Genomic DNA, 57129 nt, shown 5'->3' with positions numbered 1-57129 from the left:
AGATGCGGCCCCGCACCATCGCCTGCCAGGGGTCGGGTCCTTTGGGCGAGAGGCCGTGGGCGTCCTTAGCGGGCGGCAGAGGCCGTCCACCTGGCAACGTGTGGATTCACCCGCCCGGGGAGATGACCAGGACCCCTGTTATCGTGCGCCGATGTCCACGATCAAGCAGCTCCAAGTGACCTTCGACTGCGCGGAACCTGCGCGCCTCGCCGCTTTCTGGTGCGAGGTGCTGGGATACGTCGTACCGACAGTCCCGGACGGATTTGCCACGTGGGAGGAGTACCACCACTCGCTGCCGCCTGAGGACGAGGTCTACTTCGCGTGCGCTGATCCCTCAGGTGTGGGCCCGCGCGTGCTTTTCCAGCGGGTTCCCGAAGGCAAGGTCGTCAAGAACCGGGTGCATCTTGATGTGCGGGTCGGCACAGGGCTCGTGGGTGACGAGCGCCTGGCCACACTCGAGACTGAATGCGCACGGCTGATGGCGCTCGGCGCAAAACACGTGCTGACGCAGCGCGCCGATGGCGTCAACGAGTCCTGCATCACGATGCAGGACATCGAGGGCAATGAGTTCTGCCTTGCCTGATTCTCCTCCGGGATTGCGAGGGGGAGCTTGAGCTCCCTCCCGGGGGGCGTGAGAGCGAGGTTACGCAGTCGGGCGATGCCGAGCATGGCGTGTCGGACGCCGTCGCCCTTGAGGCGGCAGTCGCTGAGGATCTTCCAGGTCTTTACGCGGGCGAAGACGTGCTCGACGTGGGCCCGGAGCCCGGGCCTCTTCATGCGAGCGATTGTGCTCGCGCTTCCAGCCCGCCAGCTCTTCGCCCGGCGTGCGGCGGTGAGGCATGAGAGGGCCGGTGCTGAGCTGCCGGGGAACGAGTCGGGGCCCGTACACCGTGGCGGGCCCTGCCCGTGCGTGCGGTGGGGGATCAGCGGCCCTGGACGTACTGGGCGTGGAAGTAGCCCTGCTCGGCCTCGACGTGTGCGGGAATGTGCCATGCCGGGTGGGGGAGCGCCCATCGGAGCGGGGTCGTAGGTGCCGGCTGAGATAACCGCCGGACGCTCGCGGTGAGAACCCGTCGAGGAGCCATCGAACCTGCCTTTGCGTCGTCGGCTCGCAGGATGCCCGACAACGGGGCCTGCCGACCCGCCGTCAGGGACGGCACGTCCTGCAGACGCAGCTGCTGTACCTGCCGCCGTTGAGGCCGTGGTTTCCGTCAGCGGTCGGACGCCGGTCGTTCGCCGGATGCGGTGACAGACCGTGGTGGACGGCCGGACCGCGCCGCCCCCTGCGTACACGCGGCTCATCAAGGCTGCGGAGCGGCGCGTCCGCTGGTGGCTGAGGTGACGGGTGGCGCGTGTGGCTCAGGCCGATGCTCGGTGGCCGATGTCCTGTCCGGATGTGCTGACCGCGTCGCACAGGGCGATGAGTCCGGTGGCGAGGGCGTTCTGGGCCTCGGGAGTCATGCGGCTCATGGCCTGGTGGAGGACTTCCTCGCGGCGGTTCCTGATGGCGTGCAGGTGCGCGATGCCGACGTCGGTGAGTTCCAGTTGCATCTCACGGCGGTCCTCGGGGCGCGGGGTTCGGCGCACGAAGCCGGCAGCTTGTAGACGGTCGCAGAGGCGAGTGATCGACGGAGCGGCGGCGGAGAGACGGCGGCCCAGCGTGCTCAGGTTGACGCCGGGCTCCCGCTCGATGATGTACATCACACGAGTCTGGGCGGGGGAGAGCGGCGCGGTGCTGAGCGTGTCGCGGCGATGCTCCCAGGCGATTTCGAGCAGCTCGAGCACCTGGCCGATTTCGGGCACGGCAGGGGAAGTGTGCTGGTGGAGGGAGGTGAGGGCCTCGCGCATGTGACACTCCCGTTTGGACCTTGGTGCCCGTTCCGGCCGGTCGATGTTGGCAGTCGCTTTGATGAAGATATGCGAAAGAAAGTAGGTCCGGTACCGGTGGACAGACCCAGTGCGGTCGAGCGCTCTCTGCGCGAGGCCGCGCCCCACGAGATTTTTGACGTCGTCCGTTCCCTGATCGAGCGCCGGCATGGTGCCCGGTCGGTGGACCTGCTGTTGGTCGACTACGCGATGACGCGGCTGCAGCCCGTCGGGGTCCTGCCGCACACCCGGCCTCCGGTGCCGGTGCACGACAGCGCTCCGGGTCGTGCGTTCGGCGCCCAGGAACCTCACTGTGTGCACGACCACCAGGCGTCCACGGTGACCGTGTACCTGCCGGTCAGCGTCCGAGGCGACCGCCTGGGCGTCCTGAGCGTCACAGTGCGGGCGGCCGAGGACGGCGAGCTGTCTGCGGCCGTACTGCAGGACCTGCAGGAGTGCGCCGACGCTCTGGCGCACGAGGTGGTCGTCGCCGAACGCGACACCGACGTCTTCCTGCAGGCGCGGCGCGCGGAACGGCTGACCCTGGCCGCCGAGATGCAGTGGCAGTTGTTGCCGGGGCGTTCCTGTGCCCGGCCGGAGTACAGCCTGGGTGCCCAGTTGGAGCCCGCCTATGCCATCTTCGGTGACAGCTTCGACTGGTCCGCCTCTGCCGATGACCTGTACGTGACCGTCAGCAACGGCATGGGCGAGGGGATCGACGCCGCGCTGCTGACGAACCTCGCCATCAACGCGCTGCGCAATGCCCGCCGCGCCGGCCTGAGTCTGAGCGACCAGGCGTATCTGGCCGATCAGGCGGTGTACGGGCAGCACAGGGGAAGCCAGTACCTGTCGACTCTGCTGTTCCGCTTCCACCTCCCGACCGGGGACGTGGAGATCATCGACGCCGGTTCACCACGGGTGTGGCGGGTGCGCAGGGGAGTGGTCGAACCGATCGAGCTGGAGGCGCAGATGCCCTTGGGCATGTTCGAGGACACCGCGTACGTTCCGCAGCAGTTCCGGGTCGAGCCCGGAGACCGGCTGCTCTTCATCAGTGACGGCGTCTACGACGCCCTGTCGCCGGGCGGTGAGAAGTACAGCCTCCGCGCACTGGCCGCGTCGATCAACAACACCCGTCTGCTGCCCGCCCCGCAGGTGCCCAGAGTGATGCTCCAGGAGCTGCTGGGGCACCGCGGTTCCGGCCCGGCGGCGGACGACTCCCTGGTGATGTGCCTGGACTGGCACGGCCGTTCCGCGAGCCATGGCCGCTGACGCTCCAGGTGCTCGAAATGTGGTCCTTGCGTGAAGACCTTGCGGCCTTCGTCGTGAAATGCCCGCTCAGCACACGTCTGCAGCAAACGGCGCGCGGGGGTGGGTTGCTATCGCGGACGCCCACACGCAATGCTTGCCGCACGTTAACTATTCTCTGTCAGCGGGAAGGTGGTGCGGTTCGCCCCGGGCGGGCCTCTTCATGGCTACTACCGAGGGAGTCTCCGTTACGCGAACCGAGCAGCGTTCCGCGCCCGACCTATGGGCCCTGGCCCCCTACCCCATGATCATGGCTGACGAGAGGGGCACCGTCCTGGAGGCGAACCCCGCCGCCGCACTTCTTCTGGAGGGTGCGGTGCCTGGGGCGAGCATGCGGGACACGGTCCCCGACTGGCTGGCACAGGCCCACCTGGAAACGGTCGTGCAGGGCCGGTCGCCCGCCCGGAGGCATCAGAAGGCCGGTGGGCTGCCTTCGGTATCGGGGCGGATCTCGTCGCAGAGTTTCGAGGCGCATCCGACCTGGAGCCAGAGCGGGGACGTGGTGTGGTGGCTGGTCGACGACACCGACCGGCGACTTGCCGAAGAGGCACTCGTCACCGAGCGCGAACGCACGACTTTCCTCGCGGAGGCGTCCAATGTCCTGCTCTCCTCCTTGAACACCGAGAAGTGCATGGCGGCCACCGCGGAGCTGGCCGCTCAGCATCTCGCAGATGTCGCGGTCGTCGTCACCCCGCCGTCCGGCAGCCGAATGCTCCTCGCACGCGCCATCGCGGGACAAACCGCCACCCGGGCCGCGGTGAGCGCTACCCCCTCGCAACTGCCCGGTCTCAGCGAGGCACTGCAGGGATTCCCGCCCGTGCCCTCCCGCTGGATCGACCCTGCGACCCTGCCCGACTGGATCGTCCCGCAGGACTTCAGGGGGTCCATCGGATCCGTCGTCGTGACCCCTCTCCCCGGCCATGGTGTGCCCGCCGGAGCCCTGATCCTGCTGCGCAGTTCGGACCGTGCGCAGTTCAGTGAGAACGAGGAGATCTTCGCCCGGCTGTTCGCGGCACGATCCGGGGCCGCACTGTCCGCGGCCCGTCTCTACGGCGAGCAGAGCGCCATAACCCAGACCCTGATGCGAGATCTGCTGCCTCCCCGGCTGGAGCGGCTCAACGGGGTGGAGATCGCCGGAGGCTACCGGCCCGCCGAGGCCGGCGAACGTATCGGCGGCGACTTCTACGACGTGCACCCCGGCAGCACCGCGGCGGAGTCCGCACTGGTGGTCCTCGGCGATGTCTGCGGGAAGGGCCTGGAGGCGGCAGTCCTGACCGGCAAGATCCGCAACACCCTGCAAGCCCTGATGCCGATGGCCGACGACCACGGGCGGATGCTGAACCTGCTCAACGGCGCTCTCCTGAGCTCCCACCACACCCGCTTCGCGACGCTCGTGATGGCCTCGGTGCAGCGTGCCGAGCACCAGGTGCGGCTCCGTCTCACCTCCGCCGGTCACCCTCCGCCCCTGGTCGTCAGAGTGGACGGCAGCGTCGAGGAGATCCCCACACAGGGCACCCTGATCGGTGTACTGCCGACGATCGACATCAGCTCGGTCGAAGCCGTACTGCAGCCGGGCGAGACATGCCTGCTCTACACCGATGGCTTCACCGAGGCCCGCGGCGGACCGCTCGGCGACGAACTGTTCGGCGAGCAACGCCTGAAGCGTGCCATGGCGGAGTGCGTCGGCATGCCCGGGGAAGCTGTCGTCGAGCACATCCAGATGCTCGCCGCGCAATGGCTCCGCAACGGCAGCCACGACGACATGGCCGTCATCGCGATCAGCGCACCTCCCACGAACCACCTGAGCGCGGTGAACGGCCACACCCGGGGCAGGTACACGGCATGAGTTCAACCGATGACGCCGGCTCCGGCAGCGAAAGCATCCAGGCAGTGCGCGGCCGGCTCTGGACAGCGGTCACCAGCCGCGACGAACACCGCGCCGCGGACATCCTCATCGCCGCCCTGGAGAACGGCATGGGCGCCGAGACGATCCTGCTCGACCTCATCGCGCCGGTGCAGTCGAAGGTCGGGAGCGAATGGGCGGCCAACCGCCTGAGCGTTGCCCAGGAACACGCCGCCAGCGCCATCACCGAACGCGTCATAGCCGCCCTCGCCCACCATCCCTCCACCCGTACCCCACCGACGCTCGGACGGATCACCGTCGCCTGCGTGGACCAGGAATGGCACGTCCTGCCCGCCCGCCTTCTGGCGGAAGTCCTCACCCTGCGAGGCTGGCAGGTCGACTTCCTGGGCGCCCAGGTCCCCACTCCCCACCTCATCGCACACCTGCACAACAACGGTGCCGACGCGATTGCCCTGTCCAGTTCGATCCCCACCCGGCTGCCCACCGCCCACGCCGCGATCACCGCCTGCCAGGCCATCGGAGTGCCCGTCCTCGCCGGCGGAGCGGCCTTCGGGACAGACGGCCGTCACGCCCGCCTCCTGGGCGCCAATGCCTGGGCGCCCGACGCCCGTACCGCCGCCCAGCTGCTCGCGGACGGCCTTCCCCGGCACAGTCCCGCCGCGGGGCGGCAGCAGATCGACGATCTGCCCCACCTCGCCGACCAGGAGTACACACTGGTCGCCCGCTCCCAGCCGCAGCTCGTCAAGGAAGTGCTCGCACAGCTGGAAGACCGCTTCCCGGCGATGGCCGCCTACAGCACTCAGCAGCGCGAGCGCACCGCCGAAGACATCGCGCACATCGTCGAATTCCTCGGGGTGGCTCTCTACACCGATGACGACGACCTGTTCACCGACTTCATCATCTGGACCGCCGGCATCCTCACCGCCCGCCACGTGCCAGCGGACTCCCTGCACCCTGCCCTGGACATCCTGGCGGGCCGGCTCAACGACTTTCCCCGATCCACCCGGCTGCTCAACCGGGCGCGCTTCGCCCTGGACGACGCACCCCTGGCAGCCGGCACACACCCCGGAGTCCCCGCATGATCCCCCCGCCCCATACCCCCTTCACCATCACCGTTGAAGCCGGCCCGGGCACAACGCATCTTCATCTCACCGGCGACCTCGACTACGACACCAGCGACGAACTCACCCAGCAGGCCGACCGATGCCTCAACGCCCACCCCGGCATCGAGGAACTGCGCCTGGACTGCGCAGCACTCCGGTTCTGCGACTCCATGGGCATCTCGGCCCTGCTGATGATCCACCGCAAAGCCGCCGAGCGAAGTGTGCGGCTGTACCTGGACCATCCGCCCCCGTTCCTGGAACGCATCCTGAACACCACGGGAATCCAGCGGCTCTTTTCACCCGCACCTCGCAGCAACGAGACCAGCGACGGCCCCCGGCGATAACGACGCACGGCGCAAGCCGGAAGCTCGCGTGCCGCCTCGTCGCGCCGAGCGGAGGTGAGCCGGTTCGGGGTTCGAGGTGCGGTGTTGGAATTTCCTGTGCGACCTGTTGGAGGTTCACCGCGATGCAGTACGAAATCCTTCCGCGCGCTACCCGGCGTGATTAGTTTCCCGGCTGTACGACGGAACTCGGGAGGTTCAACTTGACCACAAACATGTCACGGCGACGGCTCTTCGCGGTCGGCGGTGGTGCGCTCGGCGCTGCGGCGGTGGGGTCGCTGCTGCCGCCTTCGCTGCAGGCCGCGATAGCCGCGCAGCCGGCGCATTCGGCGGGGTCCGGAGGCCGCGACGGGCTCGGAGCGATCAAGCACGTGGTGATCCTGATGCAGGAGAACCGTTCCTTCGACCACTACTTCGGGACACTCAGGGGCGTACGCGGCTTCGGTGACCGCAATGCCGTCGAGCTGCCCTCGGGCAAGCCGGTCTTCGAGCAGCCCGTACCGCTGGGCACCTCCGTTCTGCCGTTCCCGGTGCGGGGCGCCGCCGAGACGCAGAAGAAGGACCTCCAGTACATCGGCGCGCTCGACCACTCCTGGAGCGGCGGCGGCAAGGCGTGGGCCGGCGGGTGGATGAACGGCTGGGTGTCCGCGAAGACGGCCGCCACCATGGCGTACTACGACCGCCGTGACATCCCGCTGCACTACGAGCTGGCCGACACCTTCACGGTGTGCGACGCCTACCACTCCTCCATCCACTCCTCGACCAGTCCCAACCGCAACCACCTGTGGAGCGGGAAGACGGGCAACGAGCCGAACGGCAAGCGGGCCGTCGGCAACGACGCGTACGACGAGGGCACGCATCCCGGATACGACTGGGGCACCTATGCGGAGCGGCTGGAGAAGGCCGGGCGCAGCTGGCGTACGTACACGGAGTGGGAGAACTTCACCGACAACCAGATCGAGTTCTTCGCCACCTTCAAGGCGATCGCCCGCAAGGCGCTGGCGAGGACCGGCGGGCACACGTACATGGAGTCGTTCTACGCCGCCGTGCGGGACGCGGACGCGGCAGGGCGGGAGCGGCTGTTCGGCCTGTTGGAGGAGGGCGTCGCCACCCTGGACAAGGCCGAACGCTCCCTCTTCGAGCGGGCGTTGCGCCGGGTGGAGACGGGAACGCTGGCCGACGAGTTCGCCAAGGACGTGGCGGCGGGCACGCTTCCGGAGGTCTCCTATCTGGTGCCCTCCGCCATGGACTCGGAGCACCCGAGCGTCTCCTCGCCGATCCACAGCGCGACGATCGTCTACAAGGTCCTGGACGCGCTGGGCAAGCACCCCGACGTGTGGCGGCACACCGCCGTCATCATCAACTACGACGAGAACGACGGCTTCTTCGACCACGTGCCGCCGCCGGTCGCCTCGCCCGAGGTGACCGAGGAGCAGTGGGAGGGCAAGCCCACCGGTCTCGGCATGCGAGTGCCCATGCTCGTCGTGTCGCCATGGACCGTCGGTGGCTACGTCTGCTCCGAGGTCTTCGACCACACCTCCGTGATCCGCTTCCTGGAGCGCTGGACCGGAGTGCGGGAACCGAACATCGGCGGCTGGCGGCGGACCGTCACCGGCGATCTGACCTCCGCTTTCGACTTCTCGCGAGGGCGTCGCCGGCCCGAGGTGCAGCAGCCGGGCGCCATTCCGCCGTTCAGCGGCCGCTGGTCGCCCAGGCCGCCGCTCGTGCAGCACATGCCCGTGCAGGAGCCGGGTGTACGGCCGGCGCGTGCGCTGCCGTACCAGCCGGACGCTCAGGCGGAGGTGGTGGATGGCGCGGTGCGGGTGACCCTCAGCAACACCGGGCGTTCGTCGGCGCACTTCGCGCTGTATCCGTACGCGGGTGAGTTCCCGGTGCCGCAGCACCGGGACGTGAAGGGCACGACGCGGCTGACGGTGCCCGTCACGGGTGCGTCGTACCGGTTCACGGTGACGGGACCGAACGTGTTCCGCCGCGAGTTCGCCGGGTTCACGAAGGACGGTGCCCCGGCCGGGGTTGCGTCGCGGGTCGACGCCCGTGAGCTCGATCTGCATATCGCGCTGCGCAACACGGGGCGGACGACGCTCACGTTCAACGTGCGGCCGCGCGGATACGTCGAGGAGGCGGACCTGCGTGACTGGACAAGGACCGTGAAGGTCAAGCCGGGGCGCAGCCGCACCGTTGTGCATTCGGCGGCCGACGCACACGGCTGGTACGACCTGGAGGTCACCGTCGAGGGGGACGACACCTTCCGGCGCCGGCTGATGGGGCACATCGAGAACGGTCGGGCGAGCGTCTCGGGCTGACCCGGATCCCGACGGTTGGTCCGGGCGGTTGGTCCGGGCGGTGGGCGCCCCTCGCCACCGGGGGCCCACCGTTCCGGCGTCGGGCCGGGTGAGTCGGTCGAGAAACGGCGTCACGGGTACCTTCGCCCCGCGAGCTCGCGCACCGGGTGTATCGATGCGGGGCTGCGTCCGGTCCGCGTCCGGTCGGTCCCCGTCAGGTGGCCGCCGGGCGGCTCCTGGCCAGGAGCCGCCGACGCTGCTGCGGGTCGCTGGCGAGCTCGACCGCGGTCCAGGCCATGGCGACGGCGCCGTCGAGGATCGCCAGGTCGGCGGCCGGGGTGGTGCCGGCCGCCGCGAACTCGACGGTGTGCTGATGGGCGCCGCCCGTGTCGTAGCCGATCATCGGATGGATGGCCGGGACGACGTGAGAGACGTTGCCCATGTCCGTGGAGCCGCCGAGGCCGGGCTCCTCGTCGAGGGTGCGGCCGAGGGCGGTGACCGCACTCGCGTAGATCTCGCTCATCGCCGGGTCCTGGCGCAGGTCCGCGAACTCGTTGCCCCGGGGTTCGATGGTCACGGACGCGCCGGTGGCGAGGGCGCCCGCCTCGAAGCAGGCGCGGACCCGGGCCTGGACCGCCCGAAGCCGTTCCAGGGTGGGGGCACGCATCTCGAAGTGGGCGGCAGCCCGGTCGGGAATGACGTTGGCCGCCGAACCGCCGTCGGTGATGATGCCGCTCACCACGGTGCTGCCGGGGAGTTGCTGGCGGAGCAGACCAATGGCCGTCTGCGCCACGGTGAGTGCGTCGAGGGCGTTGACGCCTTCCCAGGGCGCGGCGGCGGCGTGTGCTGCCCGGCCGGTGTAGACGACGTCCCAGCCGCTGATGGCGAGGGAGGATCCTCCGACGCTGTCGGAGGGGGCTGCGTGCACCATCATCGCGGCAGCCACGTCGTCGAAGACTCCGGCCTCGATGAGGAGCACCTTGCCCCCGGCGTCCTCCTCCGCGGGAGTGCCGATCAGCTTCACCGTGATGCCGAGCTCATCGGCGACGGCGCCGAGTGCGATCGCCGCGCCGAGGGCGGCCGTGCCGTTGACGTTGTGGCCGCAGGCGTGGCCGAGTCCCGGGAGCGCGTCGTACTCGGCGCAGAGCGCGATGACCAGCTCGCCGGTGCCCAGTGTCGCGGTGAAGGCGGTGGGCAGGGAGCCCGCTCGGCGCTCGACGGAGAATCCGGCGGACTCGGCGAGAGCGGCCACTGCTTCGGCCGACCGGTGCTCCTCGAAGGCTGTTTCGGGGTCGGCGTGCAAGCGGTGGCTGAGCTCCACCAGGCGCGCGCGCCAGGCGTGCGCCCGGTCGCGAACGGTGTCGCGCAGGGCAATGCGGTGCTGAGCCGTGTGGTGCCGGGCGGTGTCCTGCTGAGCGGGGGTGCTCACGGGGGCTCCTTGGGTGGAGGTCAGTACGAGGAGGTCGGCTGGGGTAGGGGGGCGGGCACCTCGGTGCCCGGGAGGGGGGACTGCCTCCGCAGGAGCAGGGCGGAGATTCCGGCGAGTACGCCGCCCGCACAGCACATCCACCAGCCGGTGGTGTAGCCGCCTGTCGCCACGTGACCGGTGACGTCGGAGTGAGCTGCCAGGGCGGCACTGAGCGCGGCGGCACCGACGGCCGCGCCCAGGGACAGTACGAGTTCGTTGATGCCGGCGGCGATCGCGGTGTCGTCCTGCGGAACCGCCTCGACGGACAGGGCCCGGGTCGCCGATTCGAAGACGCCCAGGCCGATGCCGTTGAAGGCGGTGAGGATCAGGAACACGGTGAGGTCGTCGTGGGCGAGCGCCAGCCCGGCGAAGCCGATGGCGGTGGCGACACCACCGGCGAGAAGCGTGGCGCGGTCCCCGATGCGGCGCAGCGCGAAGGGCGTCAGGGACGACGCGGTGATCCCCGCCGCGATGAAGGCCAGCAGAGCCCAGCCGATGGCGTCGGAATCGAGCCCGAACCCGTACCCGCCGGAAGCCGGATCCGCTGCGAGGAAGGTCGCGTTGACGACGATCGAGCCGAGTGTGGAGAAGGCGAGGAAGAAGGTCACCACGCTGAGCACCGCGATCCGCCGGTTGCGGAAGACCCGGACGTCCACCATCGGACGGTCCGTGCGGAGCTCGGCATACGGCCACAAGGCGAGGGCGGCCAGCCCGACGGCACCGCTGAGCAGGGTGGCGGCCGAGGTCCAACCCCAGGCGGAGCCCTGGGAGAGAGCGAGGACGACTCCGGCCAGGCCGACGGTGAGCAGGCCGAAGGCCGTCATGCTGAAGCGCTCGGCGGAGGGCCGGGTGTCGGCATCCGGCATCACCACGCAGGCGACGAGGCCGAGGACACCGGCGGCGACGCCCACCCACAGGCCGTGCCTGGCATCACTCGCACCGAAGACACCGGCCACGATCCCGCCGAACCCGGTCGCCAGGAGCAGCGCGCCGACGAGGATGCCGATGCCACGGCGCGAAGCCTCGTCACCGGCCCGGTTGCGCAGGATTCCGATCATGAGCGGCATGAAGCCGACCACGCCGCCCTGCAGGACGGCGCCGAGGAGGAGCAACGGCAGGGTGGGCCACAGGGCCATCAGCAGTGAGCCGACGGTGACCATGCCGACGGACAGCCGCAGGATGCGCCGGTAGCCGTGGCTGTCACCGAGGCGGGAGAGCACCGGGGTGAGAACGGCCATGCTGACCGTCTGGACGACGTAGATCCAGCTGATCTGGGCGGAGGTGATGCCGCTGCGCACACCGATCCCCGGAAGCAGCGGCGAGAGGTACTGCTGAGTGAAACCGCTGGTGACCTCCACCAGCACCATGGAAACGAGCAGCGTGCGTACGGGGTCGACAAGTCGACTCGATGCGGATCCGGGCATGGCTGGGGATACCTCCGGGGCAGGCGTACGGGCAAGGGGGTGCCGTCGGCACGGCGGTGGGTGGTCCGTCAGCGTGCGGTGCGGGGACGGATCCTGGGCACTCGGCCCGTCATCACGAGGTCGACGAGTTCGTCGACCTGCTCAGGCAGGAAAGCGTCGGAACGGACCTCGGTACGGAACATGGCGACGCCCGACCAGGTGTCGATCAGAAGGTCCGCATCCACGTCGGCCGGGATGTCGCCGCGTGCGATTCCGCGCTGGATCACGGTTCGGGCGTTCTGCCGGCGCGGCAGCAGCACCTCGTGCCGAAAGCGCTCCATGACCGAGGGGTCACCCATGTTCGCCCAGAGCGCGGGGAGGATCGCACCCCCTTCACCGCGGACGTCCCTCAGCACCATGTCGAGCAGGGACCTCAGCTCAAGGCGGGTGTCGCCGTGATCAGGCACGGCTTCGACCCGTGCCTGCGAGATCAGCAACTCACCCACCAGTGCCGCCTTGTGGGGCCACCGGTGGTAGACGGTCTTGCGGGTCACACCCGCCAGAACCGCGACCTTGTCCATCGTCAGTTCCAGATAACCGAGCTCGGCCAGCAGGGTCGCTGCGGCGTCGAGCACCTTCCGGTGCACCAACTCGGCGCGGGGACTCTTGGTCATGGTGTGCGGGCTCCGAACGCCTGACGGTTCGGGCGCGGGATGGGGACGCCCTCGATGAGCACAACCTACGGAGACCTATGCAGCACGTCAACGAGTGAAAGGAAACATTCTGTATCTCTTCGTGGACGGTGATCCTGCCCTGTCATCTGCATCTCTGCCCGTGAAAAGGAAACACTGTGTCTACGTTGCCCCGGCCAGCGGTCCCCAGAAGGCTCTACGTGCCGGCAAGCGCGATGAGTCGGCGGGGGAAAATTAACGATAATTTCAAGGAGTGTCGTTCATCTGCTACGGTGTGTGGTCATGGCTGGTGAAAAGGCAACAAGGGGCGGCGTCGTCTACGCGCAGATCCGCGAGGACATCTTCCAAGGGGTGTTCGAGCCGGGGCAGCGGCTGCGCCTGGTGGAGCTGTCCCAGCGCTTCTCGGTCAGTCAGTCGGTCGTGCGAGAAGCTCTCACCCGCCTGTCCGAGCAGGGGCTCGTCCACGCCGCACCGCAGCAGGGCTTCAGCGTGGTCACGGTGTCGCTGGCGGATCTGAACGAACTGACGGAGGCCAGGGTCGAGATCGAGACCCTGGTCCTGCGCCGGTCGATGGAGCGCGGTGGCATCAAGTGGGAGTCGTCCGTCGTCGCGGCCCACCACCACCTGGCCGGCACCGCCGGGGTACGGGACGACGGAACCCTGAACAGCGACTGGTTCCCCGTGCACGAGCGCTTCCACCAGACCCTGCTGGAAGGGTGTGGCAACGCCCGGCTGCTGGCCGCCGCCCTCAGCCTGCGGGACGCGGCCACGCTCTACCGGCGCTGGTCGTGGCCCGTCGGCCACGACACCGAACGCGACGTCGCAGGCGAACACCAGGCGCTCGTCGATGCCGTGCTGGCCAAGGACGCCGACGCGGCGGTCGAACTCCTCGCCCGGCACATCGACCGCACCTCCGAGGCCCTGCGCACCGTGATCGAGGAAGAGCCCGACGCGGTCGCGTAGCCGTACCGAACCAGGCCGTACGTAGTCCCGGTGGTACCGCCCGAGTTCCTCGCCCAGGTGCATCGGCGCGCCCCGAAGCGTGGTGGGTTCCGAGGGCAGGGCACGGCTTCCGACGGCAGCCGTAGGGCAGTGGTCCGGAGGCACCCCGCGCGGCAACGCAGCGCACGCTGCTCTCACGACGGCAAGGACGGCGTCATGACGGTTCACCACGATCCCGCCCCCTCCGGCTGGATCCGCCGGCTCGCCCCCCACGCGTTCGGCTGGTGGGATCTCTGAGCTCCGGCCCGGAGGACGGCACATGAGGACGAACCGGGTGGGCGGACCCTTTGCCCGGTACCGGAGCGGCGGCACAGGCTCCAGCCCTCCTGCGTGCTTTCGTCACGGCGAGGCAGGGGAGCCGCCGGCACGAGCAGCCCGGTGTCCTTCCTCCTCCAGCCGACGGGAGATCGCGCGGGCGGTGGCCCGCACCGCCGGGCTGTAACCCGCCTCCGCGAAGCCGGTACTGGGCGCGACGACCGACAACGCCGCCACCACCTCGCCGCCGTCCCGCACCGGCGCGGCCACGGTACTCACGGGCCAGGGACGACTCTGCCGGCCGAAAGCGTGATCACCGCGCCGTACCTCGGCGAGCATGCGGCGCAGGTCGGCGGAGGTGGAGATGCCGTCATGGCCGTTCCCGGGCTCGTACGTGTCGATGGCGTGGTCCTGGACGGCCGCCGGAGCGAAGGCGAGCAGCACCAGGCCGGCGCCGGTGGCCGCGAGCGGAAGCCGGCCTCCCACGCGGTACTGCACCGGGCTGGCGTCGAGCGCCGAAAGCCGTTCGACGAGCAGGGCCTCCTGCTGCTCGCGCACGGCGAGCAGCACGTGCTGTCGTGTGACGTGGAAGAGGTCTTCCATGAAGGGCATGGCCACGGACCGCAGCCCGTGGCCACGCGGTGCCAGGGACGCCGTCTCCAGCAACCGCAGCCCCACGACGTAGCGCCCGTCGTCGAGACGTTCCAGCGCACCCAGACGGACGAGAGCGCGGGCGAGTCGCAGCGCACTGCTGCGAGGCATGCCGGCCCGCTGCGCCAGGCCGGCGAGAGACAGCGCCCGGTGGTCGCTGTCGAACGCGTTGAGCAGGGCGAACGCCCGGTCGACGACCGGTTGGCCCTCGGCCGGCTTCTTTCCGCGCCGTGGCCGGGTGCCGCTGTCGGAACCCGGCGTTTCATTGATTGGCATCACTCATTCCATCCTACGGTCACGTTCCTACGCTGGTTCGGGTACGGACCCGCAACCCAGGGAGCCCCCATGACCCCGACCGGTCTCGTCGACGTCCACGCCCACTTCGTCACCGACGGCTATGTCGCCGCCGCCCGGTCCGCCGGGATCGAACACCCCGACGGAATGCCCGGCTGGCCCACGTGGAGCGTCGAGCGGCACCTCGACCTGATGGACCGCTCGGGCACCGAGAAGTCCTACCTCTCGATCTCCTCACCCGGCGTGCACTTCGGGAACGACGACGCCGCCCGCGCTCTCGCGCGTGAGGTCAACGAGTTCGGCGCCGGGGTCCGCAGCGAGCGTCCGCAGCGGTTCGGTCACTTCGCCTCCCTGCCGCTGCCCGACGTCGAGGGCTCGCTCGCCGAAGCCGCCCACTCACTCGACGTGCTCGGTGCGGACGGGGTGGCCGTGGAGACCAACCACCACGGCGTCTACCTCGGCGACCCGCGCTTCGAACCGCTGTGGGAGGACCTCGACCGCCGCGGAGCCCTCGTCTTCGTCCACCCCACCTCACCGCCCCACGCCGACGATGTCGCCCTGGGCCGGCCCCGGCCGATGCTGGAGTTCCTCCTCGACACCGCCCGCGCCGCGAGCGACCTGCTCCTGCGCGGAGTGTTCACCCGCTTTCCGCGGATTCGCTGGGTGCTGACCCACGGCGGGGGAGCGCTGCCGCTGCTCGCCGACCGCATCGACATGTTCGGCGCCGTGTTCCGCGACGGCTCCACGGACGCGCCCAGCGCCCTGAAGGAGCTCGGCCGCGTCTGGTACGACATGGCCGGGACGCCCTTCCCGCGTCAGATTCCGGCCCTGGACGCCGCGTTCGGCACCGAGCGCCTGCTGTACGGCAGCGACTACTGCTGGACACCTGCCGAAGGTGCGCTCGCCCAGGTCGCGTCCGTCGACGCGGCGGCGCAGCCGTCCGCCACCGACACCTGGCGGGACCTCACCACCCGCAACGCGCGCCGGCTGTTCACCGGGTGACGGCCGCCCGAAGGCCGTAGCCGCAAGCACTGAATCGTGAGGACACCGTCGTGATGACACCAAGGAGAAGCATGAGCAGGTACGTCGAGCCGTCCTCGGTCAACGGGCGCGTGGTGGTCAGGGATGTCACCGTGGTCGACCCACTGGACGGGCGCCGCACCCCCGGTCAGGACGTGGTGGTGGAAGGGGGCCGGATCACGTCGGTGACGGCGACCGGCGCACCCGCCACGGACGCACACGTGTTGGAGGGGCGGGGCCGGTTCGTCGTTCCGGGATTCATGGACATGCACATGCACGCCCTGAACACTCCGAAGGACGTCGACGGCACGTATGCGCTGATGCTCGCCAACGGGGTGGTCGGCTTCCGCCAGATGTCGGGGAACAGGGCGCTGCTGAAAGCCAGGAACCAGGGCACCCTTCCGCAGTCGGCCGGCGCCCCCGCGCTCAAGGCGACGGCCGGTGACCTGCTGACCCCCCTGAACGCGAGCACCGCCGACGGCGCGGTGCAGGCCGTGCGCGAACAGCACCGGGACGGCGCCGACTTCGTCAAGGCGGGCATGACGACCCGGGACACCTTCCTCGCGGCCCTCCAGGAGGCGAACCGCCTCGGGATCCGCCTCGGCGGCCACCTGCCCGCCGACCTCGACCCCCGCGAGGCCGCGCGCGCCGGGGTGTGGTCGGTCGAACACCTCGGCCCCGGTGTCACCGTGTTCGCCGCGGCCTCCTCCAAGGAGAGCGAGGTCCGCGCCGGCAACCCCACCCGCAAGCTCCCGCCGATCCCCAGGATCAAGATCCCCGGCGCCGAGAAGCTGGCGATGAAGCTGATCAAGGGCATGGTCACGAACCCCGCGACCAGCACGTCCGAGGTCGAAGCGCACGCCTACGACCTGGCCGACGGCTCCTACGACCAGCGGAAGGCCGAGGAACTGGCGGCCCTGTTCGTCGAACACACCACCTGGCAGTGCCCGACCCTGATCCGGGTCCACACCCAGCAGTTCGGTGACTCGCCGGAACACACCGAGGACCCGAGGCGCCGGTACATGGCTCCCGAGGAGCTGCGCACCTGGGACAAGTCGGCGAAGAAGTTCTCCAGGCTCCCCGACGTCACCCGCAACGCCCTGCGCAACCACTGGGACGCGCAACTGCGGATGACCAAGACCTTCGCCGATGCCGGAGTGCCGATGATCGCGGGAACCGACGCGTGCGGGGCCGCGGGAATCATCCCGGGCTTCGCCCTTCACGACGAGTTCGGCCACCTGGCCGAAGCCGGGCTCGACCCTCTGACCATCCTGCGGATGACGACGACCGAGCCGGCCCGATTCCTCGGCGAGGAAGGCCGGTTCGGCCGGATCGCGCCCGGCATGCCCGCTGACCTGGTGCTCCTGGACGAGGATCCGCTGGAGAGCCACACCGCCCTCCGCGCGATCGCGGGAGTGATGAGGGATGGTTCCTGGTGGTCCCGCGCCGACCTCGACGCCGTACTGGAGCGCATCGCCGCCGAGCCCGGCGCCCACTGACACGGTCCCGGTGCCGATGACCGCGGACAGCGCTGAGGCCCTGCTGCTCACGTGTGCCGTGAGCTCGCCGGCGCCGCGATCTGGCCGGACAGGAAGGAGAGCACGGCCGGGATGACGGCGACATCGCTGTGTCCGGCGTCGCTGACGACGTCCAGTCGTGTGGCGATGCCGTGCCGGTCCCAGTTCTCGCGCAGTTCGCGCAGGCGGTCCATGCGGCTGCCCGGTTGTTCCGCACCCTCCCAGACCTCGATGTGGGTGTCGTGTTCCCCGATGACGAGCTGTACGGGTACGTCAGCCATGGCCGTGGGGTCCGGAGCGACACCGAAGAGCTCCGTGCTGTCGGCGGTGCCCCGCCACCAGCGGGTTTGTTCGTCGAGGAGGGTGGTGCGGCCCGGAGCGCCCACGGAGAGCGAGGCCAGGCTGTGGGGGTGGAGGTAGAAGAAGCGGTGCGCGAACTGGCCGCCGCCGGAGAAGCCGTGGAGGTGGAAGCGGTCGGTTCGGATGTGCCACCGGCCGGCCGCCTCCCTGATCATGTCGAGCAGGAGAAGGTCGGGCCGGATGCCCGGCTCGGTGAAGAATTTGTAGCTGTCGAGGTCGTTGGGGCCGGTGAGTCCGGCAGGGAACAGCGGGGCGAGGACGACGCAGTTGTGTTCCTCGGCGAAGTCGGCGAAGTGGTCGCGGACCCGACCGACGTTTCGGCGGGTGCCGTGGACGGCCACGACGAGGGGGCAGGGTTCACCGGTGTTGCTGTGGCCACGGGGAACGTACAGGCAGTAGGAGACGCGCGGGTCGCCGGCGAGCGCGAACAGGGGCGTGGACCCGGTGAGGAAGAGCTGTGCGGGGTGGTCGGGAGGCAGGTGCCAAGGGGAAAGGGGACGTTCGGTGGGCATGGGTGCGGCTCCGGAGTGCGTGAGGAGGAGGGCGGGCAACGTCAGGGGGCCGCGGGCAGCTCCATGTCCATGAGCGGGGCGTACTGCTGGCCGGCGTAGCAGTCGGTGTCGTGGAGGTCGCCCTGAACGGTGGGGCGGGGCAGGGAGACCTTGACGGCTAGTGCGCCGGGGTGGTTGACGACGAGGATCCGATCGGGATCGGTGCCGTAGAGGGACGCGAAGAGGTTCCTGCCGAGGAAGCCGGTGGCCACCAGTGCGTCGTAGGCGGCCCGGTCGTGGCACATGAAGTCGAAGGTGAGGGTGAAGGGTCCGGCGTTCTTGGAGCGGACCAGGGAGCAGTAGTCGAGCAGGGTGGCCATGGGGTTCTACAGCTCCTCGGTGGTGGTGCGGAACAGCTCGGTGGGCGTGATGCCGGTGGCGACGTGGTTGAGCGTGAAACGGTAGAGCGGTCCGCGGTCCGTCTCGGGGGGCGAATAGGGGTAGGCGAGGGTGGAGACCAGTCCGTCGTACTCGGCGATGGGCAGGTGGCTGCTGGCGTGGGCGACGAAGGTGGCGACGGCGTGGGCGGTGGCCTGGTCGGGGGCGGTCACCGTGATCAGTACACCGAGTTCGCGGGGCCGGAGCGGCTCGGGCTCCGTACCGGTGAGGACGGCCCCGCCGCCGTAGAGGCGGTAGTCGATGTCGACGGAGGCCGGATCCACCGAGCCTTCGAAGACGTCGAGGATCTTCGCGTCGAAGTACTGCTGGGCGAAGGGCAGGAGCTTGGGCAGGGCGTCGATGACGACGCGGTCGCGTACCCCGCCGATGATGACGGTCTGATAGCCGACGAGTTCGGCACCTTCGAGCTTGTTGGTGTAGCCGTCGGCGGGGAGGTAGCGGGCGCCCCTGACGCGGACGGTCTGTTCGTCCACCGCTTCGTAGGTGGCGTCGGTGGTGTCCAGTACGCCTGAGGGTTCGGCTATGTGGAACGGGTCGGCGTTCTCGTACAGGGTGTGGGCGGCGACCGAGCGGGGTGTGAGCCGGGTGCCGTCGGCGAGGGTGGTGACATCGAAGTGGTCGTCGCGCAGCGTGGCGAGCAGGCCGTTGGCGGACGGCGGGACGGCGCAGGCGGCGCCGCACTCGATGGTCTTGGCCAGGTGCCAGGCGAGACCCGGATCGGCGCCTCGCAGGTGGGGGAGGGCGGCGAACAGGGCGGTGTCGGATGCACGGCCGGCCAGGATGACGTCGCAGCCCTGGACGAGCGCTTCCTGGATGGGTTCGACGCCCATCATCGCCACCGTGTGGCTGCGCCCGAACAACTCCCGGTCGATCTCGGGTGCGTTGGCGAGCGGCCGGATGCGGCCGGCGTCGTAGAGGTCCCGGAGCCGGTCGGCGGGCTGGTCGGAGTAGATCAGTCCGAGTGTGAAGTGCAGGTTCTCCTCGCCGGCGATACGGCGGGTGAGGGCTGCTACTTCGTCGACGCCGACATCGCGTCCGGAGGTGCCGCACGAACCGATGACGAGCGGCACTCCCAGCTCGTCGCGGGCCTTCAGCAGGAGCCGCAGGTCGCGCGCGACGGCCTGGGCCGAGAGCTTCGGCGTACCGGAGCCGAGGGCCGCGGGGCCGGAGTCGGTGGACCCCGCGTCGCAGGCGATCACATGGGGACGGGCTGCGACGCCGCGACGGAACGCGTCCGCGTCGAAGCCGGCGCCCAGTGCCCCGGTCGGGGCGAGGATGCGGAATTCCATGGGGTCAGGACCTTTCGTTGTACTGGTGGAGCGGTTCCTCACGCCGTACTCCGGTCGGGAGTCCGGCGGGCCAGCAGGGTGAAGACGGCGAAGGTGACAGCGGCGAAGGCGGCGGCGTTCAGCATCATGAAGCGCCAGCTGGTGAGGTCCACGGTGATGCCGAGGATCGCCGGGCCCAGGGCCATGCCGGCGGAGGAGGCGATGGTGTAGAGGGCGGTGTAGGTGCCGAGCACCTTCTGGGTCGGGGCCAGGTCCCAGAGCGCGACCAGCGCGTTGACCGCGAACGAGGCGTAGCCGATGGACGAGAGGACCGTCGAGACGACCGTCCCGGGGACCGTCGGGACGGCGAAGCCGACCAGGAGGCCGACGATGAAGAGCCCGACGCCGTAGCGCATGGCGCGCAGTTGCCCGAGCCGGTCGGAGCCGTAGGCGAGCGGCAGCACGCACACCAGGAAGGCGATGGCGCCGGGAAGGGCGAGCCCACCGGCCTCGCCGCGGGTCAGCCCGAGCACCTCGGTGCCGTACGGCGTGTTCAGCGAGCGCAGCGCGGTCCACATGCCCGAGAAGCAGAAGATTCCGATCATCAGCAGCACCGTCGGGCTCGAAGGGCTGCGCACCGCGTCCCTCAGGACCGCCCAGGGAGAGGCGAACTCCGGTGTTTCCTGGCCGCCGTCGGTGGGTTGCTCGGGCAGGACGGACCGCTCGTGCCGGCGGCCGAGGAACATCCATGACAGCCCGAGCATGACGAGCATCAGGACCGGGGGGATCGCGAACGCCAGGTGAAGGCTGCGGTCCACGACCAGCAGGCTGATCAAGGACGAGATGATGATGGTCAGGCTGACACCGGCCTTGATGAACCCCTGGGCCCTGCTGCGGCTGCCGGCGGGGACGTAGTCGGATATCAGCGTCTCGGTGACGCCCTTGAAGGCGTTGGCGACCAGGGCGAACCCGACGACGCACACCATCAGTACGGGAAGACTGCCCGCCCAGGGGATGAGGACGAACGGGACCGTGGCGATCACGGCGCCGATGAGCACGATCGGCCACCGCCCCGCCCTGCGGCGTACGAGCCGGTCGGAGAGGAACCCCACGGACGGCTGGGTGAAGATCCCCAAGGAGTGGTCGAGACCCATGATCAGACCGATGACGCCGGCCGACGCGACGTAGTGGCGCAGTTGCTCGGGGACCTGTGCGTCGTAGAAGTTCCAGACCGATTCCTGGGCGAAGACCGCCAGGGTGACCCACAGCACCGCGCTCGCGCTCATCCGTTTCCCGGGGGCGGGCGCGGGCGGCGCGAGGGTGGGTGTGCCGTCCGTGGCGGTCGCGTCCGGGTGGTGATGCAGCATGGCGGCTCCTTGCCATATGCTATAGCAACAAGGGGATACGAGTGCGCCGACCATCGTCGTCGTTCGATGGGCAGGCACTCGGAGGTGTTCGGTCAGCTGCTGGAGAGCTGATGCAGCGCCTCGCGATGGTGAAGTGCGGCCAGCAGTTCGGCCCGCTCCTCGTCCCGGTCGACCAGGGCGTCGAGCAGGCTGCGATGCTCGCGGAACCGCCGGCGGAAGGCCTCGGCGCGCTCCGGAGCGAGCTTGATCGTCAGATCGAGGCGCTCCTCGTCACTGAACGCGCGGGCCTGTTGCAACAGTCCTTCGAGGACCGGGTTGCCGACCGCCGCTTCCACCTGGTGGTGGAAGCGGCGCATGAGGCGATGGATGGCCACCAGCTTGTCGGTGGTGTCGGCGTGCGCCCCGTGTTCGGCCACGTCCTGCTCGATCTGTCCGACCAGGGCGTCGGCCCGCTCCAGCACGCCGGCCAGATCCGCGAGCTGGGCATCGGTGGCGTTCCGTGCGGCAAGGCGGGCCATGAGCGCCGACAGCCGCACCTCGGCCTCCACGATCTCCGAACGCGCGGAAGCCGAGTGGTCGGCGATCCGCAGCGCCCGGGTCCCGACGCGCTCCACCACCTTCTCGTGCACCAGCTGACGCAGTGCCTCACGCACGGGCGTGGGGCTGACCCCCAGGCGGGCGGCGAGATCGCGTTCGGTGATCTTCTCGCCCGGTTGCAACGATCCCTCACGGACGGCGGCGCGAAGCCGCCGGTAGGCCTGGTCGGCCAACGACGTCGTCTCCATGGGGCTGAGGGCATCGGAACTCATGCACGCAACATTGACTCCGCTATAGCAAATAGTCAATGGGTGTGTCGGGTGCGATCGGCGTGGCTGCGTTCGTACCGGCCGTGCGTGCCACCGCACGGGCGATCTCGCGGCAGTTGCAGAGCACCGAGACCGTCCGGTGAGCGGTGCTATCGGGCGAAGCGGCTGAAGTACGCGAGGGCGTCGATGTCGTCGACGGCCTCGCGACCGGCCACCTTGCCGATCGGCGCACCCTGGAGAAGACGCTTGACGGGCACCTCCAGCTTCTTGCCTGTCCGGGTGTGAGGCACGGCCGGCACGGCCAGGATGTCGTCGGGGACGTGCCGGGGCGATGCCCGCGTTCGGATGGCGGTGCCGATTCGGTCGCGCAGCGCGTCGGTGAGTTCGTGGCCGACTTCCATGACGACGAACAGCGGCATCCAGTAGGTGCCGTCGGCGAGTTCCGCCCCGATGACCAGGCTCTCCTGGATGCCGGGCAACTCGTCGACGACCGCGTAGATGTCGGCGCTGCCGAGCCGTACGCCCTGCCGGTTGAGGGTGGAGTCGGAGCGGCCGGAGACGACGACGCTGCCGTGCGACGTACGGGTCATCCAGTCACCGTGGCGCCAGGCACCCGGATAGGAGGCGAAGTAGGCGTCACGGTAGCGGGAGCCGTCGGGGTCGTTCCAGAAGTACAGGGGCATCGACGGCAGCGGCCGGGTGACCACGAGTTCGCCCACCTCGTCGGTCACGGGACGGCCGTCCTCGTCCCAGGCCTCCAACGCGACACCGAGCACCGGGGCGGAGATCTCACCCGCCCAGACCGGGGTGGTGGGCGCGCTCCCGGCGAATCCGCTGACGATGTCGGTTCCCCCGCTCGTGGAAGAGACCTGGACATGTGCGCCGACGTGGTCACGGACCCAGTAGTAGGGCTGTGCAGGGAGTGGGGCTCCGGTGCAGCCGAGGCCCCGCAGAGCGGAAAGGTCGAGGTCACGACCTGGTTCTAGGCCCGCCTTCGCGGAGGCGAGGAGATATCCGGGACTCACGCCGAGCACGGCCGCGCGGTGTTCCGCCGCGAGGTCCCACAGCCGACCGGGCTCCGGATACGTGGGGCTGCCGTCGTACAGCACGACGGTGGCGCCGATCAGCAGGCCGGAGACCACCAGGTTCCACATCATCCAGTTCGTGGTGGTGTACCAGAAGAACCGGTCGCCGGGACTCAGGTCGAGATGCAGACCGAGCAGCCGGTGATGGTCCAGCAGCACTCCGCCGTGCCCGTGCACGATTCCCTTCGGCGTGCCCGTCGTCCCGGAGGAGAAGAGCACCCACAGGGGTGCGTCGAACGGTAGCTGCTCGAAGACGGGCTGCTCCGAACCCCCGGTCACCTCGGCCCAGTCGGACACCTGAGCGTCATCGTCCACGGGAAGTCCGAGGCACGGCACGCGGACGGTGTGCCGCACGGTGGGCAGGGCGGCGCGCAGCGCGTCCGATTCGGCACGGCGATCGTGTTCCTTGCCGTTCCAACGGTAGCCGTCGGCGGCGAACAGGATGACGGGTTCCAGCTGCGCGAAGCGTGTCGCGGCGCCGGGAGCCCCGTAGTCCTGCCCGCAGGCTGACCATACGGCTCCGATGCTGGCCGCGGCGAGGAACGCGACGACGGTGTGCGTGGTGTTGGGCAGGTATCCGACCACCCGGTCGCCGACCGTCACGCCGTTGCGGCGCATCCAGGCCGCCAAGGAGCCGACCTGACGCCGGAGTTCGTCCCGCCCGGTGCGGGTGGTGGTGCCGTCCTCGCCGACCGAGAGGATCGCCGGATGCGGTCCCTCGTCGCGCAGGGCGTGTTCGGCGTAGTTGAGCCGCGCGCCGGAGAACCAGCGGGTGGCCGGCATGGGCGCCTCGTCGAGGACTTCGTCGTACGGGGTGCTCGAGCGCAGGTCGAAGAATTCCCACACCGCCGACCAGAACCCGGCGAGATCGTCCACCGACCATTCCCACAGCGACCGGTAGTCGGCGTGCGCCGTACCGGTACGGATCGCGACGAACTCGGTGAAGCGGGCGATACGCGAGTGGGCGGCGGTGGCCGGGTCGGGGGTCCAGACCGGTGCCGGGGGAGAAGGGTTCCCGTCTGTCGTGTTCATACGCCGCCTGCCAGGGCCGAGGAGCCGGGTACCGCCTCTGTCGGGACGGAGGGGGAGGAGAGCTGGTGCCGGAGACCGGTGACCAGGGCCGCCAACTCCTGCGGGGTGCCTGCCGTGCCGTAGACGTAGTGGTCGGGGCGGATCACCACGCCCATGTGTCCCGCTGCCGCCAGGTGCGGCAGATAGACGTCGTCGACGTCGAAGGCGGCGACCTCCGCGGCGGCTTCGGCACCTTCGGGGGCCAGTTGCAGCAGTCGGGCACCGATGCGGTCGAGGAAGGCGAGCTGCTCAGCCGTGAGGACGGTGCGGGGGTCGGCGGTGGAGGCCACCACGAAGCCGTGCCCGACCACCTCGTCCAGCAGGCCGGTACGGCCGCGGTGACGGACGCGTGCCTGCATGCTGAGCACCCCGGCCGACGGATCCGGCCCCTGCGCGCCCCCTGAGATGATGCCGTGGGGGAGCGTGGACGGGGGCAGCGGAGGCAGGATGCGCTCCGGGTCCGCTCCGAGCCCGATCATGCCGGCGTCCCGCCCGGCTGCGGCGTCGGCGTCGGTGACGCAGATGACCTTGCCGAGTTCGACGGACTTGGCGATGGCGTGCTGGACGTGGGCGCCGCGTTCGCCGCCGTAGGTGTCCAGCACCGCCGGATCGGCCTCGCCCTTGAGAACGAGACCGAGCTTCCAGGCGAGGTTGGCCGCGTCGCGGATGCCCGAGCACATGCCCTGCCCGGCGAAGGGCGGCATCAGGTGGGCTGCGTCGCCCGCGAGGAGCAGCCGGCCCGAGCGCCAGATGTCCGCCCACTGCGCCTGGAAGGTGTAGACGGCGTGCCGTTCCAGGGTGCAGTTGTCCGGAGTGAGGTCCCAGGGCTCCAGGAGACTCCAGGCGGTGGCTTCGGTGTTGAGCTGCTCCACCGTCTCTCCCGGCATGCGCATGAACTCCCACCGCCTGCGCCCGGGTCCTCCGGAGACGACGGTGGTGGGCCTGGCCGGGTCGCAGATCTGGAGGTTGACGGGGTTCCAGACACGTTCCTCGTGCGGATGGACGTCGACGATCAGCCAGTCGTAGAAGAAGCCGAGGTCGAGCATTCCGGTCGGCATGTGGGTGCGCACGAAGCTGTTGGCTCCGTCGCTGCCGACGACCCACGGTGCGGTGAAGTGGTTCTCGTCCCCGTGGGTGTCGCGGGTGGTGATGTGTACGCCCTCGGCCCTCTCGACGAGGCCGACGGCTTCGTGGCCACGCAGGATGGTGATCGCCCGGTCCGCTTCGGCGGTTTCGACGAGGGCCCTCTCCAGGTCAGGCTGGTACATCATCGACGCGGTGGGCCAGCCGGACGGGCCGAGCATGGACCAGTCGAATCGCAGCAGTGTCTCGCCGGCGGCGTTGCGCCACTCGTAGGTGTCGGCGGGCTCGGTGAGGTCCCTGAGCCGGTCGCCGAGTCCGGCGCCGGCCAGCAGGCGTGCGACCTCGTCGTCGAAGTGCACGGCACGAGGGCGGGGGTAGGGGGAGGGCCACCGTTCGAGAACGGTCACCGTCCACCCGTCGCGCGCCAGGAGGAGGGCACACGCCAGGCCGACCGGGCCGGCTCCGACCACCAGGACGTCGCTGTCCGTGGTGCGGTCCGATTGAGGGGTCATGTCGGGGGCTCCTACTTGGCGGGGGCGGCGTGGGCGCCCGTCATGAGTTCCGCGAGGTCCTCGGGCGCGAGGAAGGACGGCGGCGGGGGCGGCCCCCAGGCCCACAGGGCCTTCGCGCCCTCCCACTCGCTCGGCTTCCACAGCGCGTCGTCGACGATGCAGTCCAGATCGGAGTAGTACTCGGAGAAGGTGCCGGCCGGGTCCTTGAGGTACCAGAAGAAGTTGGAGCCGATGAAATGCCGTCCGAGGCCCCAGGTGTGCCGGCCGGGATCGGCCTCCAGCATGGCCGTCGCACCCCGGCCCACCTCGTCGACGTCGTCGACCTGCCAGGACGTGTGGTGCAGAAAGGCCACCGGCGCCTGCTGGACCAGCACGTTGTGGTGGTCGCTGGAGCAGCGCATGAAGGCGGCCAGGCCACGGACGGTGTCGCTGACCTTGAAGCCGATCCCTTCCTGGAAGAACCGCTGCGAGAACTCCTGTGCGGTGGAACCGAGCACGACATGTCCCAGCTTGCGCGGCCTGACGGGGGTCTCCCGCAGGATGCCCGGGGCGCGCTCGTGCAGGCGTGCGCTGACCCCCGGGGTGTTGTACGGCGGCGGCGGTGTGGCCGCCTGCTCGTAGCGGGGCGCGAGCTCGACGCGGACCAGCAGCTCGGTGCCGGGGTCGACGGCGGAGACGGTGGCCGGGGTTCGGTCGACGGGGACGCCGAGTTTCGACAGGGAGGCCGCGACCCGGTCGAGGTCGTCCGGGTCGTCCGCGCCGACGCCCAGCTCGACCAGGCGCCGACGGGGCGAGTGCACGATGCGCAGCTGCTCACCGCCGTCCACGGTGGAGAAGCCGACTCCGCCCACGGGTGCGGCGACGGTGTTCAGCGGGCCGGTGCTGGGGGTCAGGCCGAATTCCTCGTAGTAGGCGGCGGTCTGTTCGACGTTCGGTACGCCCATCACGATCTGGGTCAAGCGGTGCAGTGGCATGGTGGCCGGCTTTCTTCAGACGGACTGTTTCTCTCGGGGACAGGCGCGGTGGTTCAGGAGGACAGCATCGGGTTGCGGAGCTCGCCGAGCCCCTCGATCCAGCTGACGAGGACGTCACCGGGCGCGAGGAACTTCTGCGGGGTACGGGCTCCGCCAACGCCGGCGGGAGTGCCGGTGAAGATGAGGTCACCGGGCAGCAGCGGACACACGGCGGACAGGCGGACGATCAGCTCCGGGACGTCGAAGATCATGGTGGAGGTGCGGCTCTTCTGCAGCACCTCCCCGCCCTCCAGCGTGCACCCGATCTCCAGGTCGTCCGGGTCGGCGAGCTCGTCCACGGTCACCAGTTCGGGGCCGGTGGGAGCGAAGCCGGGGTACGACTTGCCCAGGGAGAACTGGGGCGCGGGCCCGGTGAGCTGGAGCCGCCGCTCGGACAGGTCCTGGCCCACGGTGACTCCGGCGACATGGGACCAGGCGGTCTCGCGGCTGGCCAGGTGGCAGCGGCGTCCGATGACCACGACGAGCTCGACCTCCCAGTCGACCAGCCCTTCGGGCAGGGTGACCGGCCGGTCGTGCCCGGTGAGCGAGGTGGCGAACTTGGTGAAGACGGCGGGCTCGTCGGGGATGGACAGCCCGGACTCGATCACGTGGTCGCGGTAGTTCAGCCCGACGGCGAAGACCTGGGCCGGGCGCGGGACCGGAGGCCCCCACACCACGCCGTCACCCGGTGCGGGACGCAGCCCGGAATCCGCCTGCCCGTCGCGCACGAGTTCGTGCGCCCACCGGGAGAAGGCCTCCCAGTCGTCGAACGCCTGCTGCGGGTCCGGGCCGAACCGACCGCCGCTCGCCTCGGCGACGTCGAGAAGGCCACCGGGGCGGCTCAGGGTCAGCCGTCCGTCGATGTTCGCCACACGCATGGGTACTCCCGCTGTTTCGTGCGCTGTCGCGCGCTCTGCATCTGGAACCCAGTGTTCACAGGGCTTCTCACGAATGCAATAGATTAGCGATAATCTCGCTCCTTGGCTTTTTTCGGTTACGGTCGGCGGCCATGCCGGGAGAGCGGCCGGCGCGAGCAGCCGGGGGCGCGCAGATCCGGGAGGTGGTTCTCCGGGGAGTGCAGAGCCCCTGGGGGCCTGGTCGGGCGCGCCGGGCGTTTCGAGGTCGGTCGGTCCGTTGTTCGGGGAGCGCGGATCCGCCTGGCCGGGCAGGGGTGTTGACTGCCGAGCCCGGGGCCTCGGGCGACGGTGATGGCTGGTCTCGCTTGCAGTGGCGGCTGGGGGAGGGGCGACGTGCCTCAGCGGGTGGGGCCCGCCCATCGGCGGGCGATCTGCTGGACCTCGGCTTCACTCAGTACGACACCGAGGTCATCGGCGGCCGACTGCGGGCGCAGTGAGCTGATGATCAGCTCCAGGTAGCGGCTGTAGGCATCCGGGCGAACCGGAGAGATCCGGTGTGCGAACTCCGTGAGCATCAGCATGATCATGACCAGGTCGGCGACCGTCAGATCGGGACGCACCGCGCCCTCCCGCTGGGCGCGCTGGAGAAGCTGCACCAGCCGCGGCGCCAGGCCATCACGCAGCGCGTCGGCGCGCCGCCGACCGTGCCCGGAGCTGAAAACGATGTCGCGCAGCCCGCGGTCGGCGACGTTCATGGCCACCGCCTGCCGCATGACGTGAGTCAGCCCCTCCCAGGCCGTGGCCGCGGCCAGGCCGTGGTCCACCAGCGCCGTCAACTCCGTGAAGCGGTCACCGAGTGCGGCGTCGACGAGGACCTGTTTGTCGGGGAAGTGGCGGTAGATCGTGCCGATGCCGACACCTGCGTGGTGAGCGATCTCGTTCAGGCCGGCTCCGACGCCCTGGGCGGCGAACACCTCGCGCGCGGCATCGATGATCCGCCCTCGGTTGCGCGCGGCGTCGCGTCGCGGCGCGCGTCCGGCGGACGTGACGCCGGACGGCTCGTCGTCCTGCCCCTGTGAGCCCTCGGTCGATGTCACGCCACCATCCGAGCCGCTGCGTTCGGCTGGATCGCCATCGACGTGATGGTCGGGATCATGACGCTCAACCTCGTGCCCGACGACATCTACATGCCGATGCGTCTCGGTGACCACGTCATTGCGGCCACGTGGCTGATCACCGTCTCCTTGCTCTCCGGGCCCGTTCTGTTCAGGAACCCCGGAATCCTCACCGGTGTCTGGCTGGCCCTCTTCAGCTTCTTCGGCGCCCACCTGCCGATCGCCCTGCTCGGGCCTCCCGGCAGTCTGGTCGTCGTCTGGCTCGTCATGGCCGGCTCGTACCGGCTGGATCCCCTGGGCGGCCTCACCCGAGGCGCGCGTGACCCGCTTGCGACGGGGACTTCCCCGGGCGTCGCCGGCAGCTGAGGTCGCGGTCCGGGTCCGTGTCCGAGAGGACCGAGAGGCGGTACGCGAAGGGATCTCCTCGCGTGGAGATCCCTTCGCCGGTGTGCCGGGCCGCCCCGGCTCCGCCTGGGACGCGCTTCCTCAGGCGGCGGCAGCCGCTGCGGCGACGATCCAGTTCCTGAACTCGACGGCGTAGTGCCGAAGGTGGTGCTCCAGGACCTCGTCCGGGCACGTGATGGGGAAGTACACCGTCAGGTTCGCCGTGAAGCCTTCGGCGGTGTCACCGAACTGGATCAGTGCCCGCCCGACGACCGTGCCGTCGGCCAGGAAGAGATTCGAGGACATCTTGCGCGGGAACTCGGCCTCCGGGAGGAGCTCCTCCGCGTCCGTGGCCCAGGCCAGGGCTGCCGTTCCCCAGCCACCCATGTAGAAGTCGGCGACGTGGGGGCCGATGTTCTCCACCACGCGCGCTCCGATGGAATCGGTGCCCATCACGTAGTGCTCGGGGTGGGCCGCGAGAAGGGGGCGCTCGTCGCCGTTGAACGCCTTGTCCATCCAGTCCAGGAACACGCCCGAGGTGAGTCCCTGTGTGGTGAGCACCGTCGTGCCGGGCTTGAACTTCCCTTCGGACGTGCGGGCGCTCTCGCGCAGGAAGGCGTTGCCTTCCTCGATGTCCTCGGCCAGGAGGTCGAGCAGGCCCTGGCGTCCCAGCCGCGTCCTGAAGCGGTCAAGGGCGCGGCGGGCGTAGAACAGCTCGAAGTCGTCGATGCTCCCGCCGGTGGGCCCTGACTCGAGCGTCACGGTCACGGGCGATGGCGTCTGGTTGTCGGTCACTCTCGAACCTCCATAGAATGCGAATGTGAATTCATGTTCGCATTAAGGTACGCGCAGGAGTGAGCGACTTGTCAAGGGGATCCGCTGAGACCGCCGCCGATACGATGCGTGACATGACCGAGGAGCCAGATCGTCCACCGCTCTACCGAGAGCCCCGGCAGGCGCGCAGCGCGGCGACCTTGGCCCGCGTACTGCAGGCGGCCGAGGAGATCGCCTCCTCATCCGGCCTGGAGGAAATGACGATCTCCGGTGTCGCGGAACGCGCCGGTGTCTCGGTCGGCACGATCTACCGCCGCTTCGACGACAAGGAGCAGCTGGTCACCGCCCTGGCCGAGCGGATGCTGGAACGCCGCGAGGCGTACGTCGCCGAGCGGCTGCGCACAGCCGAGCCGTCGCTCTCCGGCGTCATGGACACCTACGCGCACGCCCTGCTGCAGTCCTTCGCCGAAGGCAACAAGCTCTTCCCCGAGCTGCTGCGCGCACGGGGAGCCAAGGCGCTGGACCGCGGGGCCCATGCCATCGCCGAGATCCACCGCCTCCTGATCGAAGCCGCAACCCCCTATGCCGGCCAGGTCAGGCGCTCCGACCCGCAAGCGGCCCTGGACGCCGCTGCTCGCGCCCTCCTCGGCGCCTGCTTCCACAACTCGGTGCGCCCCGACCCCATCACCGGCGAGGTCGCTCTGCGTCGGTACGCGGACGAACTCGGCGACATGGCGATGGCCTACCTCGTCACTCCCGACCGCGACCGGACTGCCCGCTCCTGAGTCGCTGACGCAGGCCGTGCGGTGAGCGCCCGTTCCTTCCGCGCAAGAACCAACAGGAGGCGCGGGCCGGTGCGCGCTGTCGCGCCGGCTCGGCATGTTCACGCACACCGACGTGGGTTCGAAGCCGCGTCGTAACGAGCGGTCGTGACCACTGGGTTTGCAGGCGCTCTCAGTCTGTCGGCGCGGACGCGGCGCAGGCGTCGGCGATGGCTTGCGTGTCCCAGTAGAACGGACGGACCTCGGTGATCCGCCCTCCCTTGACCGTGATCGTTTGCAGGATCGGGAAGCTGAGTTCACGGCCGGTCGCACGGGCGCGAGCACGGACCTGAGTGAGCACGACCGCAGTCTCGCCGGTGGCGAGAAACTCCTGCTCCACCATGTGGAACGTTTCCCAGGCCCGTCCCATCGCAAGGAAGAACCGCGTCATTCCGTGGTGCCCACGCCAAGTACCTCCGTACGGCAGAGCATCCGCTTGATGCAGCTCGACGTCCGGCGCGAAGAAGGGGGCGAGCAAGTCGAACGAAGCCTCGCCAGGGCCTCCGGCCGCCAGGTACTGCGCCTCAGCTGCGTACATGCCGGTGAGCACTGTCACTGAGTCTGTTGTGGATGACATCGTCATGCCGCCAGCATGATCAGCGACGACGCGTCCTGCTCGCGGGAATCAGACATCGTTGTACGGCAGGGGCAACACTTTCGCGAGTCGGCCGGTACCGCCTTTGGATGGGAGCCGCGACGAGGCTGACCCCCGCGGCCGCTCAGGCACTCCCTCCGTGTACCCGGTGGTGTCAGCGCGGAGCCTCCAGGAGCCCGTCGATGATGTGGCGCGCCTTGCCCACTGCTTCCGCGTCGCCCGACTGCAGGGCCGTGTTGGCGGCGCAGAGCAGGGCGTCGATCTGGAAGACGGTGAGCTCGACGTCGAGTTCGGCGACCTCGCCGGACTCCACGGCCTTGCGCAGTTCGGTCGCGATGACTTCGCGCCACTCCCGCTGATCATGGAACAGCGCGTCGTGGACCGGACCCTCCCGGCTGTCGAACTCGGCGAGATTCGCCACTCGGAAGCACCCGCCTTCGAACAGGGGGGTCTCTGCGTAGACGACCCAGTGGTCCAGCAGTGCGCGCAGGCGGGGGATGCCTGCGGGGGCTGTCCTCGCAGGGCGGATCACGGCGTCGATGAACATCTCGCGCGCGAACTCCACGGTCGCGAGCTGCAGGCTCTCCTTGGTCTTGAAGAGGGTCTGGATCCCCGCCTTGCTGTGACCTGTATCGGCGGCGAGCCGGCCGAAGCTGACTCCGCCGAGACCCTCCAGCGAAGCGATGTCGACCGCCCGGCGAAGCACCGTCCCGCGTGTCCGGGCTCCGCGCAGGAGACGCTTGTCCGTGACTTCCGACTGAATCCCCTCCGAGGCCAGGTGGGACAGACGCGATGCGGCTTCGCCGGCTCGGGAGCTCGTCGGCTCCTCAGCACTGCCCGTACGGTCGATCGTAGCCTGTTCGACCCGGGTCATCGGGCCCATGCAGGCCGGCCCCGGAAGCGCTGAAGTGATGTCGCGTCGAGCGGGACGAACTTGACGGACAGCTCGTCGGTCAGTCCCGTTGCGTACGGCTCAGCACGTGAGCCAGCTCCTTGACCATCTCGGTCGCCAATACGGCCTGCCCTGAGGCCGAGAAGTGGATGCGATCCTCGCTGAGCAGGTCTTCCCGTGCGTTGACCGGGTGGTCCCACATGTCGACGACAACGGCCCGGTACTCGGCGGCCAGTGCGCGGGTGATGTCGTTGACCCTGACCACTCGCTCCGTCCAGTCCGGGAAGGCCGGAACGACGTAGGCCCTGCCCAGGGTGAAAGTGGTCAGCTGAGCCCCGGTCCGGGACGCCAGGGCGTACATGCGCCGCAGCAGTTGCTCGATCCGGTCGAAGTCCGGCTGCCGGCGCACGAGGTCGTTCGCCCCGCACGGCAGGTGCACCAGGTCCGGGCCGAACTCGTACAGGCGATCGATCTGCTTGTCGAGGGTCTGTTCCGTGGTGGCGCCGACCTCGGCCGTATTCAGATACGTCAGATCCGGCCGCACCCGGCGAAGGACCGACGCCAATCTGTCGGGCCAGCCCGCGTTCGTGTATCCGGGGCTCGGGCCCCCCGTGCCTGCCGACAGGCTGTCGCCGATCACCGCGAATCGGCTCCAGGGGGCGTCGAACAGAAGCGCCGCCGCGTCCAGGGGCTGGAGGCAGTACGGATCGGACTCCTCGGTGAGCTGCGTCAGAGACATGAGAAAAGAATACGTACGGTCGTATGTGATAGCAAGGTGTCCGACACCGCTCGACCGGCACATGTGGCAGGCCGGGAATCGCTGGGCCCTGCCTGCGTCGACGTGGCTGCACCCAACCTTTTCGGGGAGGGGGCGCAACCTTTTCGGCGGTTGAGCGCACTGAGGTCAATGACAGAAAGCACAGCACCCCATTCGCTTCGATCCGAGGATGTCCCCTCATGCTCCTTTCCCCGCTGCGGGCGGCAATCGCCCTTGCCGTCGGGCTGACGGCGGTCGTCGGCACCGCCGTCTCACCCGCTGCCGCTGCACGCACCTCCCACTGGCGGGACGTCAGTCCGCCGGCGAGCGACGGGAGTGTCCTGTTCGACGTCGAGACCGCCGGAGGTGCGACCTGGGCGGTCGGAATGAGCAGAGACGCCACCACCGGGTCCAGCGCACCGCTGGCGATGCGCTGGAGCCGCACTGGCTGGCAGACGCCCCCGCAGCCGGCCGACGAGGGCCGCCTGGAGGATGTTGCCGTCGGTGCGCCCGATGAGGTGTGGGCCGTCGGCACCCGTAACGACGCAGCGAGCGGAACGGGATCGAAGGAGGCGCGTGCCTTCCTTGAGCGCTGGAACGGCTCTGCGTGGAGCGAGACCGCCTTGCCGTTCCCGGAGGGTGCGAGCTGGACGTCCCTGTCCGCCGTCGATGTGGACGCGGGCGGATCGGTGTGGGTGAACGGCGGCTACGTCGATACGGCGGGGGAGTACGTACCGGCCCTGTTTCGCGGCGACGCGGCCGGGGGCGGCGCCTGGAAGCGGCTGCCCGCGGACACCGGGCTCACCTGGGTCTCCCAGCTGGAGGCGGGCCCGGGCGGCATCGTCTACGCCATCGGTGACGGGGTCTCGCGCTTCGACGGCACGTCATGGACCAAGCAGAGCCTGCCGCCCGCACTCGGCGAGGCGTTGTTCGACGGCCTCGAGATGCGGACGGGGAACGACGTCTGGGCCGTCGGCCACATTCGGGACGAGAACCTGTGGCGGCGTCCGGTGATCGTGCGTTACGACGGTCATGCGTGGCGCACCGTCCGCACCCCCGCCGAGACGGGCCAGCTCTACGACATCGCCTTCGACCGCTCCGGCAGCCCAGTGGTGGTGGGTGAGACGGCAGATCCCGCCGTCAACCCGGCCGGCAACTACGTCCTGACCCCTGGCCCGCACGGCGTCCTCACCCGTACCGAAGAACCGTCCGGAGCCGGATACCTCTACAGCGCCGCGACCGACGCGGCGGGCCGTATGTGGACCGTGGGCGGTACGGCCGGCGCGGAAGGCGGCATCTCTCCGTCGGCATACGCGGGCATCCGCCGCTGACCCGGACAGTGTGAGCGCCACACCCGAGCCGGATGTGGCGTGCAGGTCCACTTGACCTGGGCTCGGGGGGGGGTGCCCCTATGGGTTTGGTCAAGCTGATGGGGCGGGTTGAGGGTCGTAGAAGGTCCCGTCCCTGAGCATCGCGAAGAGCACGTCGGCTCGTCGTCTCGCGAGGCAGAGGAGGGCTTGGGTGTGGTGCTTGCCCTGGCTGATCTTCTTGTCGTAGTAGGTGCGGGAGGCCGGGTCGGCCAGGGCGGCGAACGCGGAGAGGAAGAAGGCCCGTTTGAGCTGCTTGTTTCCTCGGCGGGATGGTTGCTCGCCGCGGATCGAGGAGCCCGAACTTCGGGTTGCTGGAGCGAGGCCGGCGTAGGCGGCGAGGTGGGCGGCGGAGGGGAACGAACTGCCGTCGCCGACGTCGATGAGGATCCTGGCTCCGGTCCTGACGCCGATCCCCGGCATGGACGTCAGGACCTTGGAAAGAGGGTGGTTCTTCAACACTTCCTCGATCCGCGCGGCCAAGAGTTTGCGCTGGCCAAGGACGGCGGTGAGTGAGCCGGCCAGGCTCGGGACGATCAGCGCGGCCGCCTCCGTGCCCGGGACAACGACGGCCTGTTCGTCCAGCGCGGTGAAGATGTCTTCGACCAGCCGCTCGGCCATCCTCGGCGCTTTGGGACGTATCAACGTGATCAGCCGTCGGCGCCCGGCCTTGCGGATCTGGGCCGGGGACCCGAACCGTTCCAGCAGCATCAGAACGGCCGGGTGCTGGATCCGTGGACCGAGGACTCGTTCCAGATGCGGGTGGATTTGTGTCAGCAGGCCGCGAAGCCGGTTGCTGATCCGGGTGGCCTCGCCGGCCAGGTCGTCGTCGAACCCCACGATCATCTCCAGCTCGGCGATGGTCTCGTCCTCGAGATCGACCGAGCGAAGGGTGTGCGGCATGACGCGGGCCGCGTCCGCGATGACGAATGCGTCGCGGGCGTCGGTCTTGGCCTCGCCGGGATAGAGATCGGCGATCCGTCGCATCGTCAGCCCGGGCAGATAGGCGACCGGGCAGCCCATGTCCCTTGCCACCGCCAGCGGCAGAGCGCCGATGGAGGCCGGCTGATCGACCACGACGAGCACGGTTCCGTGCTTGGCCTGCAGTTTCCCGAAGACCTCTCGGAGCCTGGGTTCGCTGTTGGGCAGTCGTTTGTCGAAAGCCTTCTTCCCGGCCGGTGTGACGGCGGTGGCGTGGTGTTCGCCCTTGCCGACGTCCAGGCCGAGGAAGGCACCGATCTCGCTGGTGTCGATCACGTTCGTCCTCCGGTCGTCCCCACCCGGCCGTCCCACGGCACCGATCGCCACATCCACATTACGAAGAGCCTCCCGACCTGCGAAAAGGCCGGTGGTCATGCCCCTAATCAGCGGTCTGTCGATGCCTCCGGAGCCGGTGACACCACCCCCCAGGCCATGCGTTCGACAGGGGGAGAAAGTCATGCCGACTCCGGAGGCCGGGCGCCCCATTGCGGGGCAACCAAAACGGTAATGGGGGGCGGAATCCAGGAGGAGGCGATGTCGCGCTGACCCGGCGCGACTGCGGACAGGTCAGGAGCCGGTGCCTCCGACTCGGCCTGGACGCATCGTCCGGGTGTGCCCGCGCTCTCGGATCGTCGACGGCGCGGCCGGTCCCGTGCAGGGGCGGCCGTCGCCGTCGCCGGTTCGATCGCCAGGTTTAGCGCCGCTCAACCTGGGCTTAGGTATGGGGCGTTGTCGGCGGCCGCTGCCGGCTGCGAGCGTGGGGGGATCACCGTTCCGGTCCTCTTCGAAGGAGTTCTGACGTGCCCGTGTGTGAACAGGTGGCTTTCGCCGGCGGCAACGGCAAGCTCGCCGGGCGTCTGTTTCTGTCCGATTCAGGTTCTGACGCGACCGATCCCGTGGCAGCTGTCCTGGTCGCCGGGACCTGGACGTCGGTCAAGGAGCAGATGGCCGACCGCTACGCCGAGGAGCTGGCCCGGCGTGGCTTCGCGGCGCTGTCCTTCGACTTCACCGGATACGGCGAGTCCGAGGGCGTGCCGCGCGACTACGAGTCCGCGGCGCTGAAGATCCGCGACCTGCGAGGGGCGGCCGACTTCCTGGGCGGCCATCCTGCCGTCGCCGGCACGGGACTCGGCGTACTGGGCGTGTGCGCGGGGGCGATGTACGCGAGCGCATTCGCCGCCGAGGACTCCCGGGTACGGTCCCTCGCGCTGGTGGCGCCGTGGCTGCACGACCGCCGCATCTGCGACGAGAACTACGGCGGCCCGGAGGGCGTGGAGGCGAAGAAGGCCGCGGCGGCCGCGGCCCGGCACCAGTACGAGGAGACCGGGGAGGTCGCCTACGTTCCGGTGGTCAGCGGAAGTGACCCTGACGCGGCCATGCCCTTCGACATCGACTTCTATCTCAATCCCGGGCGCGGCGGGATCGAGCAGTGGCCCAAACGGTACGCCGTCATGGCCTGGACCGAGTGGCTGGACTTCGACGCCATTGCCCTCGCCCCGCGGCTCACGGCACCGACACTGCTGGTGCACAGCGAGGGCGCCGCGATCCCCGACGGCGCCCGCCGCTTCCACGCCGCCCTGGCAGGAGCCTCGGAGTTCCTGTGGACCGAGGGCGAACAGTTCGACTTCTACGACCAGCCGCGGCAGGTCGCGTTCGCCGCCGACGCGACCGCCGAACACTTCGCCCGCACGCTGTGAACACCACAACCCCCGCCACCACCGTCCGGAGGTCCCCCGGCATGCCCGAAACCGTCACCACCATCGAGGCCAAGTACGCGGTCGCCGAGACCTGTACCCGGATGGCTGTGCACGCCGACCGGCGCGAATGGCAGCAGCTGCGCGGGCTCTTCGCCGACAAGGTCCTGCTCGACTACACCAGCCTGGCCGGTGGCGAACCGGTCCGGCTCAACCCGCAGGAGATCGTCGACGCCTGGGCCGGCACGCTCGGTGCCTACGACGCCACCCAGCATCTCGTCGCCAACCATCTCGTCGACGTTGACGGCGACCGCGCCGTGTGCACGGCCTCCTTCCAGGCCACCCACCGCCTGGCCACCTCATACGGAGACCCGTTGTGGACGCTGGGGGGCGACTACCGGTGGCAGCTGGTCAGGACCGGTGACCGCTGGCTGATCGACACGGTGGTGATGACCGCGACGTGGGGCGACGGAAACCAGGCACCGCCCTCGCAGGTGGCCGGCTGATGCCGCACCGGGGGACGACATCCTCCGCATCGCCGCCCACCGAAGTCCGGGGAGGCTCTCCCGCCGTGCTCGGCGCGGCGCTGCTCGGCTTCTTCCTCATCTCGCTGGACGCACTGATCGTCACGGTCGCGCTGCCCGACATCGGCAGCAGCCTCGGCGTCGGCATGTCGGGGCTGCAGTGGGTGGTGGACGGCTACACGCTGATGTTCGCCTCGCTGATGCTTTCCGCGGGCGCGCTGTCCGACCGGATCGGCGCCAAGCGGGCGTTCGGCGGTGGTCTGGTGCTCTTCGCCCTGGCTTCGGCCGCGTGCGGGATCGCGCCCGGGCTCGGGGTGCTGGTGGCCGCCCGGCTGCTCCAGGGCGCGGCGGCCGCGGTGATGATGCCGGCGTCCCTGGCCCTGGTCCGACAGGGTTTCCCCGATCAGGCCGAGCGGGCGCGGGCCATCGCGATCTGGACCGTGGGCGGCGCGGTCGCGGTGGCCGTGGGGCCGGTGGTCGGCGGGGCACTCACCGCCTCGATCGGATGGCGATGGATCTTCTTCGTCAACCTGCCGGCCGGCGTGCTGGCCCTGGTCCTGCTCGCCCGGGTCCCGGCGTCACCGCGGCTTCCGGCCCGGCTCGACTGGATCGGCCAGGTGGCGGCGGTGCTGACGATGGGCGGGCTGACGTACGGCGTGATCGAGGGTGGCGCCGAGGGCTTCTCGCGTCCGGCAGCAGTGCTGTCGCTCATCGTGGCCGTGGTCGCGGCGACCTCCTTTCTCGCGGTGCAGGCCAGAGGTGCGCACCCGATGCTGCCGCTGCCGCTGTTCCGGAACCGGGTGGTGGCGGTGTCCCTGGTGGTGGGTTTCATGCTGAATGCCGCCTACTACGGCGGGGTGTTCAATTTCAGCCTGTATCTCCAGCAACAGCGGGGGCAGTCGGCCCTGCACGCAGGCATGATGTTCATCCCGATGACAGCGCTGGTCGCCGTGGCCAACCTGGCCTCGGCACGACTCGCCACCCGGTACGGCCCGCGGGTGCCGATGGTGGCAGGCCAACTCATCGGAGCCGCAGGCCTGCTGGCACTCCTCACCATCGGGACGCACACGAATGTCTGGGTGGTGGCAGGGCTGATGGTGCCGGTCGGTCTCGGTGGCGCGCTGGCGGTGCCGGCACTGACCGCGATGCTGCTCGACAGGGTGCCCGCCGACCGGGCGGGTGTCGCCGGGGCGGTCCTCAATACCGCCCGTCAGGTCGGCGGCGCGCTCGCCGTCGCGGTCTTCGGGGCGCTCCTGGCCGGCGCGGACTCCTTCCTCAGCGGGATGCACTGGAGCGTACTGATCGCTGCGGCCGGTCTGCTGACGACGGCCGGCGCGACGCTGACCCTCCCGGCAGCCGGGCGAACCAGCCGGACGGCCACGGCGTAGGAGCAGGTCAGTGCGGTGCGGGGGCGCAGTCGAGGATGGTGCGGATGACGGCCTGCAACCCGGCTGATCTGGTCTCGTCGCGCCACATCAACGCGTACTCGACGGGACCCGCGTCAACGAACGGCACGTAGGCGATGCCGGGCCGGGCGTGGTACGTCCCGGCTCTGGCCGCCGCCACAGTGGCCCCCTTGCCCGCGCCCACGAGCGACAGCACGCCTTCCCAGCCGCGCGCCGTCGGGCCCTGCACGACGCGTCGGCCGCTGGGCGTCCGGCAGGGGTAGAACTCCTGGCGCCACGCCTGTGACACCCCCGCGGCCGTGACCAGGGGCAGCAGAGCAAGATCTTCAAGCGACGCCGTCTCCCGCTTCGCCAGACGATGGGCGGTGGACACCACCAGGGCCCGGCGCTCGGAAAGCAACACCGGACCGACGACGACGTCGGGCTCCTCGACGGGGGGTTCGGCGATCAGCAGATCCACCTGTTTCTCCCGCAGCGCCGCTACGGCGTCGTTGTAGGTCATGTTCGACAACTCGACCGCGCAGCGCGGGTAACGGGAGGCGAAGACGTCCCCGGCGTGTACGAGGAGCTCCCCGGTCCACGGAGCGGTGAAGCCGATACCCAGCACGCCGCTGACCTGCGCGCAGGCGTCCCGGGCATTCGCCACGGCTCGCTGGATCTGCTCGTGCGCGGGCAGCAGATCGTCACGGAGCTGACGGCCGACAGCGGTGAGGGCGACACGGCGGCTGCTGCGCTCGAACAACGCGCCACCGATCTGCCGCTCAAGCGCCTTGATCGTCTGGCTGACCCGGCCGGGGGAGACCCGCAACCGCTCGGCGGTCCGCGCGAAATGCAGTTCGTCCGCCAGCGTGAGGAAGGTCTCGATCTCGTAGCGCTCCACCAGGCTCCCCGTTCGAAACGCAGCGTTTCCTCTCGCACCCTGCCGGTTCAGGCCGATAACTCGATGAACAGTTGATCTTCCCGGCGACACGGGTCCAGCCCCGCCCACAGGGCGGCCGCGGTGTACGTCAGGCCCGCGGCCGCCCTTCCGCTGCCGGTCGCAGGGCATCCACCACGAGGTCCAGCAGCCGTCCCGCCAGCTCCGGGCTGTTGACGGCAGTCGTGGACAGGAACACCCCGAGGAGCATCATCGTGACCTCGTCCGGCTCGACGTCCGCCCGCAGCGATCCGGCCTGCGCCCCGGCGTCGAGGATCACCGCGATTGCGGCGGTGAGCCGCTCCCGGGTGGCCGGTGTCGCGATGGTGCCGGCGGCCCAGCCGGCGCGGAGGGTGTCGGAGATACCGCGTTTGGCCGCGAAGAACGCCGCGTAGCGGTCCATCCACGCACGCAGCGCCGCCTCGGGCGGCAGCGTGGAGAGCAGGGCGGGGGCGCTGGTGACGACGGCGTCGAGTTCGGCCGCGTAGATGGCCTCGACGAGCGCTTCGCGGGTGGGGAAGTGGCGGTAGAGCGTGCCGATCCCGACGCCGGCCTCGCGGGCGATGGCGTCGAGGGGCGCCTTGCCGCCGGTCGCGGCGAAGGCGTCGCGGGCGACTTCGAGCAGCCGCTCACGATTGCGCCGGGCATCCGCGCGGCCCGGGCGCCCGGTCGCTTTCGCTGATCCGTCGGGGACTGGCGAGTCTGACGCGGTCAAAGCGGAGGCCCTCCGTTTAGTGTTACGGTCGTGAGTAACGGAGTCTCTCCGTTTACCTCCATCGTCTCATGAGAGCGAGACCGCCATGACGTCCACCGCTCGATCTCCCCAGCTCACCGCCACCGGAGCGGCACGGGCCGGCGGAGCCGGTGCGCTCGCGGGCCGCACCGTCTCCCGCATCGGCTACGGCGCCATGCAGCTGCGGCGGCTGGATCGCGAGGCCGCGATCGCGCTGCTGCGCCGCGCCGTCGAACTCGGCATGGATCACGTCGACACCGCCCAGTTCTACGGCGACGGCTTCGTCAACGAGGTGATCGCGGCGGCGTTCCGCCCCGAGGACGACGTCCTGGTCGTCAGCAAGGTGGGCGCCGAACCCGCCAAGGGCGGTCCCGTCCCGCTGCGCCTCGCCCAGCGGCCCGAACAGCTGCGAGCAGGAGTGGAGGACAACCTCAAGAGCCTCGGACTCGACCGGATCCCGCTCGTCAACCTGCGCCGCGCCGACCACGGTCCCGGGCTGCGGCCCGAGGGCGACCAGATCGTCGACCTCGACGACCAGCTCGCCGTCATGGCCGACCTGCGGGACGAGGGAAAGATCGGCGCCATCGGTCTCAGCAGCGTCTCCGTCGACGTACTGCGCCGGTCCCTCGCCGTGGGCATCGCCTGCGTACAGAACGCCTACAGCCTGGTGTCGCGCGAGGACGAGGACATGCTGCGGCTCTGCCTCGCCGAGGGGATCGCCTGGGTGCCGTACTTCCCGCTCGGCGGTGCCTATGCGGGCCTGCCGAAGGTCACCGAGGAGCCCGCCGTCGCCACCGCCGCGCAGGCACTGGGCGCCGCCCCCGCCCAGATCGGCCTGGCCTGGCTGCTCCAGCACGCCCCGAACACGCTCCTCATCCCCGGCACCGCCGACCCCGAGCACCTGCGGGCGAACACCGAAGCGGGAGCGATCACCCTCGACGCGGCCACTCTCGCCGCACTCGACGCCGTCCCCACGCGCTCAGGCGACATCGAGGTCGCGTAGTCCCCTTCACCCGCGCCACCACACAGAGAGGACCTCCTTGACGCTGAACGCCGCCGAGCGGCTCCGTACGGGCGAGGAGTTCGCCCGGAACCTCGCACTGACCGGGCTCGCGCCCCACGACGTCGCCGCCGACCTGGCCTTCACGCCCGTGCGGCTGCGGCAGACGCTCGACGTGGACTCCGCATCCGACCCCGTCGACGTGTGGCAGCTGCGCGACTGTCTTCAGCAGGCGGTCCTGGACGCCGGGGGCACGCCCGTCCCCTATTCCGTGCTCAGTGACCGCTCCCGGCTCAAGGCGCGCCTCTGGTTCCGACTGCGCGGCGCCCCACGGCACGCCTTCGTGAGGCCATGAACCGGCCCGCGACCGCCGTGCGAGGTGACGGCGGCATCTTCCGGTCCGCATGATGGCCGCATGGCGCAACTCCACGACATCGTCATCGACTGCGGCCACCCTGCCGCCGTCGCCCGCTTCTGGGCGGCCGCACTGGACGGATACGCCATCGCCCCGTACGACGACGCGGAACTCGCACGCCTACGCGCGCAGGGGGTCTTCGGTCCGGAGGACGATCCAACCGTTCTCATCGAGCCAAAGGACGGTGGCCCCCGGGTCTGGTGCCAGCTGGTGCCGGAACGCAAGCGTGCGAAGAACCGCCTGCACCTGGACCTGCGTTCCGCCGACATGGCGGCCGAGGTCAGCAGGCTCGTCGCGATCGGCGCCGTGGTCCTGGCCCGCCATGCGGAGCACTGCGTCCTGGCGGACCCCGAGGGGAACGAGTTCTGCCTCATTCCGCACCGGTGAGGGATGCCCGTGGCCGCTGACCACGGGTGGGATGATCGACGAGGTGGTTGCGTGGCCCGCGGGCCGATGGCATCACCTCATCAAGGCTGACGTTCTACATTGGCCGTCGATCGAAGGAGGCGGCACATGGCCGACGTCATGGAGCTGATCTGTTACCCCATCAAGGGATGCGCCGGTACGTCGATGAGCGATGCGCTCCTCACACCGGCGGGCCTCGCGCACGACCGAAGCTTCATGGTCATCAGCGAGGACGGGATCTTCCGCACCCAGCGCCGCCACCCCCGCCTCGCCCTGATCCGGCCCGCCATCAGCGCCGACGGCACTCGGCTGGAGCTCAACTCGGCCGAAGAAGCCGGCCGTTACGGCACGGTGCGCCTCGACGTGACCACGTCCGCACCGCGCCGCGACGTCGAACTGTTCGGCACCGCCTTCCAGGGGATCGACCAGGGGGACGACGCCGCCGCCTGGCTCTCGGAGGTCCTCGGCGCGCCCAGCCGTCTGGTCCGCGTCCCGCCGGAGCACGACCGGGTCACCGACGGGCTGACCCCTGGCACCTCCGGCTATGCCGACAGCAACGCCGTGCACCTGCTGTCCCGCGCCTCCCTCACCCTCCTCAACCAGCGGATGGCCGAGCGTGGCGCCCCGCCCCTGTCGATGAACCGCTTCCGTCCGAACATCGTCGTCGACACCCGCCACGGCCACGGTCATGACAGCGACGGCGGAGACTGGGCGGCCGCACCGCACGCCGAGGACCGCGCACGCCGTATGACCATCGGCGGGACCCGGCTGGGCTATGCCAAGCTCGCGGTGCGCTGTGCGGTCACTCTGGTCGAGCAGGAGGCCGGGGCGCGGCAGGGGCCGGAACCCCTGCGCACGCTCGCGGACTACCGCCGGGCGGCGAGCGGGGGCGTGGTGTTCGGCGCGAAGTTCGCCGTGCTGCGGACGGGGAAGCTGTCGGTCGGCGACGAGGTGGCCGTCCAGGAGTGGGGCGACGCCGAACTCTGACAGCACGGCGAGCGAGCTCCTTCAGGCGCAGGCCGTGTTCACAGCATGGCGGTGCGGGAGCTGCGCGTGTTGGTGACCGTCACGGTCGCGGTGTCCGAGCGGTAGCGGTCCTCGGACCATTCGACGGGAGTGCCCTGGGAGTCCGTCGTGAGGCGCCGCTCCCTGAGCAGCGGGAAGCCCTCGGGGACGTCCAGCAACTCCGCGTCAAGGGTGTTGGCGGGGACGGCATCGAACGTGTGCCGGGCCGAGTGCAGATCCACGCCCTGCTCGGTGAGCAGGGCGTAGATGGAACCGGCGTCCAGGTCCGCGGAGATCAACGGGCGGCCCACCGACTCGACGTACGTCATGCGTTCCAGCATGGCCGGGCGTCCGTCGAGCAGACGCAGCCTGACGAGCTGGACCGCGAGGTCGTCCGGATTGATCTGGAGAGCCGCGGCGATCTCCGGTTCGGGGCGGCGCAGCGCGATCTCCTGAAGTCTCTGGCCGGGGGAGTAGCCGGTCAGTTCCGCACGGCGGGTGAAGGACAGGAACGACTCGAACGGCTGGGTGGGAACGGTGTCCAGCACCACGGCCCGCTTGCCCTGCCCGCCGCCGATGACCCCCTCGTCGCGCAAGGCCGCGAGGGCCTGCCTGACCGGTCCTCGTGACGCCGAGAACTCCTCGCAGAGCTGGGACTCGGACGGCAGCGACCCACCGACCGCGAGGTTCCCGGAACGAATCCGCTGGCGGAGTTCGGCTGCGATCGTCCGGTGCAGAGGGGTGGCCATGCACTTGACCCTACAGGTCGCGGTCCTGTACCTCCGGCCCCGCCTCGGCCGGTGGTGCGGGCGCTCGGGCGCCCGGGGTGACCGCTGTCGATCCGTCACGGGCCCGGCGGGCGGGCGCCTCGCAGTTCGGGGCCGCCCGGGTGCACAACTACCGCCTCGCCAACCCCCCGTTCACCCTCGCACCGCTCCCCGCCCATCACGGAACGCGTGCTCCCGGGCGCGGGTGAACAGGGCGCGGCGCGTCGACGGGCCCATGAACTCCGAATGACTTGTCGATACAAGCTATTGCCCCTTGTTGCTCACTCTGCCAGCGTCTGCGGCACAGGCGCCGAAACGGGCGCCCACCCCTCGGTCCCGCATCCGCGCAGGGCGGATACGGGGCGCCTGCTTTCCGAAGGAGACACACATGCCGGACAACGGTCTGGACAGACGGAAGATACTGACGGGCGGTGTCGCCGCGGCTCTCACGGTCGGGGTCGCCGGACCGGCATCCGCCGCGGGCGCCGCGCCGCGCGCAGCCGACGAACCCGCTCCGCTGCGTGCCGCCGTCCTGGAGTACGAAGACCCCTGGACCAAGGCCCTGGGACTGGCGGAACTCCTGCGGACCGCGGGCTTCGAGGTCGTGCCGCTCGACCTGACGCTCCCGGCCGACGAGCAGCCGCGGCCCGTCGACCTGATCGCGTTCGGCACCTTCACGAACAACAGCGACGACTACCTCGACTACGTCGCCGAACAGGCCGACTCCCTGCGCCGGTTCGTCGCCGGCCACCGGGTGGTGCTGGACCTGGCGCAGTCCGACCAGTACGGCGCCGCAGTCGCCTATCTGCCCAGTGGTGTGTCGGCCGTGCGCACCGACGCCGACTACGACACGATCCACCCGGTCGACGCCGGCCACCCGCTCGTCAAGGGGCTGCGCGTCAGCAACGGCCGGCTGTTCACCGGCCGGAACGCCAGTCCCCGGGTCAGCTACGAGACGGTCCAGCGGTGGAGTTCGATGCGGGTCCTGATGGCCTGTTCCGCCTCCGGGTTCCCGCCCGCCCTGCTGGAGGGCCAGTTCGGGGCGGGCCGGTTCCTCGTGACCAGCCTGACCGTGGACAAGATCCGCAACAGTGCGGGCGCGGTGGTGCAGCCGCCCGACGCGGTGGCGGACAGCGAGGCGTTCTTCACCGCGCTGGCCGGCTACGTCGCGTCGGTGCGCACCGGCTCGGCGCCCGCCGTGGTGCCGACGCCGATGCCGCCCGAGCAGCCCGTCGGGCCGATGGTGGGACACACCGAACCCGGCAACGCCCGTATCTGGGCCCGCCCCGGCCTCGACCCCTCCCTCTACTCCCGCTGGAACTGCGCCTACCGGCAGCTGGGAGGGAAGGGGAACAGGGCCTGGCGCACCGTCACCACCGCTGTCGACCCCGGCAACGACAACACGCTGATCGCCCAACTGCGGGGGCTGGCACCGGACACGGCGTACGAGTTCACCCTCACCCCGGTCAGGGAAGCGGCCGGGTTCACGCCGATGACCGGCTCCTTCACCACCGCGCCCGACCCGGACAGGCCCTCCGTGGTCACCATGGGCATGGGTTCGTGCGGCCCGTCGGTCCCCGACCACGTATGGACGGCGATCATGGACGAGGGCTGCGACAGCTTCGTCATGCTCGGCGACACCCCGTACGTCGACAGCTCCGACCTGGAGGTGGCCCGCCGGAAGCACCGCACGTTCCTGGTGCAGCCGGAGATCTCCCGGCTGGTGTCCTCCATGCCGGTCTGGGCCACCTGGGACGACCACGACTTCGGCGGCAACGACTTCCACGGTGACTACAAGAGCAAGCGCCAGAACCGCACCGCCTTCGTCAACTACCGCGCCAACCCCTCCTTCGGGCAGACGGCCGACGGGAAGATCCTCACGCAGCGAACGGACGGCGAGGGTGTCTATACATCCTTCCGCCGGGGCCCGATCGAGGTCTTCCTGCTGGACCCGCGCTGGTTCAGCCGTACCGCACCGAGCTGGGCCGACAGCACCCAGGTGACCTGTCTGGGCACGGTGCAGTGGGACTGGCTCCGCGAGCGGCTGAGCCGGAGCACGGCCCCCTTCAAGGCCATCGCCACCGGCATGATCTGGGACGACAAGCAGAACGCCGAGAAGGACGACTGGGCCACCTACTCCTACGAGCGGGACGCGATCTACGACTTCATCGCCGCGGAGAAGATCCCGGGCTGCTTCCTGATCGGCGGCGACATCCACGTCTCCCGCGCCCTGAGCTACGGCCCCCGGGTCGGCTACGACCTGTGGCAGTTCATCGTCAGCCCCCTGCACGACAGCACCATCCCGAGCCTCAACGTGCCCAGCCCCTACCTGGTGCACAGCGCCGTCGAGCCGCACGTCTTCCTCAAGCTGGTCGCCGACACGACGCTCGACATGCCGACCCTCACGGCCACCTGGATCAACCGCGACGCCGAGCGCCTCTTCGAGGTGACCCGCACCGCGGCCGAACTCGGTCACACCTCCTACCCGAGGCGTCCCGGACACGCCCACCACGGCCGGGACGAGAAGCACCCCGGCGACGGACGCGGACACGGCCACCGCTGAGCCGAGGCCCCGTCCCTCCCGGCCCTCGGCCGCGAGGCCGGGCGACTCACTGCCGACTCACAGATGAACAGTTGGCAACCTGTCGATACAAGTGTTGACCGGGGTGGCTGTGCCTGAAACGTTGGCCACAGCCGCCCCGGCGAGCGACTCCCCCCACCCCGCGCACCTCCCGTTTCCTTCCCCCGTGCTGTCCTCGAACCCGGAGTTCACCGTGTCCGTCCGCCCTGTCATCCTCGCCACCTCGCTCGCCGTGGTCGCCGCGCTGTCCCTGACCGCCTGCGGCGGCAGTTCGGACGCCGCCGAGTCCGCCACCTGCCCCGGCGGAAAGATCCGCTTCGGTGTGGAGCCCTTCGAGGACCCCGCCAAGCTCACCCCGGCCGCCAAGGTCCTCGCCGACGCCCTCGGTGAAAGCCTCGACTGCGAGGTGGAGCTGACGATCACCGAGGACTACTCGGCCGAGGTCCTCGCCATGGAGAACGGCAAGCTCGACATCGCCATGTTCGGTCCTCTCGGCTACGTCTTCGCCAGCGGACGTGCCAAGGCGGAGGCAGTCGCCTCGTTCGGTGACGGCAAGGGAAAGGTGTCCAGCTACACCGCCGGCATCTGGGTCCCGAAGGACTCCGCCGTCAAGTCGGTCGCGGATCTCAAGGGCCACTCCCTCGCACTGGCCTCCGTCGGATCGACGTCGGGTGACGCCCTGCCGCGCCAGGCCATGCTCGACGCGGGCCTGAAGAAGGACGACGTCAAGGTCAACTACGCCGGAGGCCACCCGGAAGCGCTGCTGGCCCTCGCCAAGGGCACGGTCGACGCCGCCGAGATCAACTCCCAGCAGCTGGCGAGCGCCACCGCCGCCGGCACGTTCGAGCCGTCCGGGTTCCGGAAGGTGTGGGGCTCCGACCCGATCCCGAACGACCCGATCACCGTCCGCGGCAACCTGGACGCCGAGTTCAAGAAGGCCGTCACCGACGCCCTGCTGAAGCTGCCGCCGGACAAGGTCGGCAGGATCGGCGCCCTCCTCGACGTCGACCCGCCGGCGCCGCTGATCGCCGTGGACAAGTCCACGTACCAGCCGCTGTTCGACCTGGCCGCCGCCCTGAACCTGACCGAGAAGGACGTCTGATGCTCGCCCTGTCCGGGATCACCGTGCGGTACGGGGAGCGGCAGGTGCTGCACGGGGTGGACGTCGACGTCGCCCGGGGCGAGCTGCTCGCCGTACTCGGGGCCAACGGCTCCGGCAAGTCGACCCTGCTACGAGCCGCTGCCGGGCTGGAACCCATGACGGCGGGGACCGTGAGCATCGACGGGAAGCCGTCCGCGCCGCTGGACACCGCCGTGGTCTTCCAGCATATCCACCTCGTGCGCCGGCGGACCGTACTGGAGAACGTGTGCGCCGGCGCCCTGGGCCGGCTCCCGCTGCGGCACTCGCTCGTTCCCGCGCTGTTCCCGCGCGCGCTGCGGGAGGAGGCGATGGCCTGCCTGGACCGGGTGGGTCTCGCCGACCGGGCGCACGACCGCGCGGGCCGCCTCTCCGGCGGCCAGCAGCAGCGCGTCGCCGTGGCCCGTGCCCTGTGCCAGCGCCCCCGCGTCCTGCTGGCCGACGAACCGGTGTCCGCACTGGACCCGGCCGCGTCCGAGCAGGTACTCGCGCTGCTGGCCGAACTCGCCCACGACGCGGGCCTGGCCGTACTCGCCGTCCTGCACCAGCCCTCGCTCGCCGCCCGCCACGCCGACCGCATGGTCGGCCTGCGAAACGGCCGGGTGATCCTCAACGGGCCACCCGGCCAGAACGTCGACGCCCTCTACCGGGCCGCGGTCGTGGAGGCCGTTTCATGACCGACCTCAACGGGGTACGAACGCTGCCCGTCCCCCCGAAGCCGGCCCGGCCCCGGACCGCGGCCGTGGGAGCCGTGGTCACCGCCGCGGTCGTCACCGCCCATGTCGTCGCGTGGAACACCACCGACATGTCCTTCGGCGCACTGGCCGAGGGCTGGGGCGGCATCGTGGACTTCCTGGGCGACGCGATCCCGCCCGATCTGAGCTGGGCCGTCCTGGGGCCCAGTCTCGACGGTGCTCTGGTCACCCTGTGGATCGGGTTGCTCGGCACGACGTTGTCCGTGCCGTTCTCGCTGCTCCTGGCACTGCTCGCGGCACGCGGCACCGCCCCGTCGACGACGGTCTACCAGGCGGCGCGCTCACTGCTGTCGTTCCTGCGCGCCGTACCCGACGTCGTCTTCGCCCTGATCTTCGTCACCGCTGTCGGACTCGGTCCCTTCCCCGGCGTGCTCGCGCTGCTCCTCCACAACGTCGGTGTGATGGGGAAGCTGTGGGCGGAGGCGCTGGAGGACGCCGACCCCGGCCCGGTGCAGGCCCTGCGCTCGGCGGGGGCGGGCAGGATCCAGATCGCGGCGCACGCCCTGCTGCCGACCGTGACACCCCAGCTCATCGGACTGCTGCTGTACCGGCTGGACGTCAACGTGCGTGCCTCGCTGGTGCTGGGACTCGTCGGCGCGGGAGGCATCGGCTTCCTGATCAACCAGTCCATCAAGCTGTTCCAGTTCGACGAGATGCTGACGCACATCCTGGTCGTGCTCGTCCTGATCGTCGCCGTGGACCGGCTGTCGGCATGGGTCCGGCAGCGCCTGGCCTGACCGTGTGCGGCATCGATGCCGGGCGGGCCGTGGGTCCGGGCTATGGGGGCGATAGCCGAAAGACGTGTTCCTCGTGGCCGCTCCTGCCAGCACGCTCATGGGGCAGCAGGATTTCGGCCACGTCACATCCAGCAGGGAGCCCCTCGTGACCTCAGGGACGTTCAGTGTCAACGGCAGGACCTACTCGATGCCCCGCGGGCCGGTGGTGGTCATCTGCATCGACGGCAGTGAGCCCGACTACCACATCGAGGCGATGGCGGCCGGGCGCATGCCCTGGCTCAGCAAGGTGCTGGAGGGAGAGGGCACGTCCTGGCCCGCCCACTGCGCGATGCCGGCCCTGACCAATCCGAACAACGTGTCCATCGCCACCGGCCGCCCGCCGGCCGTGCACGGGATCAGCGGCAACTACCTCTTCGACACCGAGCTCGGTGAGGAGGTGCTGATGAACGACAAGCGGTTCCTGCGCGTCCCCACCGTCTTCGGTGCGGCGAACGAGGCCGGCCTCGACGTGGTCGTCGTGACCGCCAAGGACAAGCTCCGCAGGCTGCTCGGCGCCGGACTCGTCGAGGAGGGGCCCTCGCTCGACGGTTCCGGCGAGTTCGTCGCACCGTCCCGGCGCGGCATCTGCTTCTCGGCGGAGAAGGCCGACCGCGCCACCGTCGAGGACAACGGCATCGGCGACGTACTGGAGTTCGTCGGAAGGCCATTGCCGAGTGTCTACTCCGCGGACCTCAGCGAGTTCGCCCTCGCCGCTGGCGTCAGGATCCTGGAGACCCGCGGCGCCGACCTGATGTACCTGTCGCTGACGGACTACATCCAGCACAAGCACGCGCCCGGCACCGAAGCGGCCAACGACCTGTACGAGAAGATCGACCACTACGCCGGCCGGCTGGCCGGACTCGGCGCGACCGTCGTCCTGACGGCCGATCACGGCATGAGCGCCAAGACGGACGACACCGGCGCGGCCCGGGTGATCTGCGTCGAGGAGGAGGTCCGCAGGATCCTCGGAATCGCCGAGGACGCCGAGGCGGAGGGCCTGCGGGTCATCCTCCCGATCACCGACCCCTACACGGTGCACCACGGCGCACTCGGCTCCTTCGCGAGCGTGTACCTGCCGCCGGGAGCCGACCGGGCCGCCACCGTCGAAGCGCTGCGGGCCATCGGGGGAGTGCAGGAGGTGCACGGCCGTGAGGAGGCCGCCGCGCGCTACGCCCTGCCCGCCGACCGCATCGGCGACATCGTGGTCCTCGCGGAGGCCGGCACCGCGCTCGGCCGGTTCGCCGCCTGGCACGACCTCAGCGGGCTCGACGCGCCGCTGCGCTCGCACGGAGCCCTGGGCGAGCTGCAGATCCCGTTCCTGATCAACCGTCGGCCGGCGCGGCCGGAGCTGCTGGACAAACCGTTCGGCGCTCCCGCCCGCATCCACAACTACGACGCCCTCTGGGTCGCCACCACGCTGGTCGCCGAGCAGGAGAGCGCGTCCGCCCGGACCACCTGATGAGACGTGGTCGCCTCGGGGGAATCCGGCCGCTCCGGAGCTGCCCCGCGAGGCCGGCCACGCCCCGGCGGCCACCACCGCCTCACACACCGGCCCCTTCCCCGCGGCCGGACACACGGCACCTTCCCCGGATCGGTTGGGAAACCATGTCGAACGCCGAGAACGTGATGGCCGGGAGCCGCACTCCCGAACCCCTGAAGGAGCACGCGTACACCCGGCTCAAGTGGCGCATGCTGCTGTCGGCCATGTTCTGCTACTTCTTCTTCTACACCGGCAGGCAGACCTTCGGATTCGCCATCCCCGGCATCGAGGAGGACCTCGGCCTGAGCAAGGCCACGCTGGGTGCCATCAGCGGCATCCTGCTCTGGTCCTACGCCGCCGGACAGATGATCAACGGCAATCTGGCCGACAAGTGGGGCGGCCGGCGCATGATGGCGGCCGGCGCGGTCCTGTCCACGGTCCTCAACTGGGGCACCAGCTTCTCCGTCGGGGTGAAGTCCCTGGGCGTCCTGTGGGGCGCGAACGGCTTCGCGCAGTCGCTCGGCTGGCCCTCCGGCGGGCGGGTCATCTCCAACTGGTGGGCCCCGCACGAGCGCGGCAAGAGCTTCGGCTTCTACACCTTCGCCGCCGGCATGGCGTCCGTCCTGGCCTTCGTCACCTCCACGATCGTCGTGGACACGCTCGACCTCGACTGGCAGTGGATCTTCCGGGTGCCGGTGCTGCTGATGCTGGTGGGCGGCATCACCTTCTACCTGGTCGCCAGGGACAGTCCCGCGCAGGCCGGTGTCACCCCGCCGGCCGGGTCGGCCGACGCCATCGAGGCGGACGAGGCCGCGCAGGAAGCCGGCGCATCGGCCGGTGAGACGTCCTTCCAGCGGTACGCGGCCGTGCTGCGCAACCCGAGGATCTGGTCGACCGGCATCGCCATCGGCTTCCAGAACATGGCCCGCTACGGTCTGTTGATCTGGGTCCCCGTTTACTTCCTCGGCGACAACTGGGAGGACGGGGGCAGCAGCATCAGCCCTCTGTGGATCTCGGTCGCCCTTCCGGTGGGCATGGCTGCGGGCGCCCTCGTCAACGGCCAGATATCGGACCGGCTGTTCGGGTCCCGGCGTGACCGACCCATCATCCTATTCATGGTTCTGGGCGCGCTGATGGCACTCACGATGTACGTGGCGCCCCTAAACGTGACGACCGGGATCATCGTCCTCTTCCTCACCGGATTCTTCGTCTACGGCCCCCAGTCGTCCTTCTGGGCGCTGTGCCCCGACATCGCGGGCAGGCGGATGGCCGGCACGGCGACGGGGGTGGTCAATTGCTTCGCCTACGTCTTCGCGGGGGCCGCCGAACCCATGGTCGGCGCCCTGATGGACAGCACCGGCAACACCAGCCTCATCTTCCCCATCGTGGCCGCGGCCTGCGGGTGCAGCGCCCTGGTCGCCCTCACGATCCGACGTTAGGCGGACAGAAACATGACCGAACTCAGCAGCGGCCCGACCGGAGTCCGTGAGCGCACAGGCGCGACAGCGTCCGTGTGGAGGGGGCCGGGCAGCGGATTCACCGTGGAGAGCCAGCCGATGCCGAGGCTCGCGGCCGGTGAAGTGCTGGTGCGGGTGGAACTCGCCACGCTCTGCGGCAGCGATCTGCACACCATCGCGGGTGACCGGCCCACCCCGTTGCCCACCGTGCTGGGCCATGAGGCGGTCGGCGTGGTGGAGGCCGTCGGCGGCACCCCGGTCGCATCCGACGGACGGCCCGTGGTTCCCGGACAGCGCATCACCTGGACCATCGGCACATCGTGCGGCCGCTGCCGGCGCTGCCTGCGCGGAGTACCGCAGAAGTGCGAGAGCGTCCGCAAGTACGGGCACGAGGCCATGACGGACCGGTGGCGGCTCAACGGCGGGCTCGCCACCCACTGCCACCTCGTCGCGGGCACGGGGTTCGTGACCGTCCCCGACTCGCTCCCGTCCTCGGTGGCGGCGCCGGCCAACTGCGCGACCGCCACGGTCGCGTGCGCCGCACGGCGTGCGGGTCTCGCGCCGGGGGACACCGTGGTGGTGACCGGCTGCGGCATGCTCGGACTCACCGCCGTGTCGTACGCGCGAGACCTCGGCGCCGAACACGTCATCGCCTGCGACGTGGATCCCGCCCGCCGTGACCTCGCGCTGAGGTTCGGCGCCACGGTGGCCTGTCCGCCCGGCGCGCTGGAGGAGGCGGCGAAGGACCTCGGCGCCGATGTGGTCCTGGAACTCTCCGGCAACAGCGGCGCGGTCGAGTCGGCACTGCGCGTCGTGGGACTCGACGGGTGCGTGGCCCTGGTCGGCTCGGTGTCACCCGGCCCCGATGTGACCTTCGCACCCGACGCCGTCGTGCGTAACCTCACGCGTGTCGTCGGCAGCCACAACTACACCGTCGAGGACCTGGCCGAGGCCGTCGCCTTCCTCGTACGCACGCCGCACCGGAACCTGTTCGCGGACCTGGTGCCGGAGCCGTACGCCCTGCGGGACATCGACGCCGCCGTCGCGGCCGCGCGATCGGGGGCCGCGCCCCGTATCGCCGTGCACATGAACTGACGACCGCTCTCCGCGACCACTTTCCGCGTCCACGCTCTGCGACCACTCTTTGCGACCACCGAGGAGTCCCCCATGGCACAGCCGAGCCCCGACCACCTGCTCAACCACATCGACGGGCGCTGGGTACCGCCCCTGACCGGAGCGGTGCGCGCGAACATCAACCCGGCCGACACCGACGACGTCGTGGGACAGTTCGCGGAGTCCGGCGCGCAGGACGTCACCGCCGCCGTCGACGCGGCGTCCACCGCGCAGCGGGAGTGGGACGCGATCGGTCCCATCGAGCGGGCCACGGTCCTGTCGGCGGCGGCACGGCTGATCGGCGAGCGAGGCGGCGAGTTCGCCGCGGCGATCACCCGTGAGCAGGGCAAGCGGCTCTCCGAGAGCGGAGGCGAGGTGGCCCGTGCCCTGGCGATCCTCGACTTCACCATCGGGGAGGCCCGCCGTATCAACGGGGTGACCACCCCCGCGGAGGAGCCGCGCACGATCGCGATGACCTTCCGGCGGCCGCTCGGTGTCGTGGGCCTGATCACTCCCTGGAACTTTCCGGTGGCCATACCCATGTGGAAGGTCGCTCCCGCGCTGGTGGCGGGCTGCACGGCGGTGCTCAAGCCGTCGCCGCTGACTCCGTGGACATCGGCGCTGCTGGTGCAGGCGTTCACCGACGCGGGTGTTCCCCCGGGCGTTCTCAACCTGGTCCAGGGGGACCGCGCGCCGGGCGAGGCGCTGGTGGCCGACGAGCGGGTGGCGGGCATCTCGTTCACCGGTTCGCTTCCGGTGGGGCGGGCGATCAACAGGGCGGGCGCCGGCCGGCTGATGCGGACGCAACTCGAACTGGGCGGGAAGAACGCCCTCATCGTGCTCGCGGACGCCGACCTCGACGCGGCCGTCGACGCGATCGTCCACGGTGCCTTCGGGCAGAGCGGACAGCGGTGCAGCGCCACCAGCCGGGTCGTGGTGGACCGATCGGTACGGGAGGCGTTGCTGGAGCGGCTGATCCCGCGGGTCGCGGCGATGCGTGTCGGCCGCGGCGACCGGGACGGGGCGGACATCGGCCCGGTGGTCAACGAGGAACGGCTGCGGGCCTGCCTGGCGGCGGTGGAGGGGGCGACGGCCGCGGGCGCGACCGCGGTCTGCGGTGGCCGTGAGGCCAAGGCGGACAGTCCGGGATACTTCGTCGAGCCGACCGTGCTGACCGGTGTGGCCCGGGAGAGCAGGATCGCGCAGGAAGAGGTCTTCGGGCCCGTGCTGTCGGTCATCGACTGCGAGGGCTACGAGGACGCCATGAGCATCTCGAACTCGGTGAAGTACGGGATGTCCGGCACGATCTTCACGCAGAATCCGGGCCACATGTTCCAGGCGCTGCAGGACTTCCAGGCGGGCATGCTCCATGTGAACCGGCCGGGAGTGGGCGCGTACTCCCATCTGCCGCACATGGGCGCGAAGGCGTCACAGCTCGGCGCCCCCGAGTGCTCGCCCGACGTGTGGGACTTCTACACCGACCTGCGGTCCGCCTGCATCAAGTACTGACAGCATGTCAGGCAGGCCACTCGGCTACGGCCCGGACCAGGTCGGCGAACGCCTGCTCCGGCGGTGTGAGTACGCGGTCGCTCCGGCGGACCAGGGACACGGTCCGCTTCGGCGGTGCGGGGCTGACCGTCAGGTCGGCGAGCATCCCGGCGGCGATCTCGTAGCGCGCCACGTGCTCGGAGAGCAGGGCCACCCCGAGCCCCTCGCACACCGCCTGCTTGAGGGTGCCCGGTCCCCACATGTCCCACTGCTCGGCGTCGTCGAGTCCCCAGGCGCGCAAGGTCTCCTCCTGGAGGTGCCGGGTGGCCGAGCCCGCCTCGCGCATGAGGAAGCGCTGGTTCCGGAGATCCGGGGGAGTCAGCGCACGGCCGGCGAGCGGCGTCTGCGGCTCGGCCACCAGCACCATGGCCTCCTCGAACATGCCCTGGGAGACCAGCTGTTCATCGCGGGGCGTGCCGGCGCACAGTCCCAGGGCGACCTCCCCGCGCAGCAGCCACGACTCGACCGCGTCCTCGTTGCCCACGCGGATCTCACACCTCACCTTGGGAGCCCGTGTGGAGAAGTCCGCGACAAGACGCGGCAGGAGGTACGTGCCGAGGGTGGTCGTCCCCGCGAGGACCAGCCGGCCACCCCCGAGCCCGCGGAAGCCGGCGACCGTCCGCTCCAGGGAGTCCATGACCGCGAACACCTGGCGTGCGTGCTCGGCGACCACCTCACCGGCGGGCGTGGGGCGCGCACCGGCGCTCGTGCGGTGGACCAGCTGGATCCCGCAGGAGTTCTCCAGATTGCGGATGTGGTTGGAGACCGAGGGCTGGCTCATGAACAGCGATTTCGCGGCTCCTGAGAACCCCTGGTGCTCCAGCACCCTCAGCAGGACTTCCAACTGATTGAGCGTCACCATGCGGCGGATCTCCCGACGGACAAGCCATGGCATGCGCATGGCTATCGCACACGTTGTGGACCGGCCGACCCACTCATCGATCTTCATCCATCAGCGGAGGAAAACCCATGCCCCAGGACGGAATTGCCCGGCGCGCGGTGCTCGCGGCAGGGGCGGCCACAGTCGCGGCCGCCACCACGACACTCGCTCAAGCGCCCGCGGCCCACGCCGCCCCGGCCCTGCCGAACGGCATCAGCAAGGACAAGGTCCTCATCGTCGGAATGGACGGCCTGCGGCACGACCGGATCGACGCGGCTAACGCGCCGCACCTCAAGGCCATGATGGCGGCCGGTACGTACGCGAGGTCCCTGCTCTACGCGAACCCCATGGCCCCCACCCTGTCCGGACCGGGGTGGTCGACGATCTCGACCGGGGTCTGGCCCGACAAGCACGGCGTCAAGGACAACGACTTCACCGGCAGGCGATTCGACGAGTACCCCGGTCTCCTGGCCCGCCTCGCCCGGGTGAAGCCCGGACTGTCCACCTACGCGGCCGTCGACTGGCCCCCGCTGGACACCTACGGCGCCGTCACCGAGGGCGCCGACGCCAGACTCGTCCTGCCCCAGCACGACATACCCAACGACCAGAAGATCGCCGACGAGGCCGCGTCCGTCATCCGTAACCAGAATCCGGACGTCCTCTTCGTCTACTTCGGCTACACCGACCAGGTGGGCCACGAGAGCGGAACCGGTGACCGGTACCTCGACGCGATCGCCGGGCAGGACGTCCATCTGGGGAAGCTGTGGGCCTCGATCAGGGCGCGGCCCACGTACGCCTCCGAACGCTGGACCGTCATCGTGGCCACGGACCACGGACATGCGGACGCCGGCGGTCACGGCGGCAGCTCGATCGAGGAGCGGCGGACCTTCGTCCTCGCCCAGGGACCAGGGATCGAGGCCGGAGGCCGCCCGATCGACACCCGGCTCGTGGACGTCGTGCCCACGGTGTTCAAGCAGCTCGGTCTGCCCGTCGACCCCTCCTGGGGGATGGACGGCAAGCCATTGCAGGACCGGACCGACGACGGCTTCGACACGCTTGGGCCGAAGCTGGCCGCCCGCGTGGACGAGACGGGGATCCCCGCCGACGTCCTGGGCTTCACGCACACAGCGCCGAGCGGCTGGTCCGTCATCAACGACGCCATGGGAACCGGCGGCGTGACGGAATGGCGCGGCTGGACCTTCACCACGAACGAGTTCTGGTCGCGCACCCAACGCGACCAGTGGCGCGAGCTCAATGTGCGGGCCCGCGGCGTCTTCGCGGTCGCCGACTCGGACGAATGGTCCGACAGGACGTTCTCCGGCCGGTTCGACTCGACCCTCGTGTCGCCCACGGTCGGCGGCCTCTCGGGCAGGAGCACGCTGACGATCGAGTTC

At 70.0% G+C, this 57129-nt stretch carries 52 protein-coding genes and 1 pseudogene (1 of these 53 running past the window's edge); 28 read left to right on the top strand and 25 right to left on the bottom strand.

What is annotated here, in order from left to right; genetic code table 11:
• The first annotated feature begins 151 nt into the window (after window positions 1-151).
• Window positions 152-583: a VOC family protein gene (locus OG521_03505; protein ID WUW19898.1), complete on the top strand. Its 432-nt coding sequence runs from the start codon at window positions 152-154 to the stop codon at window positions 581-583.
• Between the two features lie 50 nt (window positions 584-633).
• Here OG521_03505 and OG521_03500 read toward each other — a convergent pair.
• Together OG521_03500 and OG521_03495 are read right to left on the bottom strand one after the other, a co-directional pair.
• Window positions 634-853 (bottom strand): annotated as a pseudogene (locus OG521_03500) (IS5/IS1182 family transposase).
• Window positions 854-1359: 506 nt separating this feature from the next.
• Window positions 1360-1848 carry a MarR family transcriptional regulator gene (locus OG521_03495; protein WUW19897.1) on the bottom strand — a complete coding sequence of 163 codons (489 nt, stop codon included), beginning with the start codon at window positions 1846-1848 and terminating at the stop codon, window positions 1360-1362.
• A gap of 96 nt (window positions 1849-1944) precedes the next feature.
• Between OG521_03495 and OG521_03490 the strand changes: the two genes are divergently transcribed.
• The 5 genes from OG521_03490 to OG521_03470 all read left to right on the top strand — a co-directional run bounded on the left by OG521_03490 (window position 1945) and on the right by OG521_03470 (window position 8803).
• Window positions 1945-3135: a serine/threonine-protein phosphatase gene (locus OG521_03490; protein ID WUW19896.1), complete on the top strand. Its 1191-nt coding sequence runs from the start codon at window positions 1945-1947 to the stop codon at window positions 3133-3135.
• Between the two features lie 280 nt (window positions 3136-3415).
• A complete protein-coding gene (locus OG521_03485; GenBank protein ID WUW19895.1) occupies window positions 3416-5017 on the top strand; it encodes a SpoIIE family protein phosphatase in 1602 nt (533 codons plus the stop codon).
• Window positions 5014-6117 carry a cobalamin-dependent protein gene (locus tag OG521_03480; GenBank protein WUW19894.1) on the top strand — a complete coding sequence of 368 codons (1104 nt, stop codon included), beginning with the start codon at window positions 5014-5016 and terminating at the stop codon, window positions 6115-6117. The genes OG521_03485 and OG521_03480 overlap by 4 nt, the downstream gene beginning before the upstream one ends.
• A complete protein-coding gene (locus tag OG521_03475; protein WUW19893.1) occupies window positions 6114-6482 on the top strand; it encodes an STAS domain-containing protein in 369 nt (122 codons plus the stop codon). The genes OG521_03480 and OG521_03475 overlap by 4 nt, the downstream gene beginning before the upstream one ends.
• A gap of 200 nt (window positions 6483-6682) precedes the next feature.
• Window positions 6683-8803 carry a phospholipase C, phosphocholine-specific gene (locus OG521_03470; protein ID WUW19892.1) on the top strand — a complete coding sequence of 707 codons (2121 nt, stop codon included), beginning with the start codon at window positions 6683-6685 and terminating at the stop codon, window positions 8801-8803.
• A gap of 193 nt (window positions 8804-8996) precedes the next feature.
• On the opposite strand, the gene OG521_03465 is transcribed toward OG521_03470, so the two are convergent.
• The 3 genes from OG521_03465 to OG521_03455 form a co-directional block, all read right to left on the bottom strand.
• Window positions 8997-10211 (bottom strand): amidohydrolase, encoded by a 1215-nt coding sequence (locus tag OG521_03465; GenBank protein ID WUW19891.1) that lies wholly within the window; start codon window positions 10209-10211, stop codon window positions 8997-8999.
• Window positions 10212-10231: 20 nt separating this feature from the next.
• Complete coding sequence (locus tag OG521_03460) at window positions 10232-11674, bottom strand: MFS transporter (protein WUW19890.1); 1443 nt, start codon at window positions 11672-11674, stop codon at window positions 10232-10234.
• Between the two features lie 68 nt (window positions 11675-11742).
• On the bottom strand, window positions 11743-12327 hold the full coding sequence (locus OG521_03455) for a TetR/AcrR family transcriptional regulator (GenBank protein ID WUW19889.1): 585 nt from the start codon (window positions 12325-12327) through the stop codon (window positions 11743-11745).
• Between the two features lie 300 nt (window positions 12328-12627).
• Here OG521_03455 and OG521_03450 point away from each other — a divergent pair, with 300 nt between their 5' ends.
• Window positions 12628-13308, top strand: coding sequence for a GntR family transcriptional regulator (locus OG521_03450; protein WUW19888.1), 681 nt, complete (start codon window positions 12628-12630; stop codon window positions 13306-13308).
• Window positions 13309-13686: 378 nt separating this feature from the next.
• Here the strand turns inward: OG521_03450 and OG521_03445 are convergent, their stop codons facing one another.
• Window positions 13687-14529, bottom strand: a complete 843-nt coding sequence (locus OG521_03445; protein ID WUW19887.1) for an IclR family transcriptional regulator — start codon at window positions 14527-14529, stop codon at window positions 13687-13689.
• A gap of 69 nt (window positions 14530-14598) precedes the next feature.
• Here OG521_03445 and OG521_03440 point away from each other — a divergent pair, with 69 nt between their 5' ends.
• Together OG521_03440 and OG521_03435 are read left to right on the top strand one after the other, a co-directional pair.
• A complete protein-coding gene (locus OG521_03440; protein ID WUW19886.1) occupies window positions 14599-15549 on the top strand; it encodes an amidohydrolase in 951 nt (316 codons plus the stop codon).
• A gap of 71 nt (window positions 15550-15620) precedes the next feature.
• Entirely contained in the window at window positions 15621-17066 is a 1446-nt protein-coding gene (locus tag OG521_03435; protein ID WUW19885.1) for an amidohydrolase family protein, read from the top strand.
• Between the two features lie 47 nt (window positions 17067-17113).
• Here the strand turns inward: OG521_03435 and OG521_03430 are convergent, their stop codons facing one another.
• The 10 genes from OG521_03430 to OG521_03385 all read right to left on the bottom strand — a co-directional run bounded on the left by OG521_03430 (window position 17114) and on the right by OG521_03385 (window position 28553).
• Window positions 17114-17956 (bottom strand): poly(aspartic acid) hydrolase, encoded by an 843-nt coding sequence (locus OG521_03430; protein WUW19884.1) that lies wholly within the window; start codon window positions 17954-17956, stop codon window positions 17114-17116.
• A 41-nt stretch (window positions 17957-17997) separates the two neighbouring features.
• Window positions 17998-18315 (bottom strand): DUF4387 domain-containing protein, encoded by a 318-nt coding sequence (locus tag OG521_03425; protein ID WUW19883.1) that lies wholly within the window; start codon window positions 18313-18315, stop codon window positions 17998-18000.
• Window positions 18316-18321: 6 nt separating this feature from the next.
• Window positions 18322-19683, bottom strand: coding sequence for a DUF1446 domain-containing protein (locus OG521_03420; protein WUW19882.1), 1362 nt, complete (start codon window positions 19681-19683; stop codon window positions 18322-18324).
• Window positions 19684-19721: 38 nt separating this feature from the next.
• A complete protein-coding gene (locus OG521_03415) occupies window positions 19722-21029 on the bottom strand; it encodes an MFS transporter (GenBank protein WUW19881.1) in 1308 nt (435 codons plus the stop codon).
• Window positions 21030-21121: 92 nt separating this feature from the next.
• Window positions 21122-21838 carry a GntR family transcriptional regulator gene (locus OG521_03410; protein WUW19880.1) on the bottom strand — a complete coding sequence of 239 codons (717 nt, stop codon included), beginning with the start codon at window positions 21836-21838 and terminating at the stop codon, window positions 21122-21124.
• Between the two features lie 146 nt (window positions 21839-21984).
• Window positions 21985-23952, bottom strand: coding sequence for an acetoacetate--CoA ligase (locus tag OG521_03405; protein ID WUW19879.1), 1968 nt, complete (start codon window positions 23950-23952; stop codon window positions 21985-21987).
• A complete protein-coding gene (locus OG521_03400) occupies window positions 23949-25586 on the bottom strand; it encodes a bifunctional 3-(3-hydroxy-phenyl)propionate/3-hydroxycinnamic acid hydroxylase (protein ID WUW19878.1) in 1638 nt (545 codons plus the stop codon). The genes OG521_03405 and OG521_03400 overlap by 4 nt, the downstream gene beginning before the upstream one ends.
• A gap of 11 nt (window positions 25587-25597) precedes the next feature.
• Complete coding sequence (locus tag OG521_03395) at window positions 25598-26560, bottom strand: VOC family protein (protein ID WUW19877.1); 963 nt, start codon at window positions 26558-26560, stop codon at window positions 25598-25600.
• Window positions 26561-26613: 53 nt separating this feature from the next.
• Window positions 26614-27477 carry a fumarylacetoacetate hydrolase family protein gene (locus OG521_03390; GenBank protein ID WUW19876.1) on the bottom strand — a complete coding sequence of 288 codons (864 nt, stop codon included), beginning with the start codon at window positions 27475-27477 and terminating at the stop codon, window positions 26614-26616.
• 377 nt (window positions 27478-27854) lie between these two features.
• Complete coding sequence (locus OG521_03385) at window positions 27855-28553, bottom strand: TetR/AcrR family transcriptional regulator (protein WUW19875.1); 699 nt, start codon at window positions 28551-28553, stop codon at window positions 27855-27857.
• A gap of 57 nt (window positions 28554-28610) precedes the next feature.
• Here OG521_03385 and OG521_03380 point away from each other — a divergent pair, with 57 nt between their 5' ends.
• On the top strand, window positions 28611-28937 hold the full coding sequence (locus tag OG521_03380; protein ID WUW19874.1) for a hypothetical protein: 327 nt from the start codon (window positions 28611-28613) through the stop codon (window positions 28935-28937).
• A gap of 120 nt (window positions 28938-29057) precedes the next feature.
• Here the strand turns inward: OG521_03380 and OG521_03375 are convergent, their stop codons facing one another.
• Window positions 29058-29750, bottom strand: a complete 693-nt coding sequence (locus OG521_03375) for a hypothetical protein (protein ID WUW19873.1) — start codon at window positions 29748-29750, stop codon at window positions 29058-29060.
• A gap of 113 nt (window positions 29751-29863) precedes the next feature.
• Here OG521_03375 and OG521_03370 point away from each other — a divergent pair, with 113 nt between their 5' ends.
• Window positions 29864-30514, top strand: a complete 651-nt coding sequence (locus OG521_03370; protein WUW19872.1) for a TetR/AcrR family transcriptional regulator — start codon at window positions 29864-29866, stop codon at window positions 30512-30514.
• Between the two features lie 169 nt (window positions 30515-30683).
• Here the strand turns inward: OG521_03370 and OG521_03365 are convergent, their stop codons facing one another.
• The 3 genes from OG521_03365 to OG521_03355 all read right to left on the bottom strand — a co-directional run bounded on the left by OG521_03365 (window position 30684) and on the right by OG521_03355 (window position 32776).
• On the bottom strand, window positions 30684-31133 hold the full coding sequence (locus tag OG521_03365; GenBank protein WUW19871.1) for a nuclear transport factor 2 family protein: 450 nt from the start codon (window positions 31131-31133) through the stop codon (window positions 30684-30686).
• Between the two features lie 166 nt (window positions 31134-31299).
• Window positions 31300-31851, bottom strand: a complete 552-nt coding sequence (locus OG521_03360; protein ID WUW19870.1) for a TetR/AcrR family transcriptional regulator — start codon at window positions 31849-31851, stop codon at window positions 31300-31302.
• A 247-nt stretch (window positions 31852-32098) separates the two neighbouring features.
• Complete coding sequence (locus OG521_03355) at window positions 32099-32776, bottom strand: SGNH/GDSL hydrolase family protein (GenBank protein ID WUW19869.1); 678 nt, start codon at window positions 32774-32776, stop codon at window positions 32099-32101.
• A gap of 218 nt (window positions 32777-32994) precedes the next feature.
• Between OG521_03355 and OG521_03350 the strand changes: the two genes are divergently transcribed.
• Window positions 32995-34125 (top strand): hypothetical protein, encoded by a 1131-nt coding sequence (locus OG521_03350; protein ID WUW19868.1) that lies wholly within the window; start codon window positions 32995-32997, stop codon window positions 34123-34125.
• Window positions 34126-34215: 90 nt separating this feature from the next.
• Here OG521_03350 and OG521_03345 read toward each other — a convergent pair whose 3' ends face one another.
• Window positions 34216-35418 carry an IS110 family transposase gene (locus tag OG521_03345; protein WUW26561.1) on the bottom strand — a complete coding sequence of 401 codons (1203 nt, stop codon included), beginning with the start codon at window positions 35416-35418 and terminating at the stop codon, window positions 34216-34218.
• A 524-nt stretch (window positions 35419-35942) separates the two neighbouring features.
• Here OG521_03345 and OG521_03340 point away from each other — a divergent pair.
• Genes OG521_03340 through OG521_03330 form a run of 3 tightly spaced genes read left to right on the top strand, consistent with a single transcriptional unit; the run spans window position 35943 to window position 38748 of the window.
• Complete coding sequence (locus tag OG521_03340; GenBank protein WUW19867.1) at window positions 35943-36839, top strand: alpha/beta fold hydrolase; 897 nt, start codon at window positions 35943-35945, stop codon at window positions 36837-36839.
• A 41-nt stretch (window positions 36840-36880) separates the two neighbouring features.
• The gene (locus OG521_03335) at window positions 36881-37342 is read left to right on the top strand and encodes a nuclear transport factor 2 family protein (GenBank protein ID WUW19866.1); all 462 of its coding nucleotides are present in this window, start codon (window positions 36881-36883) and stop codon (window positions 37340-37342) included.
• A complete protein-coding gene (locus tag OG521_03330; protein ID WUW19865.1) occupies window positions 37342-38748 on the top strand; it encodes an MFS transporter in 1407 nt (468 codons plus the stop codon). Before OG521_03335 ends, OG521_03330 begins: the two co-directional genes overlap by 1 nt.
• Window positions 38749-38755: 7 nt before the next feature.
• Here the strand turns inward: OG521_03330 and OG521_03325 are convergent, their stop codons facing one another.
• On the bottom strand, window positions 38756-39646 hold the full coding sequence (locus OG521_03325; GenBank protein WUW19864.1) for a LysR family transcriptional regulator: 891 nt from the start codon (window positions 39644-39646) through the stop codon (window positions 38756-38758).
• Window positions 39647-39773: 127 nt separating this feature from the next.
• The gene (locus tag OG521_03320; protein ID WUW19863.1) at window positions 39774-40397 is read right to left on the bottom strand and encodes a TetR/AcrR family transcriptional regulator; all 624 of its coding nucleotides are present in this window, start codon (window positions 40395-40397) and stop codon (window positions 39774-39776) included.
• A gap of 85 nt (window positions 40398-40482) precedes the next feature.
• Here OG521_03320 and OG521_03315 point away from each other — a divergent pair, with 85 nt between their 5' ends.
• The 4 genes from OG521_03315 (at window position 40483) to OG521_03300 (ending at window position 43222) form a co-directional block, all read left to right on the top strand.
• Complete coding sequence (locus OG521_03315; GenBank protein ID WUW19862.1) at window positions 40483-41418, top strand: aldo/keto reductase; 936 nt, start codon at window positions 40483-40485, stop codon at window positions 41416-41418.
• Between the two features lie 37 nt (window positions 41419-41455).
• Window positions 41456-41770, top strand: a complete 315-nt coding sequence (locus OG521_03310; protein WUW19861.1) for a DUF2316 family protein — start codon at window positions 41456-41458, stop codon at window positions 41768-41770.
• A gap of 60 nt (window positions 41771-41830) precedes the next feature.
• Window positions 41831-42217, top strand: a complete 387-nt coding sequence (locus OG521_03305) for a VOC family protein (GenBank protein ID WUW19860.1) — start codon at window positions 41831-41833, stop codon at window positions 42215-42217.
• A gap of 126 nt (window positions 42218-42343) precedes the next feature.
• Window positions 42344-43222, top strand: a complete 879-nt coding sequence (locus tag OG521_03300; GenBank protein ID WUW19859.1) for an MOSC N-terminal beta barrel domain-containing protein — start codon at window positions 42344-42346, stop codon at window positions 43220-43222.
• Window positions 43223-43260: 38 nt separating this feature from the next.
• On the opposite strand, the gene OG521_03295 is transcribed toward OG521_03300, so the two are convergent.
• The gene (locus tag OG521_03295) at window positions 43261-43989 is read right to left on the bottom strand and encodes a GntR family transcriptional regulator (GenBank protein WUW19858.1); all 729 of its coding nucleotides are present in this window, start codon (window positions 43987-43989) and stop codon (window positions 43261-43263) included.
• 406 nt (window positions 43990-44395) lie between these two features.
• On the opposite strand from OG521_03295, the gene OG521_03290 reads away from it, so the two are divergent.
• The 8 genes from OG521_03290 to OG521_03255 all read left to right on the top strand — a co-directional run bounded on the left by OG521_03290 (window position 44396) and on the right by OG521_03255 (window position 54816).
• On the top strand, window positions 44396-46570 hold the full coding sequence (locus OG521_03290) for an alkaline phosphatase D family protein (protein WUW19857.1): 2175 nt from the start codon (window positions 44396-44398) through the stop codon (window positions 46568-46570).
• A 184-nt stretch (window positions 46571-46754) separates the two neighbouring features.
• Window positions 46755-47690: a phosphate/phosphite/phosphonate ABC transporter substrate-binding protein gene (locus OG521_03285; protein WUW19856.1), complete on the top strand. Its 936-nt coding sequence runs from the start codon at window positions 46755-46757 to the stop codon at window positions 47688-47690.
• Window positions 47690-48403, top strand: coding sequence for an ATP-binding cassette domain-containing protein (locus tag OG521_03280; GenBank protein ID WUW19855.1), 714 nt, complete (start codon window positions 47690-47692; stop codon window positions 48401-48403). The genes OG521_03285 and OG521_03280 overlap by 1 nt, the downstream gene beginning before the upstream one ends.
• Window positions 48400-49218 carry a phosphonate ABC transporter, permease protein PhnE gene (gene phnE / locus OG521_03275; protein ID WUW19854.1) on the top strand — a complete coding sequence of 273 codons (819 nt, stop codon included), beginning with the start codon at window positions 48400-48402 and terminating at the stop codon, window positions 49216-49218. Before OG521_03280 ends, phnE begins: the two co-directional genes overlap by 4 nt.
• Before the next feature lie 145 nt (window positions 49219-49363).
• Window positions 49364-50716, top strand: a complete 1353-nt coding sequence (phnA, locus tag OG521_03270; protein ID WUW19853.1) for a phosphonoacetate hydrolase — start codon at window positions 49364-49366, stop codon at window positions 50714-50716.
• Between the two features lie 146 nt (window positions 50717-50862).
• Window positions 50863-52176, top strand: coding sequence for an MFS transporter (locus tag OG521_03265; GenBank protein ID WUW19852.1), 1314 nt, complete (start codon window positions 50863-50865; stop codon window positions 52174-52176).
• Window positions 52177-52188: 12 nt separating this feature from the next.
• Window positions 52189-53289 (top strand): zinc-binding dehydrogenase, encoded by a 1101-nt coding sequence (locus OG521_03260; GenBank protein WUW19851.1) that lies wholly within the window; start codon window positions 52189-52191, stop codon window positions 53287-53289.
• 72 nt (window positions 53290-53361) lie between these two features.
• On the top strand, window positions 53362-54816 hold the full coding sequence (locus tag OG521_03255; GenBank protein WUW19850.1) for an aldehyde dehydrogenase family protein: 1455 nt from the start codon (window positions 53362-53364) through the stop codon (window positions 54814-54816).
• Between the two features lie 7 nt (window positions 54817-54823).
• Here the strand turns inward: OG521_03255 and OG521_03250 are convergent, their stop codons facing one another.
• Window positions 54824-55717, bottom strand: a complete 894-nt coding sequence (locus tag OG521_03250; GenBank protein ID WUW19849.1) for a LysR family transcriptional regulator — start codon at window positions 55715-55717, stop codon at window positions 54824-54826.
• Window positions 55718-55824: 107 nt separating this feature from the next.
• Here OG521_03250 and OG521_03245 point away from each other — a divergent pair, with 107 nt between their 5' ends.
• Window positions 55825-57129 carry the 5' portion of an alkaline phosphatase family protein gene (locus OG521_03245; GenBank protein WUW19848.1) on the top strand. It continues 228 nt past the right edge of the window, so the window shows 1305 of its 1533 coding nt (coding positions 1-1305); its start codon is at window positions 55825-55827; its stop codon lies off the right edge, out of view.

The organism is Streptomyces sp. NBC_01463, assembly GCA_036227345.1.
Classification (GTDB): Bacteria; Actinomycetota; Actinomycetes; order Streptomycetales; family Streptomycetaceae; genus Streptomyces.
Note: the sequence above shows the minus strand (reverse complement) of the source record. Positions and strands in the feature narration are given on the sequence as shown.

Coding starts and splice junctions, on each gene's coding strand:
- OG521_03505 (WUW19898.1), top strand. CDS start 152: ATGTCCACGATCAAGCAGCTCCAAGTGACCTTCGACTGCGCGGAACCT.
- OG521_03495 (WUW19897.1), bottom strand. CDS start 1,848: ATGCGCGAGGCCCTCACCTCCCTCCACCAGCACACTTCCCCTGCCGTG.
- OG521_03485 (WUW19895.1), top strand. CDS start 3,416: ATGATCATGGCTGACGAGAGGGGCACCGTCCTGGAGGCGAACCCCGCC.
- OG521_03480 (WUW19894.1), top strand. CDS start 5,014: ATGAGTTCAACCGATGACGCCGGCTCCGGCAGCGAAAGCATCCAGGCA.
- OG521_03475 (WUW19893.1), top strand. CDS start 6,114: ATGATCCCCCCGCCCCATACCCCCTTCACCATCACCGTTGAAGCCGGC.
- OG521_03460 (WUW19890.1), bottom strand. CDS start 11,674: ATGCCCGGATCCGCATCGAGTCGACTTGTCGACCCCGTACGCACGCTG.
- OG521_03455 (WUW19889.1), bottom strand. CDS start 12,327: ATGACCAAGAGTCCCCGCGCCGAGTTGGTGCACCGGAAGGTGCTCGAC.
- OG521_03450 (WUW19888.1), top strand. CDS start 12,628: ATGGCTGGTGAAAAGGCAACAAGGGGCGGCGTCGTCTACGCGCAGATC.
- OG521_03445 (WUW19887.1), bottom strand. CDS start 14,529: ATGCCAATCAATGAAACGCCGGGTTCCGACAGCGGCACCCGGCCACGG.
- OG521_03440 (WUW19886.1), top strand. CDS start 14,599: ATGACCCCGACCGGTCTCGTCGACGTCCACGCCCACTTCGTCACCGAC.
- OG521_03435 (WUW19885.1), top strand. CDS start 15,621: ATGAGCAGGTACGTCGAGCCGTCCTCGGTCAACGGGCGCGTGGTGGTC.
- OG521_03430 (WUW19884.1), bottom strand. CDS start 17,956: ATGCCCACCGAACGTCCCCTTTCCCCTTGGCACCTGCCTCCCGACCAC.
- OG521_03425 (WUW19883.1), bottom strand. CDS start 18,315: ATGGCCACCCTGCTCGACTACTGCTCCCTGGTCCGCTCCAAGAACGCC.
- OG521_03420 (WUW19882.1), bottom strand. CDS start 19,683: ATGGAATTCCGCATCCTCGCCCCGACCGGGGCACTGGGCGCCGGCTTC.
- OG521_03415 (WUW19881.1), bottom strand. CDS start 21,029: ATGCTGCATCACCACCCGGACGCGACCGCCACGGACGGCACACCCACC.
- OG521_03410 (WUW19880.1), bottom strand. CDS start 21,838: ATGAGTTCCGATGCCCTCAGCCCCATGGAGACGACGTCGTTGGCCGAC.
- OG521_03405 (WUW19879.1), bottom strand. CDS start 23,952: ATGAACACGACAGACGGGAACCCTTCTCCCCCGGCACCGGTCTGGACC.
- OG521_03400 (WUW19878.1), bottom strand. CDS start 25,586: ATGACCCCTCAATCGGACCGCACCACGGACAGCGACGTCCTGGTGGTC.
- OG521_03395 (WUW19877.1), bottom strand. CDS start 26,560: ATGCCACTGCACCGCTTGACCCAGATCGTGATGGGCGTACCGAACGTC.
- OG521_03390 (WUW19876.1), bottom strand. CDS start 27,477: ATGCGTGTGGCGAACATCGACGGACGGCTGACCCTGAGCCGCCCCGGT.
- OG521_03380 (WUW19874.1), top strand. CDS start 28,611: ATGACGCTCAACCTCGTGCCCGACGACATCTACATGCCGATGCGTCTC.
- OG521_03370 (WUW19872.1), top strand. CDS start 29,864: ATGACCGAGGAGCCAGATCGTCCACCGCTCTACCGAGAGCCCCGGCAG.
- OG521_03365 (WUW19871.1), bottom strand. CDS start 31,133: ATGACGATGTCATCCACAACAGACTCAGTGACAGTGCTCACCGGCATG.
- OG521_03355 (WUW19869.1), bottom strand. CDS start 32,776: ATGTCTCTGACGCAGCTCACCGAGGAGTCCGATCCGTACTGCCTCCAG.
- OG521_03350 (WUW19868.1), top strand. CDS start 32,995: ATGCTCCTTTCCCCGCTGCGGGCGGCAATCGCCCTTGCCGTCGGGCTG.
- OG521_03335 (WUW19866.1), top strand. CDS start 36,881: ATGCCCGAAACCGTCACCACCATCGAGGCCAAGTACGCGGTCGCCGAG.
- OG521_03330 (WUW19865.1), top strand. CDS start 37,342: ATGCCGCACCGGGGGACGACATCCTCCGCATCGCCGCCCACCGAAGTC.
- OG521_03315 (WUW19862.1), top strand. CDS start 40,483: ATGACGTCCACCGCTCGATCTCCCCAGCTCACCGCCACCGGAGCGGCA.
- OG521_03305 (WUW19860.1), top strand. CDS start 41,831: ATGGCGCAACTCCACGACATCGTCATCGACTGCGGCCACCCTGCCGCC.
- OG521_03300 (WUW19859.1), top strand. CDS start 42,344: ATGGCCGACGTCATGGAGCTGATCTGTTACCCCATCAAGGGATGCGCC.
- OG521_03295 (WUW19858.1), bottom strand. CDS start 43,989: ATGGCCACCCCTCTGCACCGGACGATCGCAGCCGAACTCCGCCAGCGG.
- OG521_03290 (WUW19857.1), top strand. CDS start 44,396: ATGCCGGACAACGGTCTGGACAGACGGAAGATACTGACGGGCGGTGTC.
- OG521_03280 (WUW19855.1), top strand. CDS start 47,690: ATGCTCGCCCTGTCCGGGATCACCGTGCGGTACGGGGAGCGGCAGGTG.
- phnE (WUW19854.1), top strand. CDS start 48,400: ATGACCGACCTCAACGGGGTACGAACGCTGCCCGTCCCCCCGAAGCCG.
- OG521_03265 (WUW19852.1), top strand. CDS start 50,863: ATGTCGAACGCCGAGAACGTGATGGCCGGGAGCCGCACTCCCGAACCC.
- OG521_03260 (WUW19851.1), top strand. CDS start 52,189: ATGACCGAACTCAGCAGCGGCCCGACCGGAGTCCGTGAGCGCACAGGC.
- OG521_03255 (WUW19850.1), top strand. CDS start 53,362: ATGGCACAGCCGAGCCCCGACCACCTGCTCAACCACATCGACGGGCGC.
- OG521_03250 (WUW19849.1), bottom strand. CDS start 55,717: ATGGTGACGCTCAATCAGTTGGAAGTCCTGCTGAGGGTGCTGGAGCAC.